Genomic DNA, 55921 nt, shown 5'->3' with positions numbered 1-55921 from the left:
GGCCAGGCCCTGGTAGACCTCCGACTCTGCCGGGAGCCGCGTAGGCTCCGGGCCGAGGAGGTTGGTGCGGAACTCGTCGCTCATGCGTCCCCCGGCTCCCGGCTACTTGATGGACTTGCCGGCGGAGCCGAGCTGTTGCGCGGCCTCGACGACGCGCGCGGCCATGCCGGCCTCGGCGCTCGCGCCCCACACGCGCGGGTCGTAGGTCTTCTTGTTGCCCAGGCCGCCGTCGACCTTGAGCACGCCGTCGTAGTTGGCGAGCATGTGGCCGGCCACGGGGCGGGTGAACGCGTACTGCGTGTCCGTGTCGATGTTCATCTTGATGACGCCGTAGGAGACGGCATCGGCGATCTCCTGAGCGCTCGAGCCGGAGCCGCCGTGGAAGACGAGGTCGAACGGGTTGGCCTTGCCGATCCGCGCGCCGACCTGCTCCTGGATGTCCTTGAGGAGCTCCGGGCGGAGCTTGACGTTGCCCGGCTTGTAGACGCCGTGGACGTTGCCGAAGGTCAGGGCCGTGATGTAGCGGCCGTTCTCGCCGGCGCCGAGGGCCTCGATGGTCGCGAGGGCGTCCTCGACCGTCGTGTAGAGCTTCTCGTTGATCTCGTTCTCGACGCCGTCCTCCTCGCCGCCGACCGTGCCGATCTCGACCTCGAGGATCATCTTCGCGGCGGAGGTGCGGGCCAGGAGGTCCTTGGCGATGCGGAGGTTCTCGTCGAGCGGCTCGTGCGAGCCATCCCACATGTGGGAGTTGAACAGCGGGTCGCGGCCGGCCTTCACCTCGGCCTCGGAGGCCTCGAGCAGGGGCAGGACGAAGCCGTCGAGCTTGTCCTTGGGGCAGTGGTCGGTGTGCAGGGCGATGTTGACGTCGTAGTTCTTCGCGACCTCGCGGGCGAACGCGGCGAAGCCGAGCGAGCCGGCGACCATGTCCTTGACCGACGCCCCGGACCAGTAGGCGGCGCCGCCCGTGGAGACCTGGATGATGCCGTCGGAGCCAGCCTCGGCGAAGCCGCGGATCGTCGCGTTGAGGGTCTGCGACGAGGTGACGTTGACCGCCGGGAACGCAAAGCCGCCAGCCTTGGCGGCGTCGATCATCTCGGCGTACTTCTCGGGAGTGGCGATAGGCATAAGGGCTCCTCGATCTGGGTCCACATGGGTCCACGCGGTGTGCGCGTGCTGGCCACTGCCCATCCTAGCGAGGCCCCGCCCCGGTGGCGTGCCCGCTCTCACACATGACGGACGACGGCGGGCTGGGGCCCGTTCGCTGGGCCCCCGCGGCATTCCAGGAGATCGAAGATAGCTCTAGAACATTCCGTTCCATGGGACTAGTATCGAAGATATATTCGAGATTGGGAAGTGCCAGGAGAGAGAAGTGCGCAGGAAGAGATTCGGGGAGGGGTGCCAGTGTCCGTCGAAGCCGTCGCGCCGGCCGATGCGCTCGTGTTCAGTTCCCGCGACCCCGGAGTCCTCCATGGGGCCCTCTGGATGGGTGCCCGCACTTTCGACACCGCCGAGGGTGCCGCGCGCGGACTCGCGGCCCTTGCCGATCTCGATGCCTTCAGGGCGAGCCTCGCGGCCCTCCTCGTCACCGCCATGAACGACAACATCGCCGAGCAGCCGCTCGAGGGCCGGGACGGCCAGCCGACCCGACTCGGTGGGGACCTCGCCCACGCGGCGACCGTCTCCGAGCTGGCGCTCGTCTACGGGACCTCCGAGGCCGTCGCAGCACGCACCCTGAACTTCTCCACCGCTCTCGTTGCGACGCATCCGGGCGTCCACGAGGCGCTGGCCTCCGGCGACATCACGGAGGCCCACGCGCGCGTCGTCGTCGAGCAGGCCGCGACGCTGCCCGAGGAGGCCGCGCAGGCCTTCGGCATCGAGGCCCTGACGAAGCTGCGCTCGAGGAGGGGTCTCCTCCGGACCCCGAGCGAGTTCCGCACCATCGTGCGGAACCTGCGGGAACGGCGCCATCCCGAGTCGATCGTCACGCGCAGGGCGCGGGCACGGGCCGACCGCGGGGTGTGGTTCCGGCCCGAGGACGACGGCATGTGCTCCCTGACCGCCCTCCTGCCCGCCGAGACCGGCCTCGCGATGTACGAGCGCATCGACGCGCTGGCCCGGGCGGCACAGCCCCCCGAGGACGAACTCCGGACGCTGCCGCAGCTGCGGGCCGACGCGCTCGCCCAGCTCGCGCTCACCGCCACGGGGCGGGCAGCCGAAGGCTCTGAGGCCGAACCCACCCCCGAGGCCCTGGCCGAGCCGATCGCCGGCATGGAGGAACTCATCGGGCGCATCAGGGCCGAGATCGTCGTGCACATCCCGGTGGCCGTCCTGCTCGGCGCCTCGGACGACGTCGCCGAGCTCGAGGGCTACGGCGTCATCGACGCGACGACCGCCCGGCAGCTCGCCGCGGCCGCCCCGACCTGGGAGCGGCTCCTCACCGATGTGGAGGGCGTCCCGCTGAGCCTTGGCCGCACGGCCTATCGACCGTCGGCCGGGCTGAGGCGCTTCATCGAATATCGCGACGGGACCTGCATCGTGCCCAACTGCACCTGTGCCGCCCATCGGTCCGAGGTCGATCACACGATCGAATGGCAGGACGGCGGCACGACCGACGCGAAGAATCTGGCCCTCCTGTGCCGCAAGCACCACGCCCTCAAGTCGCTCGCGTTATTCCATCTGCGTCGCGAGGCGGCCGCGGACCCCGAGCGTGGGGACAACGCCAAGGTGAGCGGAGAGCTGGTGTGGGAGACGCTCCTCGGGCGGCGGTATCCGGCCGAGGCGATGAACCGGAGCCACATCCTCGGCCCCGAACCACCCAAGGCGGCACCGCCGCCCCTGGCGCCCGCCCCCGCCAGCGGCGACCCCGCGCCGTCGTCCGTCATCCGCAACGACCCGCCGCCGTTCTGACCCACCGCCGTCCTGACCCGCCGCCGTCCTGACCTGCGAACTGTCCCGCCCGACCTTGTAGGCGCCGCCCGGTTTTGCGGCGTGCGTGAGCCTGCCCCTACACTGGACACTGCGCAGGGGAGTATCCCAAGCGCTGCATACGTCAGCACGTCGGGCGCGGGAGCCCGGCCGGGTGCAGCGGCCAACCCAGGTATTCACGGGGCGGTGGAGAGACTTGTGGCGATAGTGCCTAGGCGATAGTGCCTACCTGCGAAAGGGACCCTTCTCTATGTCCGTCTCACCCCTTGTCTGGGGCATCACGATCGTTCTGATCTTGGGGCTTCTGGCCTTCGACTACTTCTTCCACATCCGCAAGGCCCACGTGCCGAGCCTCAAAGAGGCCGCCATCTGGTCGTCGATCTACGTGGGCGCCGCGATCGTGTTCGGCATCCTCGTGCTCATCTTCGGGGGCGGAGACATGGGCGGCGAGTATTTCGCCGGCTTCATCACGGAGTACGCCCTCTCCGTGGACAACCTCTTCGTGTTCCTCGTGATCATGGCGAGCTTCCGCGTGCCGCGCGAGGACCAGCAGAAAGTCCTGCTGTTCGGCATCGTGTTCGCGCTCATCGCGCGCGCGGCGTTCATCGTCCTCGGCGTCGCGCTCATCAACAGCTTCTCGTGGATCTTCTACGTCTTCGGCATCATCCTGCTGATCACGGCGGGCAACCTGCTCAAGCCCGAGGACTCCGGCGAGGAGGAGGCCGACAACTTCATCATCCGGCTGGCCCGCAAGTACCTGCACACGTCGCAGCACTTCGACGGTGACAAGCTCTTCACGATCGAGAACGGCAAGCGCGTCCTGACCCCGATGCTCCTGGTCATGATCGCGATCGGCGGCACCGACCTGCTCTTCGCCCTCGACTCGATCCCCGCGATCTTCGGCCTCACGCAGAACCCGTACGTCGTGTTCACGGCCACCGCGTTCTCGCTCATGGGCCTGCGCCAGCTGTTCTTCCTCCTCGACGGCCTGCTGGACCGCCTCATCTACCTCTCGTACGGCCTCGCCGCGATCCTCGCGTTCATCGGCGTCAAGCTCGTCCTGCACGCGCTGCACGAGAACACCCTGCCGTTCGTCAACGGCGGCCAGCACGTCGACGTCTTCGAGATCACGACCGGCCTGTCCCTCTCGGTGATCATCGGCGTCCTGCTCGTGACGATCTTCGCCTCGCTCCTCAGCAAGGCCGGCAAGGCGCACGCAGTGGTCAACAACGCACGCCGCCACGCCGAGAGCTACCTCGACCTCGAGTACACGACCGACTCCGCCGAGCGCGAGCGCGTGTACCGCGATCTCATGGAGGAGGAGCGGGCCATCCAGGCGTTGGACAAGAAGTACAGCGACAAGGTCAAGGACATCGAGGAGATCCGCGAGAAGCTCGCCGAGGCCCACGCGAAGCACGCGGAGTTCCTGGCTCGCTAGCCGGACGTCCCGCAGGACGCACGACCAGCAGACGCACGCCGCCGGGCAGTCACCTTCGGGTGGCCGCCCGGCGGCGTTTCATGCCATGGACCTGTAGACAGGGCTCCTACGAGACAAAGGCCAGCTTGTACTGCTCGTTGACGCTGGGAGCGAGCTTGCCACTGACCCGCAGAAGCGTTGCTCCGGACAGGTGATGCCACTCAGTACCGAAGGCGGGGCCGAGCCTCGTGAGCGTCTCCTGAATGTATATCGAGCGGGCCGCCGCGTCGGCTTCTGTCGCGAAGACCTCAACGACTGCGCCTCCGTCAGCACCAGTAGCCCCAACAACTGCTCCGGAATCTGCGACCCACGCTGCGGACGTGTATTGGCCAGGGCGGCCAATCAGCTGGTTCGAATCGTTCGTCTCAGTAACCGTTGTGATGCCCGTAATGCTGGGAACGCCGGTCTTGATCCGCTCGGCGATTGCCGTGGCGTCGGCCGCGCTCGTCTTGGTAGGCGTGGGCGTAGCCGAAGGAGTGGGTGTGACCGAAGGAGTCGACGTTTCAGACGTCGTAGCTGGAGAGGCGGAGTGCGGTGCGGGACTTGCGGGGGCACATCCGGTCAGCAGGACCGCAGCAACCCCCAAAGCCATGTAGCTGCGTTTCATGGGGTCAACCTAACCGCAGCCCGCCGACAATTCTGGCGACACGGCGGCGACTCACTCGGCGAGGCCCACGATGCCGCGGTCCAGGGCCCGGGTCGCGGCCTGGGTCCGCGAGCTCACGCCGAGCTTGTCGAAGATGTTGCTCACGTGGCGGTGGACGGTCCGCTCGCTGAGGAACAGCTCTCCCGCGATGGCCCGGTTCGTCAGGCCGCGCACGATCAGCCGGAGCACCTGGACCTCGCGGGGGCTGAGACTGTAGGGCGCCCCATCCGGTGCGAGCAGGCGCTCCACGACGGCCAGATCGGTCCCAGCGCCGAGGCGGGAGAAGACCTCCCGGGCCGAGCCGAGTTCGAGCATAGCGGCCTCCTCGTCGCCGACGGCGCGGTAGGCGGAGGCGAGCAGAACCGACGTCCGGGCCGCCTCATAGGGCACGTCGAGGGCTCGCCACAGGTCGGCCGCCCTCCGCAGCGTGGGCAGGGAGGCCTGCCAGTCCCCGGTGGCCACCGCCAGCTCACCCGCCGCCTGCGCCTGCGCGGCGCGGACGCTCTCGGAGTCAAAGGACTCGGCCAGCGCGCCCAGCTCTGCCACGCCTGCGCGCGCGTCGTCCAGCACGCCTGCGGCGATGAAGACTGTCACCGCGGCAGGCAACAGCTCGACGCGCGCCGCCGGCAGCTCCGACTCGCCCAGCGCCCGCCGCATCCCGGCCAGGGCGGCCGCGACGTCGCCGAGCGAGAGCCTGAGGAGGGCGAGCCCGGGCTGCGTCGGGCCTCCGGAGAACGCCGCGGCCCTGTAGGCAGCCTCTGCCTCAGCCACATGCCCGAGGAGCCGGTGCGACTCACCGAGTTCATAGCGGGCGTGGCCGATCAGGCGGCCTGCAGAGCCTTCTGCGAGCCCCCGGACTGCGTCCTCGAGCACGGTGAGGGCTTCGGCCCATCTGCCTGCCGCCCGCAGGGAGACCGCCCTGTAGGTGAGGCAATTGCCGTAGAAAGGGCCGCCGAACCGGGGCATGCGGTCAAGCCACGCCCCGAGGGCCGCACTCCACTCGCGGACGCGGGACGCCTCGCGGGCCTCCTGATGGCACACGCCGATCGCGGCGCAGTAGAGGAGGCTCGTCACGCGGGGCGAAGTCTCACCTGAAAGGACCCGGAGCATGGCCCCGTCCAGCTGCTCGAGTCCGTCCCGCAGGCGGCCGGACTTGATGAGGGCTCGACCGTTCAGGAGCGTCGTGAAGGCGAGCTGATCGGGGTCGGCGGCGGCCACGGCCTCCTCATGGGCCCGGGCCAGGACGCTTCGCGCCCCGCCGTAGTCGCCGGCCCCGATGCGCCCGAAGGCCATGGTGATGAGAAACCAGCCATGCTCGTGCCACTCACCGCTCAGTTCGCCGAGTTCGCGGACCCTTGCCATCCAGCCGTTCGCCCGGGCGAACTCGTTGTTCAGGGCGTACGCCTCCCAGAGCCAGAAGGCGGAGGACTCTGCCTCGCGGGCCTGCCCGGCGGCCATGCGGAGCGCGAACGCCCGTTCCAGTGCCGCCACGGCCTCGGAGCGGAGCCCGAGGATCTGGGCGCACTCGGCGAAGCCTTCGAGGTCCTCCACGTCGAGCTCTGGAACGCCTCCCGCGAAACGGAACTCATCGCAGGCCGGGCCCCACTCCGAGTTCCGGCGGAGTTCCCGCGCGTGAGCCAGATGGACTGCTGCGTCAGCCACGTCAACCTCCAGCCACCACTATGGCCCAGACACCACTATGGCACCGGCGGAATGGGCAGAACTACCCACCGCGCAGGGCCGGAATCGGCCCCACCTGCCGATGCCCGGGGCGGGGAGCGGGCGGGACCCTGAAGGTGATCCGCACAGGGCGGGTCCCGACCCGAGGAGGCCGTCATGTCCGAGCCGTTCATCTACCTCAGCACCTTCACCGTCCGCGCTGGGCACTTCAACGAGGCGCTGGAGGCGGCCCGCGAGGTCGCCCGTCTCGTGGAGGCCCGCGAGCCCAGGATGCTCGTCTTCCAGCTCTTCGCCGACGAAGCGGGCCGGCAGATCACGAGCCTCCAGGTCCATGCCGACGCGGAGTCGATGGCCAACCACATGTCCATCGCCGCCAAGCACATCGCCGACTCCGGGTCGTGGCTCGAGTCCGTCAACTATGCCGTGGCGCTGGGCCAGCCCCCGGCGGTCATGACCCAGTGGTACGAGGAGGCCGGCGAGCCTCTGGCCCAGTTCTCCCGGCAGCTTGCCGGGTTCACTCGGGCCGCGGTCCCCGTCGGGTGAGCTCAGCCCAGACGGCCCTCAGCCAGCCGGGCGAGGACCTCATCCCGCAGCGGGTAAGCGGCCTGGGTGCCCTTGGCCGTCGTCGCGAGGGCGGCGACGACGGCCGCGTAGCGCGCGGCCTCGGCGAGGGGGTCGCCAGCCGCGAGGCGCGCGGCCAGAGCGCCCGTGAACGCGTCTCCCGCGCCGGTCGTGTCGACGGCCTCGACGCGCAGGGGCGCGATCGGCACCACCCGCTGCCCCGCCGGCGCCCCGGCGTCGAGCACGACGGCGCCTCCCGCGCCGAGCGTCACGACGGCGCAGCGCACCCCGCGGGCGGCGAGGCCGTCGACGGCGGCCTCCCACGCCTCGGCCCGCTCCGCCGCACTCTGGAGCCCGGCAGCGGGAAGGCCTGAGCCACCGAGCAGCTGGGCCGCCTCGTGGGCGTTGACGAGCAGGATGTCGACGGCGTCGAGCAGCTCGGGCGCGAGGTCGCCGGAGGGCGACGCATTGAACACCACCGTCGCGCCCGCCTCGCGGGCCGCGAGGGCCGCGGCGAGGAGGGCGTCGTCGGCCACCTCGCGGCACAGGCACACGACGGCGGCGCCGTCGAACGCCTCCTGCGCCAGCCCGACGTCGTCCGCCGAGACGAGCCCGTTGGCGCCCGCGGTCGTGACGATGCAGTTCTCGGCGGAGTCGTCGACGGTGATGATCGCCATGCCCGTGGCTTCGCCGGAGACGGTGCGCACGTGCGTCACGTCGACGCCCGCGTCGGCGACGGCGTCGCGCAGCATGGCGCCGTTGGCGTCGTCGCCCACGGCGCCGACGAGCACGACGTCGGCGCCCGAGCGGCCCGCGGCAACGGCCTGATTGGCGCCCTTCCCGCCGGGACCGAGTGCCGTGCCGGAGCCAGCGATGGTCTCCCCCGGCTTCGGCAGCCGCGGGCAGTACACGGTCAGGTCGGCGTTGAGCGAGCCCACGACGACGACGCGGTTCACGCGCGTCTACCCCTGCTTCGTGAACTTCCCGACGAGCTTGGCCGTCGCGAGCGCGTGCGGCTCGACGGCGGCGAGGAAGTGCTTGAGGTCGCCCTTGCCCCGGACATCGGCGTGCTCGGTGTCGAGCGCGTAGAGGATGAAGTCGTAGTCGTGCGTCCCGGCCGGCGGGAACGGCCCCGCGTAGGGGGCGACCTCGCGCGCCCGGCCCGGCAGGCCGGCGTCGTGGGCGCCCTCCTCGAGGCCGCGGGCATCCGCCGGGAGGTCGACGACGAGCCAGTGGACGTAGCCCCGCGCGACGGGGTGCCAGTCCACGACGGAGAGCGCGAACGAGCGGGTGCCCTCCGGCGGGTCGGTCCAGGACAGCTCGGGCGAGACGTTCTGGACCTTGTTGCCGTGCTTCTGGGGCATCTCCTGCCCGTCGGCGAAGGACGCCGAGCTGAGCGCGAACACGGCTACTGCGCCGGTCCGTAGCAGAGGTGCACGACGCCGTTGCTGTACGCCTCGGAGTCCTTGAGCGCGAGCTTCGTCGAGTCGACGCCCTCGCCCCAGAGCTTCTCGCCCTTGCCGAGGGCGATCGGGTAGACGAAGAGGTGGAGCTGGTCGACGAGGCCGTCCGCGAGGAGAGCGCGCACGAGCTGCCCGCTGCCGCTGATGTAGATGTCGCCCTCGGTCTCGGACTTGAGCCGGCGGATCTCGTCGGGGTTGTACGGGCCGATCCAGTGCGAGTTGTTCCAGTCCACGGTCAACTCGTTCGACGCCACGACATACTTCGGGGTCTCGTTGAAGAACGGGGCGCCCGGGTCCTCCTCTGCCGTGCGGGTGGACCACGCCGGCGCGAACATCTCGTAGGTTGTCCGGCCCAGGAGGATCGCCGTCGAAGCCGCCGTGATGCCGCCGACGGTTTGCTCCATCCGCGGATCCCATGGCCACCATTCGGCCGTCCACGCGGGATTCTCGAAGACCCCGTCAAGCGCGATGAACTCGTGTACCTGAATCTGGCCCATGGCTCGACCCTATCGAGAGGGTCCGACAGTTCCAAGGACCAGCCGACGCATGTCAGCCCCGTGCTGCCGCCCAGGACCGTGCGATGAGCTCCTCGAGCACGCCGAGGTCGATCGTGCCGAGGCGCCCCACCCAGATGCAGGCGACGCCGAGCTTGGCCTTGCCGAGCCCAGCGATGAGCTGCTCGTTCCCCGGCCGCTGGAGGCCGTAGAGGGAGATACTCGCCTTGCGCGGCGAGAAGCCGACGGCGAACCAGTCACCCTCGCGGCCGGTCGTGTACGTGTAGTGCTCGGTGCCGTAGCCCACCATCGAAGGGCCCCACATCACGGGCTCTTCGCCGGTGACGCGGTCGAACAGCTCCTTGAGGATGAACCCGTCCTCGCGCCTGCCGGCTGGCTCGACGGCGGCGAGGAACTCGGCGACGGGGACGTCCGTGGGGTGGGTCTTCGCTTCGGCCATGCGCTCAGGGTATTTCTTCCTCACTCCACGCGCTGCCCGAACACGTGGCGGCGCACCCAGGCGTGCATCGCGATCGCGGCAGCCGAGGCGGCGTTGATCGAGCGGGTCGAGCCGAACTGCTCGATCGAGAGCGTCGCGTCGGCGGCCTCGTGCACCTCAGGCGTCAGGCCGGGGCCCTCCTGGCCGAAGACGAGGACGCAGCGGCGGGGGAGCTCGTAGGTCTCGAGCGGGACGGAGTCGGGGAAGAGGTCGACGGCGAGGATCGGCAGGCCCTCGGCGTGGGCCCAGTCGACGAAGTCCTCGACGGTGGGATGGTGCCGGACGTGCTGGTAGCGGTCGGTGACCATCGCGCCCCGCCGGTTCCACCGCCGTCGTCCGATGATGTGCACCTCCTTGGCGAGGAACGCGTTCGCGGTGCGCACGACCGTGCCGATGTTGAGGTCGTGCTGCCAGTTCTCGATCGCGACGTGGAACTCGTGCCGACGCGTGTCGAGCTCGGCGACGATCGCCTCGTGCCTCCAGTAGCGGTACCTGTCCAGGACGTTGCGGCGGTCGCCGTGCGCTAGGAGCTCGGGGTCCCAGTGGTCGCCCTCGGGCCATGGGCCCTCCCACGGTCCGACGCCGACCTGATGCACCGCGACGCGAGTGTGTTCAGGACGGCCGCTCTCCTCACGCTTTTCTGTCACCGGACAAGCGTAGGGGCTCCGCGGCACGCGTCGATGCGTACCGAACTCCCCAGCTTTGTGTACCGAACTCCCCAGCTTTGCCCCGACCCCCGGACGGCGTCGGCGGAGGGATCCGCATGATTCCGCGGATCCTCAGGCTTTCATCGACCCAATTGAAGGCCAAAGATGGGGAAGTCCGGTGGCAAGGATGGGGAACTCTGCGCGCTGCGCCCCGCCCCCGTCACACCCAGCCCCCGTCACGCCCCGCCCCCGTCACGCCGCGCCGATGTGCACGAGGAGCTCGTGCTCGGCGGCCGCGAGGTACTCGCGCAGATCCGCGGCGGCCCCCTCGCGCTCGCCGGACCGGATACGGTCGACGAGCGCCGCGTTCCGCTCGACGTAGTGGCTGTGGAAGTCCGGCGTCGTGGCCATCGCGTGGAACACTAGGCGCATCTCGGCCAGCACTCGCTCCATGAGCTCCTGGAGCGAGGCGCTGCGCGTCGTGGCGACGATCGCCTTGTGCAGTTCCTGATTGGCGTCCGCCATGCCGGGGACGGAGCCCTCGGCGAGGGCCAATCGCGCCCGGGCGATGACGGCGTCCATCGCCGCGAAGTCGGCCTCGTCCGGCTCGCCCCACAGGACGGCGGCAGGCTCGATCAGGCCCCGGACGCGGTACATCTCGCGCACGTCGTCGGCGCCGGGCGAGGCGACGAAGACGCCCCGGTTGGGGATCCTCTGCACCATCGACTCGCCGGCAAGAACCGTGAACGCCTCGCGCAGCGTGTTCCGGGAGACCTTGAGGGCCTCCGCGAGGGCCTGCTCGGAGAGCTTCGTGCCCGGTGGGAGCTTGCCCGCGGAGATCCGCTCGCGCAGCACGGCAGCGACCCACGCGCCGGTGTGCGCGTGGGTCGCGTGCGAGCTCTCGATCCCCTCCAGGGCGGCGTTCATCGGCATGCCACCAATCTACCGAGGCCGGCCCCCCGGGGCCCGCCGCTGCCGTCAGCCGATCATGGCGAGCGCCTGCCCGCGCACGACGGCGCCGCCCGGCTCGAGCGCGCTCCTCGCCACGGTGCCGGCGCGGTGCGCGGACACGGTCGTCTCCATCTTCATCGCCTCGAGCACGACGACGGGCTGGCCCGCCTCGACCTCGGCGCCGTCCTCGACGAGCCACGCGACCAGCGAGCCCGACATCGGCGAGGCGAGCTCGCCGTCGTCGTCCGCGCCGGAGCCGGCACCGACGCCTGCCCCCGATCCGGCCGCGCCCGCCGCCGCTCCGGCCGCGCCCGCCGCCGATCCGGCCCCGCCCGCCGCCCCGGCTCCGCCACGGGCTCCCCCTCCAGTGAGCAGCGCGTCGTAGAGGCGCGCGGGCAGGCCGAGCTGCACGGCGCGGCCGTCGATCTCGACCGTGAGGGTCGTGCGGGCGGCGTCCGGGGCGGTGCGGGCGATCTCGGGCGAGGCCGCGAGCGGCTCGGCGAACTCGGTCTCGATCCACGTGGTGTACACGCCGAGGCGCTCGGCCGAGGAGAACTCGGGGGCGCGGACGACGGCGCGGTGGAACGGCAGGACGCTCGGGATGCCCTCGATCGCCATCTCGTCGAGGGCGGCCCGGGCGCGGCGCAGCGCCTGCTGGCGGTCCTCGCCGCGGACGATGAGCTTGGCCATGAGCGAGTCGTACTCCCCGGGGACGGTCGAGCCCGAGCGCACGCCCGTGTCGATGCGGATGCCCGCGCCCGTGGGCGGTTCGAAGCGCTCCACAGCGCCCGGCGCTGGGAGGAAGCCGCGCGCGGGATCCTCGGCGTTGAGCCGGAACTCGAACGCGTGGCCGCGCGGCTCCGGGTCCTCGGGAAGGTCGAGGACTGCGCCGGCGGCGATGCGGAACTGCTCCCGCACGAGGTCGACGCCGAAGACCTCCTCGGTGACGGGGTGCTCGACTTGGAGGCGCGTGTTGACCTCGAGGAAGCTGATGGTTCCGTCGACGCCCACGAGGTACTCGACCGTCCCGGCGCCGTGGTATCCGGCCTCACGGCAGATCCGCCGGGCCGAGTCGTGGATCTCGCGGCGCTGCGCATCGCTCAGGAACGGCGCCGGGGCCTCCTCGACGAGCTTCTGGTGGCGGCGCTGGAGGGAGCAGTCGCGGGTGCCGAGCACGGCGACGTTTCCGTGCATGTCCGCGAGGACCTGCGCCTCGACGTGCCGGGGCCGGTCGAGGAAGCGCTCGACGAAGCACTCGCCCCGCCCGAACGCCGCGACGGCCTCCCGCACGGCGGAGCCGAAGGCGTCCTCGATGTCCTCCAACCGCCGGGCGATCTTGAGCCCGCGCCCGCCGCCGCCGAACGCAGCCTTGATGGCGACCGGGAGGCCGTGCGCCTCGGCGAAGGCGCGCACCTCGGCAGCGTCCGCGACGGGGCCGTCGCTGCCGGGCACGAGCGGGGCGCCCGCCCGGACGGCGATCTCGCGGGCGGTGACCTTGTTCCCGAGCGTCCGAATCGACTCCGGGGACGGGCCGATCCACGTCAGGCCGGCGTCGGCGACGGCCTGGGCGAAGTCCGCGTTCTCCGAGAGGAAGCCGTAGCCCGGGTGGACGGCGTCGGCGCCGGACCGCCGGGCCGCGTCGATGACCTTGGCCATGTCGAGGTAGCTCTCGGCGCTCGTCACGCCGCCGAGCGGCACGGCCTCGTCGGCGAGGCGCACGTGCAGGGCGTCGGCGTCGGGCTCGGAGTAGACCGCGACGGAGGCGAGCCCCTCGTCCGAGCACGCGCGGATGATCCGCACGGCAATCTCCCCGCGGTTGGCAATCAGGACTTTCTTCATGAGCGGGATCCTTCTTCAGGTCTGGCCGGGGTCGGTGATGCGGAACCGGAGGCGCGCCCCCGGCGGGGTCTGGGCGGCGAGCGGGAGGTCCTCGGGCACAACGACGGCGATCACCGGGTAGCCGCCCGTCACCGGGTGGTCGGGGAGGAACAGGACGGGGTGGCCGCTCGGCGGGACCTGGAGCGAGCCCGTCGCGGCGCCCTCGCTCGCGAGCTCGCCCTCGCGCGAGCGCTCGAGCGGCCGGCCCGCGGCGCCGTCCCCGGACTCGTCGGCGCTCGCGGGCCGCAGGCGCACGCCGATCCGGTTGGACTGCTCGGTCACGATCCAGTCCTGGCCGGTGAGCGCCGCGATGGACTCGGTCGGGAACCAGTCATCGCGCGGGCCGAGGACGACGCGGAGCTCGGACGGCTGCTCACCGCGTCCCGCTGTTCCGGCATCAGGCACGACGACGGCGGGCGGCTCGGGCGCGCCGACGGCGGCGAGCGGAGCGGCCGGCCGGGCGACGGGCAGCCGCGTGCCGGCCGCGAGCGGGGCAGGGCCGAGGCCGGACATGGTGTCCGCCGAGCGGCTCCCGAGCACCTCGGGAACGTCGAGGCCGCCGCGGGCCGCGAGGTAGCAGCGCAGGCCTGCCGTGGGGGCGCCGAGCTCGAGCACCTCGCCGTCGAGGAGCGCGAAGGGGACGTGGGCGGCGGGCCGGCGGAGGACGGCGCCCTCGACATCGCGGATCGCGAGCGGTGCAGGCGCTCCCGCGAGGGCGAGGACCAGATCGCCCTCGGCCCGGACCGCGAGGCCGCCGAGGAGGTTCTCGACCACGGCCGCGCCCGGCTCGTTGCCCACGAGCCGGTTGGCCTGGCGCGCCGAGGCCTCGTCCGCGGCGCCGGCGGCGGGGACGCCGAGGTCCCCGAGGCCCGGGCGGCCGAGGTCCTGCACGAGCGACTGCAGCCCCGGCGTGACGACGACGAGGCCCGGCCCGGCGGCGTCGTGCGCCGGCCCGGCAGCGGAAGCCGAGGACACGGCGTCGTGCGCCGGGATGGCGGCGGATGCCGGCTCAGGGCCGGAGTCCGGCCCCTTGGCGGAGGCCGGCTCGGCGGTGAGCACGGCCTGCTCGCGCACCGCGACGTAGCTGACGGTGTCGCCGGGGCGGACGAGGGCCGGCTCGTCGCGGCCGAGGTCCCACATGGCGGCGGACGTGCGGCCGATCAGCTGCCAGCCGCCCGGAGACTGCCGCGGGTACACGGCCGAGAACTGGCCGCCGAGGGCGACCGCGCCGGCGGGGACGGCGGTGCGCGGCGTGCTGCGGCGGGGCACGTCAAGCCGACGGTCCTCCCCCACGAGGTAGGCGAAGCCGGGCGCGAAGCCGCCGAACGCGGCCGTCCAGACCTGGCCCGTGTGCGCCGCGACGACACCGTCCACCCCGAGGCACGTGAGCCGGCCAACCTCGGCGAGGTCCTCGCCGTCGTACACGACCTCGATCGTGACGTGCCTCGAGGCGGCGCGGGCGGCCTCGCCCGGACCGGCCTCGGCGAGCCGCACGACGGCAGTGCGCGCGGCGCGGGCGTGCTCGGCCGTGGCGAAGGTGACGAGGACGGTCGTGGCGGCGGCGACGGCGTCGACCTGTCCCGGGAGGGGCTCGGCGGCGAGGCGGCCATGGAGGGCGAGGACGGCCTCGAGCGGCTCGGGCCCCTCACGCTCGACGAGCAGACCGCGCGGGCCGGCCCACCGCACCTGCACTCCCACCTCCCCACGATGCGGGGTCACCTCCCCACGATGCGGGGTCACCTCCCCACGATGCGGGGTCACCTCCCGGGAACGCGTGGTCACGCGAAGCTCCGCACGGTCACGCCGGCGGCGTCGAGTGCGGACCGGACCGCGGCGGCCATTGCGACCGCTCCGGGGGTGTCGCCGTGGACGCAGATGCTCTCGGCGCCGGGGCGAAGCTCGGAGCCGTCCCGGGCCACGATGACGCCCTCGGTCGCGAGGCGGACCATGTTCTTGGCGATCACCTCGGGGTCGTGGAGGACGGCGCCCTCCTCGCGGCGGGAGACGAGTGTGCCGTCGGGGTTGTAGGCGCGGTCGGCGAACGCCTCCGCGACGGCGCGCAGGCCCTTCGCCGCGGCCTTCTCAAGTGCGACGGCGCCCGGCAGGAGCAGGAGGGGCAGGCCCGGGCGGAAGGCCGCGACGGCGTCGACCACGGCCTGGGCGTGTACCTCGTGGTGCACGATCGTGTTGTAGAGGGCGCCGTGCGGCTTGACGTAGCTGACCTCGCCGCCCGCAGCGCGGGCGAGGGCATCGAGGGCGCCGAGCTGGTAGAGGACGTCGTCGGCGAGCTCGCTCGACGTGCAGTCCAGGAATCGCCGCCCGAATCCCGCGAGGTCCCGGTAGCCTACGTGCGCGCCGATCGCGACCCCGGCGGCGACGGCGTCGCGGCACGTGGCGGCGATGCCGGACGGATCCCCGGCATGGAACCCGCACGCGACGTTCGCGCTCGTGACGTGGCGGAAGACTGCGGCGTCGTCGCCCATCGTCCACGCGCCGAACGACTCCCCGACGTCGCTGTTCATGTCGATGACCGTCATCGTGACCTCCGTCTCAGTGTGGTTCTGAGACCATGATCCACGAGATCGGCAGATTGTTCAACAATTTCTTCTCTGGGGTCGCCGAGGACGGCTACACGCCGTAGAGCGACACGGCCGCCGCCTTGACCGACAGGACGACGGGCTGCCCCGGCGCGAGGTCGAGTTCGGCGGCGGCAGCGGGAGTGAGATCGGCGCTGAGGCGCACCGGCTGCCCCGCCCCGGTCGGGACCGCGCCGGTCGGGACGGCGCCCAGCGCAGGCCCGGCCTCGCAGTGCACGCGGACCTGCACGCCCCGCGGCTCGAGCTCCTGCACGGTGGCGCGCCACGAGTTGCGCGGCGATCCGTGCGGGATATCCGCCGGCCGGAAGACGGCAATGTCGGCGGGCCGGAACACCGCGACGGCTTCCTCGCCGTCCGCCGGCGCCGCGACGCCGTCGGGCACGCTGCCCGAGACCTCGCCGAGCCCCTCGACGGCGAGGCGGCCCGCGTTCCCCGAGCCCACCGCCGTCGACCGCCCCGCCACGAAGTTGAGCCCCGCGAGCCCGGCGGCGAAGCGGCTGCGGGGCCGCTCGAGCAGCTCAGCGGTGGGTCCGGATTCGGCGACGCGTCCGGACTCGAGGACGACGACGCGGTCGGCGAGCAGGTGCGCGTCGAGCGGTTCGTGCGTGATGACAAGGGCGGTCCGGCCGGCGAGGACTCGCCGCAGGAGCCGCCGCAGGGCAGGGGCGGCGGCGACGTCGAGGGCCACGAAGGGCTCGTCGAGCAGGAGGACGCGCGGCTCGGCGGCGAGCGCCCGCGCGATGGCGACGCGCTGGGCCTGGCCGCCCGAGAGCTCGCCGGGCCGGCGCGCGGCGAGGTCGGAGGCGTCGACCTCCGCGAGCCAGCGCTCCGCCGCGGCCCGCGCGGCCCGGCGCGACGCCCCCGCCGCGCGCGGGGCGAAGGCCACATTCTCGAGCGCGTTCAGGTGCGGGAACAGGAGCGGCTCCTGCGCGAGCAGTGCGATCCCGCGCCGGTGGGGCGGGACCCACGCCCCGGAGTGGTCGGCGAGGACGCGCCCGCCCAGCCGCACTCCGCCGTCGTCCGGCCGCAGGAGCCCCGCGCAGAGCGCGAACAGCGTCGACTTCCCGGCCCCGTTCGGGCCCATGATGGCCACCGTCTCGCCGTCCCCCACGCCGACGGCGAGCCGCACGCCGCGAGCGGCGACGCCCGCGTCGACCGCGAGGAGCGGCGCGCTCACCGCAGGCCCCGGCGGCCGTAGGCGAGGCCGACGACGGCGGCGGCCACCGCGACGAGCAGGAGGGCGAGCGCGACGGCCGCGTCCGGGTCCGCCTCGCGCTGGAGGTACACCTCGAGCGGGAGCGTGCGCGTGACGCCCTGGAGGCTCCCGGCGAACGTGAGCGTCGCGCCGAACTCGCCGAGCGAGCGCGCGAACGCGAGCACGAGGCCCGAGGCGAGCCCCGGCAGCACGAGCGGGAGCGTCACGCGGCGGAACGCGTGCGTGGGGGACGCCCCGAGCGTCGCGGCGACGGCCTCGTACCGCCCGCCCGCGGTGCGAAGCGCGCCCTCGAGGCTCACGACGAGGAACGGCAGCGAGACGAACGCCTGCGCCATGACGACGGCGGCGGTCGAGAACGCGAGCTGCACGCCGAGGACGTCGAGCCACCGGCCGACGAGCCCGAGCCGCCCGAAGGTGTACAGGAGCGCGAGGCCGCCGACGACGGGCGGCAGCACGAGCGGGAGCAGCACGAGCGCGCGCAGTACCCGCAGGCCGGGGAGGGTGCCGCGGGCGAGGGCCATCGCCATCGGCACGCCGAGGAGGAGGACGACGGCGGTGCTCGCCGCGGCGGTTCCCAGGCTCAGGCGAAGGGCGGCGAGGGAGGACTCGGAGGTCACGAGCAGGACAAAGTCCGCCCAGTCGACGCGGGCCAGGATTCCGGCGGGGGGCACGACGACGAACAGCGCGCCGAGCGCTGCGGGGGCCCAGATCCAGCGTGGGAGGCCCGTGAACCCGCGGGCCTGAGAGTCAGGGCGCGCCGAAGCCAGCATCCTCGAGCACCTTCCGTGCCTCGGCCCCCGCGACGAAGGCCGCGAACTCGCGTGCTAGCTCCGGCTCCCGCGCGCCGCGCAGGGCGGCGATCGGGTACCGGTTCACGGCAGCCGCCGACTCGGGGAACGCGACGCCCTCGACGGCGCCACCGGCGCCCCGGACGTCCGTGACGTAGACGAGCCCCGCGTCGGCCTCCCCCGAGATGACCTTGCCGAGCACGTCCGTGACGGTGGGCTCCTCGCTCACGGGCGCCAGGTCGACGCCGGCCCGGGCGGCTGCGGCCTGCGCCGCCGAACCGCACGGGACCTGCGGCGCGCACTGCACGAGCCGGAGCCCGGGCAGGGAGAGGTCCGCGAGTCCAGTGATCCCGTCCGGGTTGCCGGGGGCGACGGCGATCGTGAGGACGTTCGTGGCGAACACCGCCGCGTCGCCGTCAGCGAGCCCCGCCCCTGTGACCCTGTCCATGGTCGTCGTGTCCGCCGAGGCGAACACGTCGGCGGGCGCGCCCTGCGCGATCTGCGCCGCGAGGTCGGAGGAGCCCGCGACGTTGAGCGCGACCCGGACGCCCGGGTGCGCGGCCTCGAACGCCTCGCCGATCTCCGTGAAGCTCTGCCGGAGGGAGGCCGCGGCGAACACGGTCAGGGACCGCTCCCCCGAGGGCGGCGTGCACCCGGCCAGCAGCGGGGCGGTCGAGAGAACGAGGGCAGCGAGCGCGGCACTCACGGCGCGCTTCACTAGGCCTTCCGTCCCGAGGTCTCGACGATCACGGCCGTGGCCTTCACGACCGCGGTGGCGACGCTGCCCGGCTCGAGGCCGAGCTCACGCACGGCCTCGGCGCTCATGAGCGAGACGACGCGATGCGGCCCGCACTGCAGCTCGACCTGCGCCATGACCTTGTCCTGGACCACGTCGGTCACGAGCCCCACGAACTGGTTGCGCGCCGAGCGGCCGACGCCGGCCGAATCGGCGGGCGCCGCGGCGGTGCGCCGCGCGTGGGCGGCGAGCTCGGCGCCGTCGACCGCGGCGCGGCCGGAGTCGTCCTTGGCGGCGGTGAGCGTGCCGGCGTCGACCCAGCGGCGCACGGTGTCGTCGCTCACGCCGAGCAGGCGGGCCGCCTCTGCGATACGGATGAGGGCCATACGGCCATTCTATGTCCGCATATGCGGGATCATGTGGCATGTTGCTCCGCATGCGCGGAAAAGGGGAAGGGCGGCGCCCGCGGATGGAAGACTGGTCCTGTCCGTGCCCCGCTAGCCCTGGAGCGTCCATGAGCGAGTCCCCCGTCGCCGTCGAGCCTGCACATCCCGTCTACCGCAGCGGCCAGGAGATCGAGTGCTGGCTCACGGACATGGACGGCGTGCTCGTGCACGAGAACCACCCGATCCCCGGCGCTCCCGAGCTCATCCAGCGTTGGGTCGACACGTCCCGGCGCTTCCTCGTCCTGACGAACAACTCGATCTTCACGCCGCGCGACCTCGCGGCGCGGCTGCAGGCCTCGGGACTGTCCATCCCGGAGGAGAACATCTGGACGTCGGCGCTCGCGACGGCCGTCTTCATCAAGGACCAGATGCCGGGCGCGCGCGTGTACTGCATCGGCGAGGCGGGGCTCACGACGGCGCTCCACGAGGCGGGCGTGATCCTCACCGATCACGACCCCGACTACGTCGTGCTCGGCGAGACCCGCACCTACTCGTTCAACGCGATCACGACGGCGATCCGGCTCATCCTCGCCGGCGCCCGGTTCATTGCGACCAACCCGGACGCGACCGGCCCGTCCCGCGAGGGAGTCCTCCCGGCGACGGGCGCGATCGCGGCGCTCATCACGAAGGCCACCGGCCGCGAGCCGTACACGATCGGCAAGCCGAACCCCATGATGTTCCGCTCCGCCATGAACCAGATCGACGCCCACTCCGAGACGACCGCGATGATCGGCGACCGAATGGACACGGACATCATCGCGGGCATGGAGGCGGGCCTGCACACGGTGCTCGTGCTCTCGGGCATCACGCAGCGCCAGGACATCTCGGCCTACCCGTTCCGACCCAACCAGGTGGTCGGCTCGGTCGCGGAGCTGCTCAAGCAGCTCTGACGCACGACGACGCGGGGTCACCTCCCAGCGTTGCGGGGTCACCTCCCAGCGTTGCGGGGTCACCTCCCACGGGACCGGGGGGCGGGTCAGCCGGCGCCGCCCCCGCCGCCTCCCATGCTGCGCGCGAGGGGCAGGAGCTCGGGCAGGAGCCGACCCAGCACCTGGTTGTAGACGATGCCGCTCCACTGGGGGCTCGCGTGCGCGGGGAAGGCGCCGATGGTCTGGAGGTCGGAGCTCACGAGGTTCGCGCCGAAGTACCGTCCCCACCGGGACCGGGCCGAGGCGTAGTCCACGGTCTGGTCCCCCGGGTTGCCGATGAATGCCATCTGCGCGGAGCCGAGCGCGTTCTCGAACCGGGTCCCGTCCCACAGGTAGATGTACTCGGACTCGCTCTGGATGAGCACGCTCGAGGGCGCGAGCGGCGACAGCTGCTCGAGGGTCTGGTCCACGACCTGCCCCCAGGTGCGCTCGTTCTTGTGCACGATCCGCTCCCCGAGCTCATACCCGCCCCGCACCACGGACGGCACGCGGAAGCCGAGCTCGTACAGGTGCACGATCGAGGAGAACATCGCCTGGTCGAGCACGTCGAACTTCGACGCGGGCGAGGAGTCGAGCAGGATGACGCGCACCTGAACGCCATCGTCCGCGAGGAGCCGCGCCGCGACCTCGGTGGCGATCATGCCGCCGAAGGAGTGCCCGTAGAAGTAGAGCCGCCGCAGGCGCCGCTGCCGCACGTAGGCGCGCAGGGCATCGAGAATCTCGTCGAGATCGAGGCCCAGGTTCGAGTAGCCGACGGCGGCGAGCTGCCCGCGCTCGGCGAGCGAGCCGCGCAGGGAGGCGAGGATGATCCGCGCCTCCTCCCAGCTCGTCTTGTAGCCGGGGAACAGGATCCAGGAGGCGTCCGGGAAGCGCTGCCGCGCGGCGTCGTCCGCGAGCTCGAGCAGCGCGACCTGTCGGCGCCGGTTCTGCACCTCACGGGTGACGAACAGGTCCGCCGCGAGGAGCGCCGAGCCGGTCACGCCGCCGAGGAAGGCGCGGCGGGAGAACGCCTTGAGCCGCAGCGCGGCCCGCAGCATGGCCGGGTCCACCGTCCCGTCCTCCCCCTCGGTTGCCCTCGGATGTCTCTCTGGTCGGCCTCGGCTAGCCGCCTATGCCTTCCGGCAAGACTCAGTCGAGGCCGAGCTCGTCCTTGCCGAACGCGTACAGGTAGGGCACGCCGGCCTCCGCTTCGATGCGTTCCTTCGCCCCGGTCGCGCGGTCCACGATGACGGCGACGGCGGTCACCTCGCCGCCGGCGTTGCGCACGCCCTCGACGGCGGTCAGCGCCGAGCCGCCTGTGGTCGAGGTGTCCTCGAGAACCACGACCTTGCGGCCCTCGACGCCCGGGCCCTCGACCTGGCGGCCCATGCCGTACGACTTCTGCGCCTTCCGCACGACGAACGCGTCGACGGCGCGGCCCGCCTCGCGCGCGGCGTGCATGACGGCGGTGCCCACCGGGTCGGCGCCCATCGTGAGGCCACCCGCGGCGTCGGCCTGGACGCCGGCCCTGTCGATGAGGTCGAGCATGACCTGGCCGACGAGCTGGCTGGCCTCGTGGTGCAGCGTGATGCGGCGCAGGTCCACGTAGTAGTCGGCTTCCTTGCCGCTCGAGAGGACCACCTTCCCCCGCACGACGGCGAGCTCCTTGATGAGCTCGAGCAGGCGGGCGCGGGCAGCGGCGATGTCCAGGGATGCGGCGTCAGTCATGGCACCGATTCTAGAGGGCGCCGCCCGGCCACGCCGGGCTGGGCCCTCGTGCGCCGTCGTGCGCCTAGGAGACGTGCGCCTATCATGAGCGTGAACCGTCACCGCCCCGAGGAGGCCTGTGAACACGTCCCTGACACCCGCCGAGGTCTACCACGCAACCACCGATGCCGAGGAGGCCGTGCCCGCCGTCCTCGAAGTCACGTCGGCGGCCGCAGGCAGGAGACTCGCGGACCGGGACGACGTCATCCGCCACAAGAAGCGCGGATACGCCCTCCTGAACCGCACCCAGACGCCGCACGAGGCGATGGTCGAGGACCTCCTGTTCGTCCGCGATGTCCTCGACCGCGCCGAGGTCCCCTACCTGCTGGTGCGCGGCAATGACGCGCGCCCCGTCATCGCCGTCGACTGGGAGCGCCGCAAGGACCTGCGCTGGGCCCTCGTGGAGGCGTGCCGCGACGAGCCCTTTTACTCCCTGACCGTCGACGCGCGCAAGGACCGGGCCCTTCTCGTCGCCGACGGCAGGCTCGCCGAGTCCGGGCAGGCCCGCATGTTCCGGCTGTACCGGCCCCGGCTCGAGCCGGAGGGCGGCCTGCTCTACGGCCAGGAGACCGGCGTGCAGATCGAACTGTGGAAATGGGAGGGCAAGGACCTGCACCTGCCCATCGAGAACTCGCTCACGCGCCGCACCCTGCCCGTCGCGGAGGCAGTCCGGGGGACGGTCGAGCGGTTCGGCATGACGTGGCCGACGATCGAGAACATGTTCGCCGACCACGCCACGGACATCGACTTCGAGATCGACATCGTCTTCTCGTGGGTCGACGGCTCCGACCCCGAGTTCCGGAAGTACCGCGCCTCGTTCCTGCCCGGCGTCAAGCACGGCGAGGGCGACGAGGCCGAGGCCCGCTTCCGGCAGATCAACGAGCTCAAGTATGCATTGCGGAGCGTGCACATGTTCGCGCCCTGGATCCGGCGGATCTTCATCTGCACCGACTCGCGGGTGCCCGCGTGGCTCGACGACGCGCACGAGAAGATCACGATCGTGCGGGCCGAGGAGCACTTCAAGGACCCGTCCGTCCTGCCGGTCTTCAACTCCCAGGCCATCGAGTCGCAGCTGCAGCACATCGACGGGCTCTCCGAGTACTTCCTGTACTCGAACGACGACATGTTCTTCGGCCGGCCGCTCGGCCCGGACATGTTCTTCTCCCCCGGCGGGATCACGAAGTTCATCGAGGCCACGACCCGGATCGGGCTCGGCGACAACCACCTCGACCGGTCGGGCCACGAGAACGCCGCCCGCGTGAACCGGCGCCTGCTCTACGAGCGGTTCGGCCGGATCACGACGAGGCACCTCGAGCACACGGCGGCGCCGCTGCGCCGGAGCGTGCTGCTGGAGATGGAGCAGGAGTTCCCGGCCGAGTTCGCCAAGACGGCGGCCGCGCGCTTCCGCACGTGGGACAGCATCTCGGTGACGAACTCCTTCTACCACTACTACGCCCTGCTCACGGGGCGGGCGGTGACGAAGGTCGGCTCGAAGGTGCGCTACGTCGACACGACCGTGCCGTCGGGCCTGGATTCCCTGCCCAAGCTGCTCAAGAAGCGCAACCAGGACTTCTTCTGCCTCAACGACGGCTCGTTCCCGGAGGTCTCGGCGCAGGACCGGCAGGAGCGCGTGACGGACTTCCTCGAGAAGTACTTCCCGATCCCGGCGCCCTGGGAGCGGCTGGACGTCCCCTAGCTGTCGCGGGTCAGCGGCCCCAGCTGTCCGTCGCGTCGCGGAGCTCGGCGTAGCGGTCGACGACGCCGGGCACCGGATCGGCGTCGTACCGTTCGACGGCGGGCCCGGCCCAGACGGGAGGCTCGGCGGAGCCGCTGAGCGCCCAGGCCGCCTGGCGCGCGGCCCCCAGCGCGACGTACTCGGACGGGTTCGGCACGAGGACGCTCACCCCGAAGACCTGTGGCGCTATGCGCCGCACGGCGTCCGACTTGGCCCCGCCGCCAACCAAGAGAATCCTCCGGGTCGGGATGCCGGTCGCGCCCTCGAGCGCGGAGACGGCGTCGCGCAGCGCGCACAGCAGGCCCTCGACGACGGCACGAGCGAACTCGGCACGTCCAGTCTGCGCCGTGAGCCCCCGCATGACGCCCGTCGCGTCGGGCCGGTTGGGGGTCCGCTCTCCGCCGAGGTACGGAAGCATGCACACACCGGCCGCGCCGGGCGCCGCCGAGAGGGCGAGCCGGGAGAACTCCTCGTGGCCGACGCCGAGTAGCCCTGCCCCGAACTGGAGGACGGGCGCGCCGTTGAGCGTGCACGCGAGCGGCAGGTAGCCGCCGGCGCCGTCGGCGAAGCCCGTCACGAGGCCCGTCCCGTCGTGCACGCTCTCGGGCACGACGGCGGACGCGACCCCCGAGGTGCCGACCGAGACGCACACGTCGCCCGGGCGCAGGCCGAGGCCGAGGGCGGCGGCCATGTTGTCGCCCGTCCCCGCCGCGATCGCGGCCCCGCCCCGCGTCTCGCCGACGATCGCGTCCGGCGCCGCGATGCGCGGCAGGGCCACGGCGTGCCCGAGGGCGAGCGCTGCGACGTCGGGCAGGAATTCCCGCCGCGACGTCGAGTAGTAGCCGGTGCCGGAGGCGTCGCCGTGGTCAGTCGTCGCCTCGCGGCGGCCGCCGAGGTCCCACGTGAGGTAGTCGTGTGGGAGGAGCACGGTCTCGGTCCGTGCGGCGTTCTCGGGCTCGATGTCCCGCATCCAGCGCAGCTTGGAGGCGGTGAGGGACGCGACCATGACGCTGCCCACCGCGTCGGCGCACGCCTGCGGCCCGCCGAGCTCGGCGATGAGGTCTCGGGCCTGCGGCGCGGAGGAAGTGTCGTTCCACAGGATTGCGGGGCGCGCGACGGCGCCGCCCGCCGCGAGCGCGACCATTCCGTGCTGCTGGCCCGCCACGGAGACCGCGTCCGCGCGTTCGAGCAGCCCCTCGGTGGATTCAGCGAACGCCGTGAGCCAGTGCCTCGGGTCCACCTGGGTTCCGTCCGGGTGGGAGGCTCGGCCCTGCGCAACGACGGCGCCCGTCTCCGCGTCGACGAGCACGGCCTTGCAGGACTGCGTGGACGAATCGACGCCGAGCACGAGACGGGGGCTCATGGGGTCTCCTCGCGGTGGTCGGCCGTGTGCACGGCGACGCCCAGCCGGTCGAACTGGGCGCGGTGATGGGATGGCAGCGTGGCCTCGATGACGACGTCGTCGAAGGCCTCGAGGTCCTCGACGTGGTACAGGCCGCTGACGTCGAACTTGTCGGAGTCGACGAGCAGGACCTTGCGGCGGGCGGCTCCGACCATGGCCTTCTTGGTCAGCGCCGCCTCGGCATCGGGGTGGTAGAGGGCGGAGTTGCGCACGGACGTGGTCGAAATGAAGACGATGTCCGCCGAGATCCTGCGGATCTGGTCCACGACGACGCTGCCGAGGAACGAGTCGGTCTCGGGGTAGTACTGCCCGCCGAGGCCGACGAGCGCAATGCCGGTGGCCTGGGAGATGTGGTTCATGACGGCCAGGGAGTGCGTGATGACTGTGGACGGGTGGCGGTCCGGGAGATACGGGGCCATGGCGCCGACCGTCGTCGAGTCGTCGAGCGCCACGATCGCCCCCGGTTCGATGAGCCGGACGGCCACCCGGGCGAGCGCGTCCTTGACCCCGGCCTTGAGGTGGCGCCTCAGGCGCACGTCCCTCTCGGCGAACCGCCGCGGAATGGCCCGCGCCCCGCCGCGCACGCGCTCGAGCCTGCCTTCCCGTGCGAGCGCCTCGAGGTCGCGGTGCACCGTCATGGCGCTCACCCCGAACGTCTCGGCGAGCTGCTCGACGCGGGCCGCGGTGTGCTCGTCGACGAAGCGTACGACGGCGTCACGCCTCGCCTCCGTCGCGAGGCCGGCGAGCTGGGCGTCGTCGCCCAGGAGGGCGTGATCTTCCTGAGGGATACTCACGGTCTCGATGATAGATCTGAGAAAAAAGTGGTGCAACATGTGGGAGCAAGGGGTGATTTCCTGTCAGAAATCACTCTTGATGTGTTGAAAGTGTTAGATGTACTGTTAGATCGACCACAGAGACCCGGGCACCTCCGGGGCACCGCAAAGGAGCGACCTCCATGCCTGCAGCACCCACAGCGACGTCATTGACCTCAGCGCCGTCCGCGCCGTCGGGCATCCTCGAGCGTCTCGGCCTTCCCCGGCCCCTGATCTGGGGCTTCGTGGGACTCGCGCTGTTCATGATCGGAGACGGCGTCGAGACCAACATCCTCACCCCGTACCTCACGGGCGAGCATGGGTTCTCGATCCCCGAGGCCGGAACCCTCATCACCGTCTATGGCGTCGCCGTCGCCATCGCCGCCTTCTTCTCCGCGGCGCTGTCCGACCTCTGGGGCCCGCGCAGGGTCATGGTCATTGGCGCCGCGGTCTGGGTCGCGTTCGAGATCCTCTTCCTCGTCGTCGCGCTCACGGCCTCGAACCCGGCCCTCATCTTCATCTGCTATGGCCTGCGCGGCTTCGGCTACCCCTTCTTCGCCTACGGCTTCCTCGTCTGGATCAGCGCGACGGCGGGCGCACGCCGCCTCGCGATGTCGATCGGATGGTTCTACGTCGCCTTCTCGGCGGGCCTGCCCACGCTCGGCGCCGCGACCGCGAGCGCGTCCCTCGACCTCCTCGGCCTCTCCTACTACGAGACGCTCTGGGTCTCCCTCGGGCTCGTCGTCCTCGGCTCGGCCGTTGCCTTCCTCGGCGTCAAGGAGAAGCGCGGCCGCGGCCCGCTCGTCGAGGACGCGGACAGGGTCTGGGACACTGTCGGCTTCGGCCTCCGGCTCATCGCGACCCGGCCCAAGGCACTCATGGTCATGCTCACCCGCATGATCAATTCGGTCCCGACCTACGGCATGGCCGTGTTCTTCCCCGCGCTCTTCACCGACCACTTCGGCTGGAGCGTGGGCCAGTTCCTCGTCCTCACCGCGGTGATCTACGCCGTCAACATCCCCTGCAACCTGTTCTTCGGCTGGCTCGGCGACCGCCTCGGCTGGAGCCGCACCGTGACGTGGTTCGGCGCCGTGCTCTGCGCCGTCTCCATGCTGGGCCTCTACGTCGTGCCGGACGTGGCCCTCGCCCAGGGCTGGGAGTCCGCCTACGCCCTGACCCTCGTCGTCGGCGCGGTCTTCGGCATCGCCCTCGCCGGGTTCGTCCCGCTCTCGGCGATCGCCGCGTCCCTCGCGCCGCACCACCCCGGCGCCGCGATGAGCTCCTACAACCTCGGCATCGGGGCCGCCGTCGCCGTCGGCCCGCTGCTCGTCGCCCTCCTGTACGCCCCGCTCGGCGCGGCCGGCATGGTGTGGCTCTTCGCCGGCCTCTACCTCGTGGCGGCCGTGATGTCCTTCTTCCTGCGCGGGACGCAGCCCGGCTTCGACGGCGTCCCGGCACTCGGCGGGACGTCGCCGTCGTCCGAGCCGGCGCTCGCCGCCCGCTGACCCGCCCGATCCGTGCTCCAGTCTCCACAAGGAATCCCATGAAGCTCAGCAACTCCGCCCTCGCCTCCCTGCGGGCCCCCGTCGCGGCGCCCGCCTACGACCGCTCGGCCGTCACGGCAGGCATTGTCCACTTCGGCGTCGGCGGCTTCCACCGCGCCCACCAGGCCATGTACCTCGATGCGCTCATGAATGAGGGCAAGGCCCTCGACTGGGGCATCTGCGGAATGGGCGTCATGCCCTCCGACACCCGCATGCGAGACGCGCTGCGCGCCTCCGACGGCCTGTTCACCCTCGTCGTGAAGAATCCCGACGGAACCCGGGACGTGCGCGTCATCGGCTCGATCGTCGACTACATCTTCGCCCCCGATGATCCGGCCGCCGCCGTCGAGCGCCTCACGGACCCCGCGATCCGCATCGTCTCCCTGACCGTGACCGAGGGCGGGTACAACGTCCACCCCGTGACCGGCGAGTTCGACCTCGCGCACCCGGCCGTCCAAGCCGACCTGGCCGAACCGGCGAGCCCCGGCACCGTGTTCGGGCTCATCACTGCCGGGCTCCGGCTGCGCCGCGAGCGAGGCATCGCGCCGTTCACGGTCATGAGCTGCGACAACATCCAGGGCAACGGAGAGGTCGCCCACCGCATGTTCACGGCCTTCGCCACCGCCCTCGATCCGGAGCTCGGGGCGTGGATCGACGCCAACGTCCCGTTCCCGAACTCGATGGTGGATCGCATCACGCCCGCCACGACGGATGCGGACCGCGCGGACGTCGCCGCGCAGTACGGGATCGAGGACGCGTGGCCGGTGGTGACCGAGGACTTCACCCAGTGGGTCCTCGAGGACAGGTTCTCCGCCGGGCGTCCGCCCTACGAGGAGGCCGGCGTCCAGATCGTCGACGACGTCGTTCCCTACGAGCTCATGAAGCTGCGCCTGCTCAACGCGAGCCACCAGGGCCTGTGCTACCTCGGGTGGCTCGCGGGCCACCGGGCCGTGCATGACGTCGCGCGCCATCCGCTGTTCGCGCGGTTCCTCCTGCGCTACATGGACGAGGAGGCTACGCCGACGCTCGCTCCCGTGCCCGGCGTCGACCTCGACGCGTACAAGCGCCGGCTCATCGAGCGATTCAGCAACGAGCACGTCGCCGACACCGTCGCTCGGCTGTGCGCCGAGAGCTCCGACCGCATCCCCAAGTGGCTCATGCCTGTCGTGTGGGAGAACCTCGAAGCGGGCCGCCCCGTCGAGCTCTCGGCCGCGATCGTCGCGAGCTGGGCACGGTACGCCGAGGGCGTCGACGAGCACGGCGAGCGCATCCCCGTCGTCGACCGCCTCGCCGAGACGCTGCAGGCCATCGCGCGGGCCAACCGCACGAATCCCGACGCGTTCATCGCCAACCGAGAGTTCTTCGGCGACGTCGTCGACGACGATCGCTTCCGGTCGGCGTACCGCCGCGCCCTCGCGACGCTTCACGACAGGGGCGCGCTGGCGCTCGTGGGCGAGCTGGCCGGGGCGGGCGCCGCAGCGCTCATCTAGCCCCGGGGAACCGGGGCTGGCATCGGCTCTCCCCTGGTCTGTCTCCTTCGCTCAGACGACGGGGAGCATGCCCGTCGTCGGGTGCCGGCGCGTCTCCTCCCCGGTGTCCTCGGGGATCACGACGCCCGCCGCCTCGAGGACGCGTGCGATCTCGTCGGCGTCGTGCGGGGCGCCCACGGTGTCGCCGCCGGCGGCGGGAACGACGGAGTGGACCACCGTGTCCGGGTACACGTGCACGAGGTTGTACGCCTGGGCCGCGTCCCGGCCGCGCGTGGGCCGGATGCCCGAGACGGGGTCGACGGCGCCCGCGAGGTCCTGCGTGTAGCACGTCGCCGAGGCTACAGAGACGGGGATCCCGGCGAAGGTGCCCGAGGTGGAGTAGTGGAGGTGGCCAGCGAGGATCGTGCGGACGTCACTGCCCTGGAGCACGTCGGCCAGGGCGGGCTGGCCGCGCAGCTCGACGAGGACGGCGAGGTCCTGGACGCACGGCACGGGCGGGTGGTGCATCGCGAGGATCGTCCCGTCCGGCGCCGGGAGCTCGAGCTCGGCGCCGAGCCATTCGAGCTGCGACTCCTCGAGCTCGCCGTGGTGGTAGCCCGGGACGGTCGTGTCGAGCGTGATGACGCGCAGCCCGCCGATCCAGTAGATCCTGTCGTAGGGCTCCTCGGTGGGCACTTCGCCGAGCAGGTGCTCGCGCATCGCGCCGCGGTCGTCATGGTTCCCCATCGCCCAGATGAGCCTCGCGCCCAGGGCCTCGGCCGCGGGCTCGGCGATCCGCCGCAGCCGGGCGTACGCTTCGGGCTCGCCGCGGTCCGCGAGGTCGCCGGTGACGATGATCGCCCCGGGCGAGCCGGCGGCGTCGCGCATCTGGTCGAAGAGCGTCCGCAGCCGGGCCTCGGGATCGAGCGTGCCGTGCAGGAGTCCGTCGCCGATCAGGTGCGTGTCGCTCACATGGAGGAGGAAATGGCGTGGCCGAGGGTGCTCGGCCTGGATAGTGCCCATCTTCTCGAGCCTTCTCACGTCGTCGGTTCGTTCCCCTGTGAACTCATGAAAGACATTCTTTTGATGAATGTCCAGTAAACGACATGAAACTGGGAATTCGCCGAAATGTTGATTAATGCGCACGGGCTGGGCGACGGCGGGTAATGCATCCGCCGTCGCCCGCCCTTGCGCACCGGCCGAGTCAGGCGGTCGGATGCGAGCGCAGCCAGTCGGCGGCCGCCGCGGCGATCTCCTGTGGCGACTCGGCGATGTCGAACGCGGCCCCGCGCTCGTCCGGCTCGAGCTCCTCGAGGGTCGCGAGCTGCGAGTCGAGGAGGGACACCGGCATGAAATGGTCCGTCCGGGCCGCCATGCGCTCGGCGAGGAGCTCACGGCTGCCGTGGAGGTGGACGAACGCCGTCTCCGGCGCGGCAGCGCGGATGAGGTCTCGGTAGGCCACCTTGAGCGCGCTGCAGCCGATCACGAGCGTCCCCTCGGCCGCGGCGAGCCGGGCGCCGATCTCGCGGAGCCACGGTTCCCGGTCCTCGTCCGTGAGCGGCGTCCCGGAGGCCATCTTGGCGACGTTCGACGCCGGGTGCAGCGCATCCCCGTCCAAGAATTCGCCGCCGAGCTCGTCGGCGAGGAGCCGGCCCACGGTGCTCTTGCCGCAGCCCGAGACGCCCATGGCGATCACCTTGAAGGCGGTCCCCACGCGGGCACCGAGCGCCCCCGCGTCCTGCGCCATCCCCGCACTCACCAGTCGTGGACCGTGCCGTCGACGAGACGGTTGTAGGGCAGGTAGGCCTGCTGGTACGGGAAGGAGTTGGCGGCCTCCTCATTGAACTCGACGCCGAGGCCGGGCTGGTCGCCGGGATGGAGGTAGCCGTCCGCGAAGGTCATGGACTGCTCGAAGACCGTGTTCGTCGCCTCGGAGTGCTGCATGTACTCCTGGATCCCGTAGTTGTGGATCGCGAGGCCCACGTGCAGCTGGGCCGCGAAGCCCACGGGGGAGATGTCGGTCGGGCCGTGGAAGCCGGACTTGATCTGGTACTGCGCCGCGTAGTCCATGACCTTCTTCAGGGGCGAGATGCCGCCGAAGTGGGTCGAGGCTGCGCGGACGTAATCGATGAGCTGCTCCTTGATGAGGGTCTGGAAGTCCCACACCGTGTTGAAGACCTCGCCGATGGCGAGCGGCGTCGTGGTGTGCTGGCGCACGAGGCGCAGGGCGTCCTGGTTCTCAGCCGGGGTGCAGTCCTCGAGCCAGAAGAGGTCGTAGGGCTCGAGGGCCTTGCCGAGCTTGGCGGCCTGGATCGGGGTCATGCGGTGGTGGCCGTCGTGCAGGAGCGGGATCTCGGGGCCGAACTCGTTGCGCACCGCCTCGAAGACGGTGGGCAGGTGCCGCAGGTAGGCCCGCGTGTCCCAGTCCTCCTCGAGCGGGTACGCGCCGCGGCCGGCGGGCTCGTAGTCGTAGCGCTCGCCCGAGGACTGGGCTTGGGCCGCGACGCCGTAGACGGCCTTGATGCCCGGGATCGCCGTCTGGATCCGGATGGACTTGTAGCCGAGCTCGAGGTGCTCGCGTATCGAATCGAAGAGCTGCGGGATGTCCGTGCCGGACGCGTGCCCGTAGGCGCGCAGGCCGTTGCGGGACGCCCCGCCGAGGAGCTGGTAGACCGGCATGCCGGCGGCCTTGCCCTTGATGTCCCACAGCGCCATGTCGACGGCCGCGATGGCCGCCATGGTTACTGGCCCGCGGCGCCAGTAGGACGAGCGGTAGAGGAACTGCCACGTGTCCTCGATGCGGTGCGCGTCGCGGCCCACGAGCAGCTGGGCCACGTGCTCCTTGAGGTAGGCGGCGACGGCGAGCTCGCGGCCGTTGAGGGTCGCGTCGCCGATGCCGATGATCCCCTCGTCGGTCGTGAGCCTGAGGGTCACGAAGTTGCGGGTCGGGCTGGTCACGAAGACTTCAGCGGAGACGATCTTCATGGTCGTTCCTTTCGAGGAGGTCAGGAGGTGAGGGATCCGCGGAGGGCGTCGATCCGGCTCACGACGACGGCGTCGTCGGCGAGGGCCGGCGAGACGAGGGCCAGGAGCGCCTGCGTCCGCTCGCGGCCCTCGAGCGTCGCCGCCTCGAGGACGGCGTCCCGGAGCGGGTCCTGGAACCCGTCCTGCCCGGCTGCTCCGGACGAGACGAAGTCCATCCACGCGGAGATCATGCGCGATGCCGCGACACCCGAGCGCCCCGCCCGGAGCTCCGCGGAGAGCACCGGGACCGCCCGCATGCGCAGCTTGGTCGTGCCGTCCGCCGCGATCTGGGCGAGGTGGTGGGCGATGCGGGGGTTCGAGAATCGGGCCACGAGTGCCTCGCGGTACCCGGGCACGTCGAGCCCGGGGTGCGTGAGGTGGCGGGCCGCCTCATCCCAGAAGGCCTCCATCGCCGCGCGGCAGTCCGGGTCCGCGAGCGCCTCGGCGACGGTCGCGTGCCCGCGCAGCTGGCCTGCATAGGCCAGGATCGAGTGCGCGCCGTTGAGCAGCCACAGCTTGCGGTTCTCGAACGGCTCGAGGTCCTCCACGAACTGCGCCCCGGCGTCCTCCCAGCGCGGACGGCCCGCGGGGAACTCGCCGGCGAGGATCCAGTTCGCGAACGGCTCGGCCACCACGGGCGCCTCATCGCGGTAGCCGCACCGGGCCGCGACCTCGGCGACGTCGTCCGGCGTCGTGCGCGGGGTGATGCGGTCCACCGAGGTGCCCACGAAGGTCACGTGCTCGCGGATCCAGCCGGCGAGCCCAGGGTCGGCCGCCGCGCGCCGCAGGACGGCGGCTTCCGCCACCTCGCCGTTGCGCGCGAGGTTGTCGCAGCTGACGACGGCGAGCCCGCCGCCGCCCGCTGCCCGGCGGGCCGCGAGGCCGCGGACGAGGCGCGCGAGGGGCGAGTCGTCGTCGTCCCTCTCGTAGACGGCCTCGGTCACCGTGAGGGTCACGATCGACGTCGTCGGTGCTGCGAGGAGCTCCCCCAGCCGGGCCGTGTCGGCGCCGTCGACGGCCTCGGCGATCGAGCCCACGAGCTCGAACCGGTCGCCGTCCGGCCCGCGCTCGATGAGCGTGAAGACGCCGTCCTGCGCCGAGAGCGTGCGCGCCGCGTCGGGGCGCCGGCCCGTGAAGGCGGCGATGCCCCACTCGGCGGCGTCCGGAGCGTGCGCCGTGAACCAGGCCTGGTGGGAGCGGTGGAAGGCGCCGAGGCCGAGGTGGACGATGCGGACGGGGGGCGCGGGAGCGCCAGCGCGGCCCACGAGCGGCAGCGCCCTCGTGGTGTCCTGCAGCGCGCTCACAGCTTGAACACCCGCCGCGGCGCGCCGTCGACGAGGTCCACGATGATCTCGTGGGCCCGGGCCTCGGTGATCCGGTGCTCGGCCACGAGGCGGGCGAGGAAGCTCGCCTCGACCCGGCGGGACGCGTCGTGGCGGGCGGGGATCGAGCAGAACGCGCGCGTGTCGTCGATGAAGCCAGAGGAGCGGGAGAAGCCCGCCGTCTCGGTCACGGCCGAGCGGAAGCGCAGCATCGCGTCCGGGGCGTCGAGGAACCACCACGGGGCGCCGATGAACACCGACGGGTAGAACCCGGCGAGCGGGGCGAGCTCGCGCGAGAACACCGTCTCGTCGAGGGTGAACAGCACGAGGTGGAAGCCCTCCGCGGTGCCGAAATCCGCCAGGAGCGGCCGGATGCCCTCGGTGTAGTCGATCGCGAACGGGATGTCGTGGCCGGTGTCCGCGCCGTAGGCCTCGAACGTCGGGGCGTGGTGGTTGCGGAACGAGCCGGGGTGGATGGTCATGACGAGGCCGTCCTCGACGCTCATCCGCGCCATCTCGTAGATCATGTGCGCCTCGAACGCGTCGCGCTCTGCCGCCGTGGCCTCGCCGCGGCGCGCCTTGGCGAAGAGGCCCTCGGCCTCGGCCCGGTCCAGCTTGAGGGTGAGCGGGGTGCGGACGCCGTGGTCCGCGCTCACGGCGCCGTGCTCGACGAAGTAGCGGCGGCGGTTCGTCAGCGCGCGGAGGTAGCCCGCGTAGCCGTCGACGCCGTCGGCCGCTTCCGCCGTGAGCCGGTCCACGCGCTCGGCCCATTCGGGGTGGGCGACGTTGATGTAGGGGTCCGGGCGGAAGGTCGGCAGGACGCGGCCGGGGAAGGACTCGTCCTTGGCGAGCAGGGCGTGCGCCTCGAGCGGGTCGAGCGGGTCGTCGGTCGTGGCGAGGACCTCGATGTTGAAGTCCGCGAAGAGTTGCCGCGGGCGGAACGAGGGCTCGGCGAGCCTGGCCGAGATCGCGTCATAGACAGCATCAGCAGTGTCCGCGGACAGGGTCTCGACCATCTCGGACGGCAGGCCGAAGACGTGCTCGAACTCGCTCCGGAGCCAGTAGCCAGAGGCGGTCCCGTCGAAGAGCGGCCACGCGGCGGCGAAGTTGCGCCACGCGGTGCGGGAATCGACCGACGCCGAGCCTTCCGTGCCGCCGACGCGGAGGCCGCTGAGCGGGGTCCCCGCGGCGTGGACGAGGCGGGTCACGTAGTGGTCCGGGCTCACGAGCAGGGCGGTGGGGTCGGGAAACGGGGTGTCCTCGGCGATCATCTCGGCCGGCACGTGGCCGTGCGGGGACAGGATCGGCAGGCCCTCGACGTCGGCGAGCAGCTCTCGCGCGATGGCGCGAGTTCCGGGGTCGGCCGGGAGCAGTCGGTCGGGATTGGCCGCGATGGAGTCTGTCACGTCAGTCCGCCTCCACGCCCGCGCGCTCAAGGACCCTCGCGAAGGCCCGAGCGGCCACGCCGAACGCCTCGGGCCCGCTGAAGCCGCCGAGCTCGAAGGCGTCCGCGAGGTGCGGCTCGAGCGAGGCGAAGCCCGTGTACCCGCTGTCCCGCAGGGCCTCGACGGTGGCGCGCACCTCGCCGTCGCCCTCGCCGGCCGGCACGACCCTCCCGCTGCCCGCGAGCGCGTCCTTGACCTGGAGGTAGACGACGTGGGGGCGGAGCATCTCGTAGCCCTGGGTGAAGGGCTTGACCCCGACCTGGACGAAATTGGCCGGATCCCACGCGAGCTTGAGCGAGGGGGAGTCCACGGTCTCGACGATGTCGCGCACGCGCTCGGGGATGTCGCCGAAGATGTCCTTCTCGTTCTCGTGCACGAGCACGACGCCGGTCCCCTCGGCGCGGCGGGCGAGCGCCGTCATGCGCTCGATCACCGCGTCGCGGACGTCCTCGGGCGTCCTGCCCTCGTAGTAGAAGGAGAAGATGCGGATGTAGGGCGCGCCGAGGACCTCGGCGGCGCGCAGGGCACGGCCCAGGCGCTCGACCTCGTGCTCGACCGGGAGCCCGACGTCGACCTTCCCGATGGGTGAGGCGATCGCCGAGGCCTTGAGGCCCGCCTCGTCGAGGATCGCCTTGAGCTGCGCGAGCTGCTCCTCTGAGAGGTCCACGATGTTGGTCCCCCACGCGCTGCGGACCTCGATGTGGCGCGCGCCGAGGGCGCGCAGGACGGCGGCCTGGACGCGCGGGTCGGCATCGATCTCGTCGCCGAAGCCCGAGAGGTCCCAGTGCACTGTCTTCTCTTGCGCTGCCTTCTCTTCCGCTGCCTTCTCTTCCGCTGCGCTCATGCTCACTTCACTCCTCCGGCGGTCAGGCCGCCCACTAGGTACTTCTGGAAGAACAGGTAGAGGATGACGACGGGCGCGGCGCACACGAGGGCGCTCGCCATCATCTGGCCGTAGTAGGGGACCGCGCCGCCCTCGGTGCTCGTCGCGAAGATCTGCAGGGCCACGGCAGCCGTCTGGCTCTCGGGCCGGGTCATGATCGAGGCGAAGAGCACGTCGTTCCAGCCGAGCAGGAACGCGAAGATGCCGGAGACGATGATCCCGGGCCAGCTCAGCGGCAGGATGATCCGCGTGAGGATGCCGAGGTTGCTCGCGCCGTCGATCCTGGCCGCCTCCTCGAGCTCCTTCGGCAGGCCACGCAGGTAGGTGACCATGACCCACGTCGAGAAGGGCAGGGCGAAGGTCAGGTAGGTCAGGAACAGGCCCCAGTGGGTGCCGATGATCTGGATCTTGAGGTATGTCGCGGCGGACGAGTAGAGGACGAACACCGGCAGCAGCAGCAGCGTGCCGGGGATGCTCTGGAGCGCGAGGAGCCCGCGCAGCATCGTGAGCCGGCCGCGGAACTCGTACCGGACGAGGACATAGGCCGTGGCGACGGCGAGCGCGGCGGAGACGACGGCGGTCGAGCCCGCGACGACCACGGAGTTCGCGAGGCCGTTCGCGAGGCCGACGCTCGTCCAGATCTTGGAGTAGTTCTCGAACGTGAACGCCTCGGGCCAGAAGTCGCCGCGCGCGACGCTCAGGTCGCTGTTGACGGACGCGAGGAAGATGTACAGCAGGGGCAGCAGGACGAAGGCGCACAGCGCCGCGATGACGACGCCGAGCAGCCACGTCGGCAGCAGCCGCGTCACCTCCTTCTGCTGGCGGGAGCCGGGGCGGTCGACCTCGTGCGGGGCCTGGATGACGGGGACGTCGAGGGTGGCGCTCACTTGGTGCCTCCGCTCTCGCCGTCGTCGAGCTTGACGGCGCGCAGGTAGATGAACAGGGGGATCGCGATGAGGATGAGGGACACGACCGCCATCGCGGCGCTGAGGCCGAAGCGGAAGCTCTGGAAGCTCGTGACGTAGGTCAGCATCGGCAGGACCTCGATGTCATGCGGGGCGGGGATGCCGAAGAGCACGAACGGGAGGGTGAAGTTGTTGATGTGGTGCAGCATGCCGATGAGGAAGGCCAGCGAGAGCGGGCCCTTGAGGTAGGGGAAGACGACGTAGCGGAGCTTCTTCCACCACAGGGCGCCGTCGAGGGCGGACGCCTCGTGCACCTCGTGGTCCACGGCCTGGAGGCCGGCGAGGGCCAGGAGGTAGATGAACGGCCACGAGGCCCAGATCTGGACGAAGATGATGGTCCAGTAGGTGTTGGGCCCGTTGAGCCAGAGGCCCGGGTCCATGCCGAGGCCATTGAACGTCCGGTCCACGACGCCCTCGGGCTGGAACATCGTGCGCCAGACCGTCGCGACGACGAAGGTCGGCAGGACGTACGGGATGAGGAAGACCGAGCGCACGATCCCGCGGCCCCGGAAGGCGTTCTGCGTGGCCACGGCCGCGCCGACGCCGAGAGGGAGCGTGATGAGCATCGCGATGAGCGAGTAGGAGACGCTGAGCCAGACGGAGCGCAGGAGCCCGGAGGACACGACCGACTCGATGTAGTTGCCCAGGCCGATGAACGGCGAGGACACCCAGCGGCGCAGCGTGTACTGGTCGAGGTCCAGCATCGACATGTAGATGCCGAGGATCATCGGGCCGACGATGACGATGAGCATGAGCACGCCGCCGGGGATGAGCATCCACAGGGGCCGGTTGCGGCGCGTGAGGCCGCGGCGGGGAGCCGCCTCGGGGGCGGGCCCCCGGCCGGCCGCGGGGGCGGCGGGCCGGGGGCGCGTTGCTGGTTCTGTTCGCATGAGGGTCATGTCCTTGCGGGGCCTAGCTGGTGCCTGCGCGGTCGAGGGAGGACTGCGCCTTGTCCTGGGCGTCCTTGAGCCGCTGGCTCAGGGTGGCGTCGGGGACGTTCCCCGCCGCGAGTTCGGGCACACTCTGGACCGTCACGTTGAGCAGGCCGAGCTGGATGTCGCCCCACGCGCCGGTAAACGGGGTCGCGTAGGACTTCTCGGCCGCCTCGGTGATGGCGCCCATGTGCGGGGCGCTCTCGAGGGCCGCGAGGCCCTCGGCGTTGGCGGGCAGGTCGCCGAACGTCTTCTGGTAGTTGAGCTGGACATCCTTGGACGTGACCATCTCGATGTACGCGAACGCGAGGTCCTTGTTCGGCGAGTAGTCGGCGACGACGATGTTGTCGCCCGAGAGGATCGAGGCCGCGGGCTTCGCGCCGGACTTCGGCGAGGAGTCCCCGGGCGCCGCGACGGGCATGATCGCGTACTCGTACTTGCCCGCGAGCGGGGACTTGTCGAGCGTCGGGATGGAGTTCGACGTCGTCATGGGGAAGAACGCGGCCTTGCCGGCGGCGAACTCGGCGAGGGCCTGACTGTTGCTCCAGCCGACCGAGGCGGGGTTGACCACCTTGTCCTGGGTGAGCCAGCCGAAGTAGGTCTCGTAGGCCTTCTTCATGGCGGGGTCGTCGATCTTGGCCTTGCCGTCGTCGACGATGCCGTTCCCCGCCTGGACGGACATGGCCCAGACGAACTTCCACGGGTCGAAGTTGTCCTTGTAGGCCACCGCGAGCCCATACTGGCCCTTGGACGCGTCGGTGGTCTTCTTGGCCTGCTCGAGGAGGCCGTCCCACGTCGTGGCCGGCTTGTCGATGCCCGCGGCGGCGAGGATGTCCTTGTTGTAGGCCATGACGAAGGGGCGCGAGACGTAAGGGACGCCGTAGAGGCGGTCCTCGCTCGGGCCGGAGATGCCGAGGGTCGCGGGGTTGAAGCGGTCCTTGCCGCCGACCTTCTTCCACTCCTCATCGCCGAGCTGGACGAAGGCGCCGGTGGCGACGGCGGTCGGGGTGAAGGTCGTGCCGAGCGAGTAGACGTCCGGGCCCTGCCCGGAGACGACCGAGGTCTGGATGCGCTGGAGCTCCTCGTTGGCGGACGTGAAGGTCTCGTACTTCAGCTCGGCCCCCGTCTTCTCCTTGAACTTGGCCTGCATGTCGGTGAACCACTGCTTCTGCTGCTCCGGGTAGAGCGTGTTGACGTTGACGAGCACGTTGAGCGTCTTGCCCGTGCCGTCGACGGCGCCGCCAGTGCTTCCGCCCTCCGGGCTGCCGCCGCTGCAGGCGGTCAGGGCCAGGGCTGCCGCCGCCGTGATGGCGGCGAGGGCGGCCGGGGTGCGCATTCGCATGATGTCTCCTCTTCGAGCACTCGATGCTGCGGAATCGGCGTGAGCCACGTCACGCCCCGCTTCGGGTACTGCGAGTCTAGGAATCACGGAAACATGCTGGCAAGCGATTGCCAAAGTTTGCCATGGCTGCTGCAATGGAGTGCATGACCGAGGAATCCCCGATGCCGCAGGACCGGATGCCGACCATCCGGGACATCGCCGAGAGGGCCGGCGTCGCGACGTCGACCGTCTCCCGGGCGCTGGCGAATCCGCAGCGCGTCAATGCCCGCACGCGCGAGAAGATCGAGCGCATCGCCGCCCAGCTCAATTACGTCCCGAGCACCCAGGCCCGCGGCCTGAGCTCGGGCCGCACGGGCGCCATCGCCGTCCTCGTCCCCGATGTGACGAACCCGTTCTACTTCGACATCATCCGCGGCACGCAGAACCAGCTGAAGGCCGCCGGCTACACCCAGCTGCTCGTCGACACCGAGGAGGCCACCGACGTCGAGCTCGAGGCGCTGCGCCGGCTGCGCCGCACGGCCGACGGCATCATCCTCGCCGCCTCGCGCCTGACCGACCAGCAGCTCGCGGACGCAGCCGCGCGCCAGCCGCTCGTGACGATCAACCGGGCGACGGCGGACGCGCCCACCGTGCTCATCGACACCCCCGGGGCGATGGTCCAGGCACTCGAGCACCTCGACTCGCTCGGGCACCGCAAGGTCACCTACGTGGGCGGCCCGACGAGCTCCTGGTCCACTCACCGGCGGTGGAATGCCCTCCAGGAGGCCGCCTCGCGCCGCGGCATGGAGATCTCGAAGATCGGGCCGTACACCCCCAAGACGTCCTCGGGCGCGGCCGCGGCGGACTCGGCCCTGCGCACGGGAGCGACGGCGTTCATCGCCTTCAACGACCTCATCGCGATCGGCATGCTCCAGCGCTTCCGCGAGCGTGGGGTGCGCGTCCCCGAGGACGTCAGCATCGTGGGGTGCGACGACATCTTCGGCGCGGACTTCTGCAACCCGCCGCTCACGACCATCGCCTCGCCGATCGAGCAGGCCGGCCGCACCGCCGTCTCGATGCTCCTGGCCCAGCTCGACCCTCTGCGCGGCGGCACGCCCCGCAAGCTCGCCGTCATGCCGACGCACCTCGAGATCCGCTCCTCGACGGGCCCGGCCCCCGGCCACTGACGGGCTGGGGGCCGGATCCGGCGGGTGGGAGGCGTCAGGCGCGCTCGGGGTACTGGCCCTCCTCGGCGATGCGCTCGTTGAGCCGGGCCAGGAACTCGTCCTCGTCGAAGTCGAGCGGGACCTCCTCGCCCTTCCAGCTCGAGAGATGGATCGCGTTGGCGAGCCGCACGCCGACCATGCCGTCGCTGCCCGGTGCAAGGAGGGGGGTGCCGTCGAGGATGTTCGCGGCGAAGTTCTCGATCACGCCGGAGTGCTGCGCGCCCCACTCCGACTCGAACTCGAGCGTCTCCTGGGCGTAGAGCTCGGCCGGGTCGAACTGGCCCATGAACATCTTCTTCACGTCCTCGATGCCCATGCCGTCGCTGATCTCGCGCTCGGGCCGCTTGAGCCGGGTCACGACCGCGGTCTTCGAGTTCTCGACGACGATCTTGCCGGCGTCGCCGAGGATCTCGAAGCGGTCGGTCCCGACCATGTCGTGCGTCGCGGTGACGAAGACCCCCGTCGCGCCGTCGCCATAGTCCACCACGGCGGTGACCTCGTCCTCGACGGCGATGTCGCGACGGAAGCCGTACGCGACCTTGGAGTACACCGACTTCGGGGCGCCGCAGATCCATTGCCACAGGTCGAGCTGGTGCGGAGCCTGGTTGACGAGCACGCCGCCGCCCTCGCCGCCCCAGGTGGCGCGCCACGCGGACTGGTCATAGTAGCCCTGCGGCCGCCACCACGTGGTGATGATCCAGTTGGTGCGCCGGATCGCGCCGATCTCGCCGGCGTCGACGATCTCCTTGAGCCGGCGGTAGAGCGGGTTGTTGCGCTGGTTGAACATGATCGCGAAGGTGAGCTCGGGCTTCGCGGCCGCGAAGGCGTTGAGCTCGGCGACCTGCTTCGTGTAGACGCCCGCGGGCTTCTCGAGCAGCACGTGGATGCCGCGCTCGAGCGCCTGGATGCCCATCTGCGGGTGAAGGTAGTGCGGGACGGTCGTGACGACGGCCTCGACGGCGCCACTGTCCAGGAGCGTGACGTAGTCGTCGAAGAACTGGACCTCGGGGTAGCGCTCCGCGACGACCTCCTTCTTCGCGGGGTCGGTATCGACGACGGCGACGAGCTCGACGTTCGGCACGAGGCCCTCGGCGATGAAGCGGGCGTAGGCGCTGCCCTGGGCGCCGAAGCCGACGATGCCGAGGCGGACTTTCCTGCTCATAGGTGGTTGCTCCTCATAGGTGGTTGCTCCGTTCGTTCTGGGGAGGACGTGTCTAGAAGAGGTCGCCGAAACCGAGGGCGACGAGGTTGTCGAGGGAGGTCTTGAGGGCCTCGAAGACGGTCCGGCCGTAGAGCTGGTCCTGCTCCACGAGGAGGTACTGCGCGCCGGCGTCGATGGCCGCAGGGACGATCGAGGCGAAGTCGAGGTTGCCCTCCCCCACCTCGGCGAATTGGACGACGGAGGCAAAGTGGCCCATGAACGCGGCGAAGTCGCCAGCCTCCCAGGCCGCGATGCCCTCGTCCGAGAGCGCGCCGATCCGGTAGTCCTTGAGGTGCACCATGGCCGTGCGGCCGGCGTACTTCTGCAGGGTGCGCACGGGGTCGAGGCCCCCGCGCGCCACCCAGTGCACGTCGATCTCGAGCCCCATGGCCGGCGCGGTGTCGGCGAGGATGTCCAGGACATGGCGGCCGTCGATCTTCGCGAACTCCACGTGGTGGTTGTGGTAGTACAGGGCGATGCCGTGCTCGGCGAGGGCCTCGGCGGCCTCGTTCGCGCGCTTCGCGTAGTCCTCGACTGTCTGCCTCGACCGGAGCTCGCCCATCGGCAGCATGCCGATCCGCAGCATCTTCGTCCCGAGTCGCTGGCAGTCGGCGACCGTCCGCTCGAGGTCGTTCAGGACCGCGTAGGGGGTCTCGCCCGCGGCGCCGTCGACCTGGGCCGAGAGGGCGGCGAACTCGATGCCGAGTTCGGTCCTGGCCCGTTCGAGCTCGGCGACGTTCTCGGTGTCCATCGGGATCTGGGAGACCTCGACGGCGCGGTAGCCGAGGTCCGCGACCTTGCGGAGCGTCTCGAAGGGTCCGACCTCCGCGAAGCTGTCCTTGAGCATCATCGCCTGCACGCCGATCCTGGCCATGGTTCTCCTTCGTCCGTGCGTTTCCACGACCACGGTAGGCCGCGCGCCCCTCGGATGGAAACCGTTTGCCATCAGTTGCCAGAGGTCCTGCTCCGCGGGGTCGCGAGCGATCCTAGACCCAGTCCCCCGGCGCGTAGGAGCGCGCGTAGACGTCCTTGATGAGCCGCAGCGATCCCATGGCCTCCTCGGCGCCGATCCAGAACCGCTCCCCCGCGCGCACGGCGCGGTAGAAGTCGTCGATGAGCAGCTCGTGGGACACGCCCCAGTAGGCCCGGTCCCCCGCCAGGACACCGTGCTCGCGCACCGTCTCGGTGCGCCCGTCAGCCCACCGCACGGTGAGATCCCCGCGCAGGCTCAGCTCGGCGGCCTCCGCCTGGATGTCCAGGGTCACTGGGGCGTTGACGCCGTTGGCGTTCGTCGCGAAGAAGGCGCTCCGGACGGGCGGCTGCTCGACGCCGTCGCGCGTGCCGGCCGCGTGCTCGAGCAGGATGTCCGCGGTGTCCTCGACCTCGATCGCGCCCGCGAGCGCGCGCGCCGACGCTCCGCCGCCCACGACGCGGGCCGGGCCCACGAGCCACTGGAGGAGATCGAGGGTGTGGATCGCCTGGTTCATGAGCAGGCCGCCGCCGCTGCCGGCCCACGTGCCGCGCCACGGCCGCGCCGCGTAGTACGCGGGGGTTCGGTGCCACATGACGGTGGCCTGGGCGCCGAGCACCTGGCCGAGCTGGCCGCCGTCGAGCATCACCCGCATCGCGCGGACGGGCGCGTTGTAGCGGTTCTGGAAGCACACGCCGAGCTGCGCCCCGCTCGCCGCGAACGCCTTCTCCGCGGCCTCCGCGAGCCGCTCGGCGTCGGCGAGCGTGTGCGCGACGGGCTTCTCCGCGAGCACGTGGACGCCGGCAGCGAGCGCCTCCTCGGCGAGCGCGGCATGGGTGCTGTGCGGCGTGCAGAGGTGGACGACGTCGGCGGCCCCCGCGGCGATCAGCTCGCCGAGGCTCGCGAACCCGGGCACGCCGTGGGCGGCGTGGGCCGCGGCGCGCGCCGTGGGGTCGGTGTCGACGACGGCGGCCAGCACCGCGCCGTCGTTCGCCGCGACCGCAGCGAGGTGCACCGACGAGATGTCCCCGCAGCCGACGACGGCGACGCGCAGCCGGGCAGGATCGGCCGGAACGGGCAGGGCATGACGAGGCACGTCGGCGGACATGGCCTCACGCTAGTGACCGCGGCCCATCGAGGGCAAGCGTTTGCCGATCCGTTGCCAGATGCTCACTGAAGGCTGTCGGGGCCCTGCAGTACGCTAGGCCCATGCGCGAACTCCAGGCGAAGATCATCGAGGAGATGGGCGTCAAGCCCGAGATCGACCCCGCACGGGAGGTGGCGGACCGCGTCGAGTTCCTCAAGGGCTACCTCAAGGCGACGCACACGAAGGGATTCGTGCTCGGCATCAGCGGCGGGCTCGACTCCTCGCTCGCGGGCCGGCTCGCCCAGCTCGCGGTCGAGTCCCTGGCCGAGGAGGGCGTCGAGGCGGACTTCGTGGCCGTGCGCCTCCCCTACGGCGTCCAGCACGACGAGGAGGACGCGCAGGCGGCCCTCGAGTTCGTGCGCCCCAAGACCCAGTGGACCTTCAACGTCAAGCCCGCCGTGGACGGAATCGACGATCAGTTCGCCGAGTCCACCGGCGCCGAGCTGAGCGACTTCGGCAAGGGCAACGTGAAGGCCCGGGCGCGGATGATCGCGCAGTACGCCCTCGCGGGCGAGAGGAACCTGCTCGTGATCGGCACCGACCACGGCGCCGAGTCGGTGACGGGATTCTTCACGAAATATGGCGACGGCGGCGCGGACATCCTGCCGCTGTTCGGCCTCAACAAGCGCCAGAACCGGCAGATCCTGCACCATCTGGGCGCCGTGGAGCGGATCTGGAGGAAGGTCCCCACCGCCGATCTCCTCGACGACCAGCCCGGCCGCACGGACGAGCACGAGCTCGGCCTGAGCTACGACCAGATCGACGACTACCTCGAGGGCCGCGAGGTCCCGGCGGAGATCGCCGAGACCATCGAGCACAAGTACTTCCGCACGCGGCACAAGCGCGCCGTCCCCGTGACGATCTTCGACACGTGGTGGCGCGAGACGGCGGACGTCCCCGCCCGCTAGAGGCGTCCGCTGGAGCGGATGATCGCCGCGATCTCGGCGTAGCCGAGCCGCTCGGCGTTCTGGAGCGCCGTGCGCCCCTGGGGGTCGCGGATGCCCGGATCGGCGCCGGCCTCCAGCAGGAGCCGCACGGTCTCCTGCTGGCGCGGCCCGCCGTCGTTGAGCAGGATGGCCTCCTGCATCGCGGTCCAGCCGAGGTTGTTGACGTGGTTGGCGGGCACGCCTGCGGCGATGAGGATCCTGACGGCCTCGACGTGCCCGTGCTCGCTCGCCGGGATGAGGGCCGTGCCGCCGAAGCGGTTGGTGCTGCGCACGTCCGCGCCGTGGGCAAGGGTCAGCTCGAGGATCTCGATGAACCCCTCGGCGCCCGCGTAGAGGAACGCGGAGTCCTGGATCGGGTCCTTCGCGTTGACGTCCCCACCCGCGTCGATGAGCCGGCGCACCTCCGCGAGGTCCCGGCGCTTGGTCGCGGCCACGAGCGGCCAGGGCTGCGACCCGCGCGGCCGCGCGCGGCCCCGCCCCTGTCCCCGTTCGGGTCACCCGCATCACCCCGCGAGGATCGCCTCGGCGCCCGCGGTCGCGCACGCCTCGTCCAGGGCGCCGTCGGGCGCGCCGCCCACGCCGATGCCCGCGACGGACACGCCGTTGACCTTGAGCGGAATCCCGCCGGCCAGGAACAGCGTGCCCGGCAGGTCCGCGATCGAGGGCTTGCCGTTGCCGCTGATCCGGCCCGCGAGCTCGCTCGTGGGGGCGCCGAATGCGGCAGCCGTGTAGGCCTTCTGCTGGGCGGCCTCGATCGTGTGCTCGGCGGCGTTGTCCCCGCGCAGGAGCGCCTGGACGGTCCCGAAGCGGTCCACGACGGCGACCGTCACGAACGGCAGCCTGTCCGCCGCGCACTTCGCGAGCGCGGCCTGGACGGCGTTCGCGGAGGCGGTCGCCGAGACGCGGCTCTGGGCGACGGTCGTGCCCTGGCCGGCGGGGATGTCGACGGCGGGCACGGCCTGCGGCGCGGGCTGTTGCCGCACGGCTGTGTTCGCTGCGTTCGTCGTGCCTGCGGCGTTGGCGGCGACGGTGATGCCGCCCGTCAGGACCAGGGCGCTGACGGCTGCGGTGAGTGCGGTGCTCTTCTTCACGGTTCCTCCGGTGGGTCGGACATCACAGGCAGCGTCGGGCTGCCCCTTCGCTCCATGCTTCCGGGGACGGGCGGGCGGCGGCATCGGCCAGGAGGGTGGGCCGCACTAGACAAAAGGATGAGATCCCTCGCCCAGGGCGGGAAGAGGCGCGGGACTGCCGGCGCGGGCCTAGCATGGCGGCATGCCCACGTCAGCCTCAAGCGCAGCAGCCGGCCGGGCTGCCAGCCCGGCAGCCAGCCCCGCCGGCCCGCGCCGGATCGAGGCCGTCGTGCACGCGAGCTTCGCGGTGCTCCTCGTCGCGGCGGGCGTCCGGTACGTCATGCGGCACAGCCCCGAGGAGAACGTCCCGGTCCTCGCGCTGTCGATGACCGCGAGCGCCCTCTACGCCGTCCTGGCCCTCGTGCCGGCGGGCGCCGGGGCGCGGCGGGCCGTCGGCGTGGCCGTCCTCGCGGCGTGGAGCGCGCTCGTCGTCCTCGCCCCGAGCTTCGCATGGTGCTCGCTGCCGCTGTTCTTCCTGTTCCGCGCTGTGTTTTCTTCGGCCGTCCCCGCGGCGGCCGCCGACGGCCGCGCCGGGCACGGGTTCTCCGGCGGCCGGGCCGTGCGGGCGGCGACGGCCGTGCTCGCGCTGGCGACCGCCGTCGGGCTCTTCAAGCTCAGCGGCTACACGGACCTCGCGATGCTCCTCGGGCCACTCGCGGCCGGCGTGCTCTTGACCCTCGTCTCGGAGCGGATCGAGGAGGACGCGCGCCAGCAGGCGCGGCTCGAGCAGACGCTCTCGGGCACCCGCGCCGAGCTGGCCGAGAGCCAGCGCCGCGCGGGGGCCGCGGAGGAGCGCACCCGCGTCTCGCGCGAGATCCACGACACCGTGACGCAGGGCCTCGCCTCGAGCCTGCTCCTGCTCGAGGCCGCGCAGCGCTCGGGCGGCGGGCCCGGGCGCGAGGAGGTGCGCGACGCCGCGGCCCTCCTGCGCGAGAGCATCGCCGACACGCGCGCCCTGGTCCACGACCTCGCGGCGCCGGGCCTCGACGCCTCTCCCCTGCCCGAGGCCCTCCTCCGCGCCGCGGCCCGCTACGTCGAGGAGCCGCGGCTGCACGTGAGCGGGGTCCCGCGCGAGGTCCCGGCCGAGGTGCGGCACGCGCTCCTGCGCGTCGTGGCGAGCGCCGCGGCGAACGTGCGCCGGCACGCGGGCCCGGCCGAAGTCACGCTCAGCGTCGCGTTCCTGCCCGATGCCGTCACCGTGGACGTGCACGACTCCGGCCGCGGCTTCGACCCCGCCGCGGTCGCCGAGCCCTCGGCGTCCGGCGGCTACGGGCTGCGCGCGATGCGCCAGCGCATCGAACAGCTCGGGGGCGCGTTCTCGGTCGAGAGCGCGCCCGGCGAGGGCACGATCGTGGCCGCCGAGGTGCCCACCGGCGGCCACGACGGCGACACGGCCGACGGCGGTGGGGCGCGCGCCGGCGGCGACCCGACCGCCTCCGGCGGGGGGCCGGCGTCGTGAGCGGACAGCGCCTCACCATCCTCCTGTGCGATGACCACCTCGTCGTCCGTTCGGGCCTGCGCGCCCTCCTGGGCACGCAGAAGGATCTCGAGGTCGTGGCCGAGGCCGGCAGCGGCGCCGCGGCCCTTGTGCTCGCCGAGCAGCACCGGCCCGACGTCGTCGTCATGGACCTCGGCATGGGGGCCGGGATGGACGGCATCGAGGCCATCCGCCGGATGCGCGCGGCCCGGCCCGGGCAGGCCGTCATCGTCTTCACGACCTACGACTCGGACGCGGACATCGTCCGGGCCGTCGACGCCGGGGCCATGGGGTACGTGCTCAAGGACGCCTCCCCCGAGGAGATCTTCGCCGCGGTGCGGGGCGCCGCCGTCGGCCGCCCCGTGATGAGCGCGCCCGTCGCGTCCAAGCTGTTCAGGCAACGAGCCCGCCCGCAGGAGGCCCTCACCCCGCGCGAGGCCGAGCTCCTCGGCCTGCTCACCGAGGGCCTGAGCAACCGCGAGCTGAGCCGCCGGCTCTTCATCTCCGAGGCGACCGTCAAGTCGCACCTGGCCCATATCTACGCCAAGCTCGGCGTCGATTCGCGGGCCGCCGCGATCGCCGCGGCGCTACGGCGCGAGGGCATGCGGTGAATGCTGTGTTCGCTGTGCCAGAGGCACAGTGCCGGATCCGGCCCGGGTTGATAGCGTGGGCGCGTGAAGATCGCTACCTGGAATGTGAACTCCCTCCGAGCCCGCGCCGACCGCGTCGAGAGCTGGCTCCTGCGCAGTGACGTGGACGTCCTCGCACTCCAGGAGACCAAGTGCAAGGACGACAACTTCCCGTGGGAGCTCTTCGAGCGCAACGGCTACGAGGTCGCGCACTTCGGCGTGAGCCAGTGGAACGGCGTCGCGATCGCCTCCCGCGTGGGCATGACCGACGTCGAGCGCACGTTCCCGGACCAGCCAACCTTCGGCAAGAGCGGCAAGGACCCGGTCCAGGAGGCCCGCGCGATGGCCGCCACGTGTGGGGGCGTGCGCGTCTGGAGCCTCTACGTGCCGAACGGCCGCGCGCTCAACGACGAGCACATGCCGTACAAGCTCGACTGGCTCAAGGTCCTCAACGGCCACGCCGCGGAGTGGCTCTCGGACGACCCGAAGGCCCAGATCGCGCTCATGGGCGACTGGAACATTGCCCCGCAGGACGACGACGTGTGGGACATCGAGTACTTCCGCACCGAGGGGCTCACCCACGTCTCGGAGCCCGAGCGGGACGCCTTCCGGGCGTTCGAGGCCACGGGCTTCGAGGACGTCGTGCGGCGCCACGCGCCCGGACCGGGCGTCTACACCTACTGGGACTACACGCAGCTGCGCTTCCCCAAGAAGGAGGGCATGCGCATCGATTTCGTGCTCGCCTCCCCCTCGCTCGCCGCGCGCGTGGTCAACGCGCACATCGACCGCGAGGAGCGCAAGGGCAAGGGAGCCTCGGACCATGCGCCGGTCGTTGTGGAGCTGGCGGAGGAGCAGTGACCCTGCAGGGGCGGCCGTTCGCCTCGCAGCTGCGCGTCTACGAGCCGATCGAGGCATTCGGCTCCGAGGAGCGCGCCCGGATGGAGCACAGCATCGCCGAACGCGGGCCCGGACGGCGCAAGCTCGACCAGGCCGAGGCGGAGGCGGCGATCGGCCGGATCATCTCCGCCACGGGGGACCCCTTCCCGGACAGCGGCACGGAGTTCACGCGGACGCTCACCGTGGACGGGCGCACACTGTACTGCCCGTCCCAGCTCGTGCTCAGGGCGGGGCTCGCGGCCGAGTCCGTCCTGACCACCGCCCCGGCCTCTCTGGCCGACGTGCTCCTGCCCGAGGACGCGCGGTCGCGGCACCAGGAGCGCGTGGACCGCATCGCGGCCGAGTCCGCCACGCCGCGCGTGAACACGCGGGAGTCGCTGTGGGGCATCCCGTTCAGCTGGTTCGTCCTGTTCCACCAGCAGGACCCGACCGAGGTCGTCGAGGACGAGGGCCACATCCGGACCGTGCGGATCACGGCGACGTGGTCCCGCGCGATCGGGCGTGCGCGGTTTGCCGTGGCCAACCTCGCGCTCGCGGCGCCCGAGATGAATATGCTCGACGAGCTGACGACGCTCACCGAATGGCTCGAGGAGTTCCATCCGGACTCCGCCATCGAGCTCGACTACGGGTCCGTCGCGGATCGGGTCCACCCCGACGAGTCCCCGCTCGACGTCCTGCTCGGCATCGAGTGCCTCGCCGAGGGCGACTTGACCGGGGCCGCCGCAGCGTACCGCCGGCTCGCCTCGCGCTGGATCCCCATCCGCCAGCTCGCGCGGGCTTCCTGAGCGACCGCGCCCCGCGTCAGGTCTCGCGCAGATGCCGCTGGGCCTGCTGCGTCCGGTCCTGGACTGCAGCGCCCTGCTCCTGTGCCTCCTCCTTGACGGCCTGCACCCCCTCAGATGCCGACTGCCTGACGTTTTCGACGGCCTCGCGGGCCGGCTCCTTGAGGTGCTCCGCCATCTCGGACGCTGCGCCGGAGAGCTCCTGGGTCATGGGCTCGGCCTTCTCCTTGATGGCCCGCGCCGCCTCCCGCTCCTTCTCGCTCGGCGGAATGAGCGAGGAGAGGAGGAGGCCGGCGCCGAAGGCGATGAGGCCCGCGGCGAGGGGGTTGCCCTGCGTCTTCCGCATAACCTTCCGCTCGACGCGCTCGACGGCGGCCCCGGCATCCTCCGCCGCACTGCGCGCCCCGGTCGTGACGTCGTCGGCCGTGCCCATGATCCGGTCCTTCATGTCGGTCATGGCGCCCTTGACCCGCTCGGTCTGGCGGTGGGCGACGTGTGACGGGCTGACCTTGTCGGCCACCGCGTCGACGTCGTAGCCGAGCCGCTCGCGGGTCTGTTCGATGTCGGCTCGGATGGCATCGGGATTCTGGCTCATCGTGGCTCCTCACTCGGCTTGAGCGATGGGGGGATCTTCTTCACCGTCTCGGCCGTGCGGGGCATGCCCCGGACGGCCTCCATCTCCTTCTTGGCGCGGAACGCGAGGACTGCGGCCACGATCGCCCAGATGACCGCGACGATCACGGCGGACCAGCCGAAGCCGACCAGGGACGCGCCCAGGGCCCACCAGAGGGCGAGCGAGAGGAACAACAGGGCGAAGAGTCCTGCCGCCCCCGCGCCGCCGTACATGCCAGCGCCCTTGCCCGCCCGCGTGGCCGACTCGCGGAACTCGGCCTTGGCCAGCTCGACCTCCTGCCGCATGAGCGTCGTGAGGTCCTGCGCGACGTCGCCGATCAGGTCGCCGAGGGACGTTGTGGCTGCCTTGGCCTCTGCGGGGGGCACGTCGGCACGGGGCACCTCGGCGCGGGGCACGTCGGCGCGGGGCACGTCGGCCGAGCCCTGGGCGCCCGGCGACCCATAGTCCGGAGGGTAGGTCATCGCCGCTCATCCCCCTCACGGCGGAGCCGGTTCTCTTCCTCGACCGGGATCCGGCCCTTGTCCCCCACACCAGGGATCGGCTTGCCCGCCTCGGCCGGCGTCTCGTACTCCGAGCCGCGGTCGGTGTCACCGGAGGCGGCCGCGTCGTCCGTCTCGCCGGCCTGCGGGTAGGCGCTGTCCCCTACCGGGGCGCCATACGGGGCCTCCCCCGGGCCGGCCTGATAGGCGCCGCCGGAGGCCGACCCGGCCTGCGCCGCGGTCGCTATGGGGGGTTGGGCCATGGGGGTTTGGGCCATGGCACTCTGCCTCATGGGCGTCTCGCCGTAGCCCTGCTCCTCGCGGTAGTCGCGCGCGGCCCGCGTCCGGTCAAAGCCCTCGGGAAGGGCCGTGCGATGACGCGCTTCCTCGCCCCAGTCTCCGCCGCGGTCCTCGGTGGCCTCTGCCGCGAGCGAGCGACTCAGCCGCCCCGCGAGAAGGCCGGCTCCGGCAGCGATCGCGAGGAACATGCCCGGCCGGCGCCGCGCATAGGACTTCACGTCCTCGAGAAGGGACCCCGGGTCGCGCTGGTCGAGCCAGTCCGCCAGGGACGCCGTCTTCTCCGCCGCCTGGCGGACGAGATCGGTCCCGACGCCGGACCCGTCGCTGGCGGATGCCATTGAGCTGAGCTCGCGGTGGATGGACCTCAGACCCTCTGCCGCCCGGGACTGCTGGTGGGCCGCCTGGTCCATGAGCTCCCTGCGGCTCTGGGCCAGCAGGTCCCTGGCCTGGTAGGCAGCTTCATGGGCAACGACGGATGCTTCCTCTTTCGCGACGTCGCGCACGGCGCCCGCCGATGCGGCAGCCTCCTGGGCGACTCCTCGCGCTTCTTCCTTTGCTGCGGCCGTCGTGGACTCGTGGCGTCCGGGGACGCCGGGGCCGCTGGACAGGGGACCAGTCATCATGATTCCTCGCACTCCGTGTCTGGATTGAGCGGGTGACGTCTGTAGAACTACCCGCCCGCAGCAGACTCAACACGGAAGGCGCACGGCGCCCGGCCGGCTTGTGGGTCCGGCTGGCTTATGGCCCGGCCGGCTCGTGGGTCCGGCCGGATTCTGGTCCTAGCCGTGCGAGGGAGGCGCGGTACTCTCCCGGACGACGAGGCGCTGCTCGGCCGTCTCACTGTGGACGGCGCCCACCTCGCCGGCGAGCTCGGCCAGCAGCATCTGCGTCCCGCGCCGCGCCTGCGCCAACGGGTCCTGCCACACCGTGGTGAGGCCGACGGCGGCACCCATCTCGTGGCCATCGATCCCGACGATGGAGAGCTCCTCGGGCACCCGGACGCCGCGCCGACGGGCTTCGAAGAGCGCGCCGAGCGCCATCTCGTCGGATGCGCACACCATCGCCGTCGGGCGAGGCTCGGGGAGCTCGAGGAACTTGCGCATGGCCTCGATGCCGCTTTCCACCGTGAAGTTGCCGTAGAACGACGCGTCTGGGTGGAGCTCGAGTCCCGCAGCGGTGACGGCGTCCTGGAACCCCTCCATGCGGATCTTGGGCACCGAGAAGTTGAGATCGGAATCGTCCTGGCCATGCAGGAGGGAGATGTGCCGGTGCCCGAGCCCGATGAGGTACTCGGTGATGGTGCGGGCGGCCCTGTAGTCGTCGATGCCCACATTGGGGCAGCCCGGCACCGGCCCCCCGATGACGATGAGCGGCATCTCGATGGCGTGCAGGTCGTCGATCTCCTCCGGATGGAGGTACATACACAGCAGGAGAATCGCGTCGATCTGCTTGTGCACCATCGCGCGGCTGAAGAGGCGTTCGCGCGGCGCGGTGCGGCCGCCGAGGTGGAAGAGGGAGAGGTTGTAGCCCTTGCCGTGGAGCTCCTCGTCCACACCGGCGATGGCCTTGCCGAAGAACCAGCGGTCGACATACGGGGCCAGGACACCGATCGTGCGGGTCTTCCCGCTCGCGAGGCGGGACGCCGAAGACGACGGCACGTAGCCGAGTTCCTTGGCCGTCTCCAGGATCCTCGCCCGGGTCTTGGGCGAGACCCGCGGGAGGCCACGGATGGCCCGGGAGACCGTCGCCGTGGAAACTCCCGCCGCCGCGGCGACGTCCTCGATCCCTACCACCGTGGCCCCTCCCGAACCTCTTCCGTCCTCACGGGCGGGCGGGCCTCAGCCCTTGTCTTCGTGCTGCTCCCCACGCAGCACCTTGCGCCGCAGGGCCCACAGGCCCGCCATCGCGAGTACGACGGCAAGGAGTCCGAGCGCCCAGCCGAGCGCGAATTGACCGGTGATCTCGTGCCACACGGTGACCACGAGCAGAACAAGTCCCCAGAATGCCAGAAAGCCCATGAAGATCTCGAACTGCTCGACGACGGCCTGCCGGTGGTGGGAGGAGCGGCGGTAGGCCGCTCCCCCCACCGGGAAGGGCTCAGTTCCCCGTCCACCCGTCACTTCACGGCTCCTGCCGTGAGACCGGCGACGATCTTGCGCTGGAAGATGAGCACTAGCAGAACGAGCGGGATGGTGACGAGCGTGCCCGCGGCCATGACGGCGGTATACGGCTCCTGCATCGGCTCCGAGCCGGCGAAGGAGGCGATGGCCACCGTAACCGTCTTCGTCTGGTCATTCGAGAGCTGGCTCGCGATGAGGAACTCGTTCCATGCCGAGATGAAGGCGAGGATCGCGGTCGTGAACGTGGCCGGCGCGGCGAGCGGGAGGATGATCTTCCGGAACGCCTGCCCTTGGGTGCAGCCGTCGATGCGAGCCGACTCCTCGAGCTCCCACGGCATCTCGCGGAAGAAGGAGGTGAGCGTGTACACCGTCAGCGGCAGCACGAATGAGATGTTCGGGATGATGAGCGCCTGGTAGGTGCCTATCCAGCCGATGTTGGTGAACAGCTGGAACAGCGGGGTGACGAGCGCCACGCCGGGAAACATCGAGGCGCCGAGGATGAAACCGAGCACCAGGAACTTGAAGCGGAAGTTCAAGCGCGCGAGGGCGTAGGCAGCGAAGACGCCGACCACCAGGGCGATGAGCGTGGTGATACCGGCGACGATCAGGCTGTTCAGGAGAGCCTGGCCGAAGCGGTTGCCAAGGCTCTCGTCGAACACCGTCCTGAAGTTCTCCAGGCTCACATGGGTGAACCAGAAGGTCGGGTCATAGGTGTAGGCGACTTCACGGAAGGCCGTGACGATCATCCAGTAGGCGGGCAGAAGGCACCAGACGAGGATGATGGCGGCCTGGATGTAGGTGCGGACCTGGCCCCAGTCGAACGCCTTGCGGCGTGTGGGAACCTCGGCGACGTGTGTGCGGGTTGCGGTTGCCGTGGTCATGCTACTTCTTCTTCCCCCCCGTGCTCGCCGCGGCCACGGCGTTGGCGCCGAGGAAGCGGACGAAGATGAATGCGACGATGAAGATCACGAGGAATGTGATGGTCGATAGCGCGGCCGCTGTGTTGAAGCCCTGTCTGATCTGCTGCACGACGAGGATCGACAGCGTCGAGGTGCCGTTCGCGCCCTGGGTCATGATGTACGGCAGGTCGAACATGCGCAGCGCATCGAGGACGCGGAACAGGATCGCCACCATGAGGGCCGGCTTGACGAGCGGGAGCGTGATCAGCGTGAAACGCTGCCACGCCGACGCGCCGTCGACCTTGGCCGCCTCATAGACCTCGTCCGGGATGAGCTGGAGCCCGGCGAGGATGAGCAGTGCCATGAACGGCGTGGTCTTCCAGACGTCGGCGATGATGATCGCCCACTTGGCTGGCCACTCCGAGCCCGTCCAGAGGATCTGCGTGTTGAAGAGCTGGTTGGCGATGCCCTGGAACGCGAAGATGAAGAACCAGAGCTTGGCCGTGACTGCCGTCGGGATGGCCCACGGGACCAGCACGGCGGCACGAATGGCACTGCGGCCGCGGAAGGAACGCGCCATGATGACCGCCATCCAGAAGCCCAGGACAGTCTCAAGGGCCACAGTGACGGCCGTGAAGAAGAACGTCACACCGAAGGAGTCCCAGAACTGGGCGCCCAGCGTGCCCGGAGGGCAAGGTACGCCGTTGCACTGCTGCAGCAGCCAGTGGGTGTAGTTCTCAAACCCTGCTGGGCCGCCCTCGACGAAGAACCCCGTGGCCGGGTCCAGCCCGGAGTCCTTCTGGAAGGACATGATGATCGCGTTCACCACCGGGTAGATGATGACGATCCCGAGGAGGATGAGGGAGGGGGCGAGCAGGACGCTGGCCCAGCGGCCCTGTGTGACCTGCTTCCGGTCGGCGCTCTCGCGCCCCGGCATGTGGTGCGCCGCCTCGGTGGTGGGCGCCTTCTTCGTCACGTCTGTTGACATTGTTGCTCCTGTCCGGCGGGCTGAATGCCCGGGAGGCCGCCTCGGCGGCTGCCCCCCCGGGCATCTGCCCGATCCGCTGCTACTTGGCGCCTGCAGCTTCCATCGCCGACTGCATGTCAGAGACGGCCGAGTCGACGGCCTTCTCCCCCTTCATCGCGGCGTAGGCGTTGTCCTGAATCGCCTTCGTGACCGCGGGGTAGAACGGCGTCACCGGGCGCGGGACAGCGTTCTCGATCGAGGTCTTGAGGGTAGTCAGGTAGGGCAGCTGGGCGACGAGCTGCGGGTCGTCGTACAGCTTCTCCATGGCCGGGGCCAGCGACCCCTGGGTCACGTAGAACCGCTGGGTCTCCTCGCTGATGATGTACTTGAGGAAGTCCAGGGCAGTGGCCTTGTTCTTGGAGTACACGCTGACGCCGACGTTGTGCCCGCCGAGCGACGAGGCGCCCGGGCCGCTCATGCCGGGGAGCGGTGCGAGGCCCAGCACGTCCTTGACCGCCGAGGACGCCTCGGTCGTGGCCAGCTTGTACACGTACGGCCAGTTGCGGTGGAACAGGAGCTTGCCTGCCTGGAAGTCGATGCGGCCTTCCTCCTCGGTGTACGTGATGGCCTCGGCCGGGATGTTCCCGTCCTTGTAGGCCTCGGCGAGCTTGCCGAGACCCTCCTTGGCCTCATCGGAGTTGACCGTCGCCTTGCCGCTGTTGTCGACGATCTCCCCGCCGAAGGAGTTGATCGCCTCGGCCGCGTTGACCGTGAGGCCCTCATACTTCGCGTGCTGGCCGGCATAGCAGCCGATGTTGTTCTCCTTCGCGATGGAGCACATGCTCATCATCTCGTCCCAGGTCTTGGGCGGAGTGGGCACGAGGTCCTTGCGGTAATACAGCATGCCGCCATCAGACGTCTGGGGCACGGTGTACAGCGTGTTGTTGTAGGTGGAGCTCTCGACCGTTGCCTTGAGCAGGCCGTCCGTGGAGATCGCCATCTTGTCCTTGAGGGGCTGGAGCCAGCCCTTGGCAGCGAACTCGGCGACCCAGATGAGGTCGACGCTCATGACGTCGTAGTTGGCGTTCTTCGCCTGGAAGTTCTGGACCAGGTCGTCGTGCTGCTGGTCTGCCTCGTCGGTCTGCTCCTTGAAGGTGACCTGTTCGTTCGGGTGGGCCGCGTTCCACTTCTCGATGAGCGGGCGGACGACGTTCGAGTTGTCCTTGCCCTGGACGTAGGTGATGGGGCCTCGGCCGTCGAGGTTGGCTTCGGCATCGCTGCCGCCGGCGCCTCCGCCGGTCCCGCCGCCGCCGCCGGCACACGCTGAGAGGGTCAGGGCGAGGACGCTTGCCGCTGCCAGCGGATAAGTCATCCTGGAGAACTTGCGGTTACTCATGTGCTCGACTCCCATGTCGTTCGAAGGCAGCTGGACATTCATGGAACAACCGCCTCGGAGGGTGTGTGGTGGACCTCACACTAGGGTGGAGCCGACTCCACGTGCAAGCGCTTACGCATTTCGTGTCCGGTCCGTGATCAACGCGGGAGTTCCCATGTCATGTTTGCGTTCAGAAGTTGACCGAAGG

56 protein-coding genes (1 of these 56 cut by a window edge) are annotated in these 55921 nt (G+C 71.1%); 13 read left to right on the top strand and 43 right to left on the bottom strand.

From position 1 onward, the window contains the following. Both BV907_RS10610 and fbaA read right to left on the bottom strand, forming a co-directional pair. On the bottom strand, positions 1-84 hold the beginning of the coding sequence (locus tag BV907_RS10610) for a DUF3151 domain-containing protein (RefSeq protein WP_077489694.1). Its footprint begins 339 nt before the window's first position; the window shows 84 of its 423 coding nt (coding positions 1-84); its start codon is at positions 82-84; its stop codon lies off the left edge, out of view. Positions 85-102: 18 nt separating this feature from the next. After that, positions 103-1125, bottom strand: coding sequence for a class II fructose-bisphosphate aldolase (gene fbaA, locus BV907_RS10605; protein ID WP_077489693.1), 1023 nt, complete (start codon positions 1123-1125; stop codon positions 103-105). Positions 1126-1401: 276 nt separating this feature from the next. On the opposite strand from fbaA, the gene BV907_RS10600 reads away from it, so the two are divergent. Both BV907_RS10600 and BV907_RS10595 read left to right on the top strand, forming a co-directional pair. After that, complete coding sequence (locus BV907_RS10600) at positions 1402-2907, top strand: HNH endonuclease signature motif containing protein (RefSeq protein WP_077489692.1); 1506 nt, start codon at positions 1402-1404, stop codon at positions 2905-2907. Between the two features lie 268 nt (positions 2908-3175). Further along, entirely contained in the window at positions 3176-4363 is a 1188-nt protein-coding gene (locus BV907_RS10595; RefSeq protein ID WP_077489691.1) for a TerC family protein, read from the top strand. Positions 4364-4469: 106 nt separating this feature from the next. Here BV907_RS10595 and BV907_RS18360 read toward each other — a convergent pair whose 3' ends face one another. Further along, positions 4470-5009, bottom strand: coding sequence for a PGRS-family protein (locus BV907_RS18360; RefSeq protein ID WP_139346715.1), 540 nt, complete (start codon positions 5007-5009; stop codon positions 4470-4472). Positions 5010-5060: 51 nt separating this feature from the next. Continuing rightward, positions 5061-6710 carry a helix-turn-helix transcriptional regulator gene (locus BV907_RS19340; RefSeq protein ID WP_245827909.1) on the bottom strand — a complete coding sequence of 550 codons (1650 nt, stop codon included), beginning with the start codon at positions 6708-6710 and terminating at the stop codon, positions 5061-5063. Positions 6711-6884: 174 nt separating this feature from the next. Between BV907_RS19340 and BV907_RS10585 the strand changes: the two genes are divergently transcribed. Beyond that, the gene (locus BV907_RS10585) at positions 6885-7271 is read left to right on the top strand and encodes a hypothetical protein (protein ID WP_077489689.1); all 387 of its coding nucleotides are present in this window, start codon (positions 6885-6887) and stop codon (positions 7269-7271) included. Positions 7272-7273: 2 nt separating this feature from the next. Here the strand turns inward: BV907_RS10585 and BV907_RS10580 are convergent, their stop codons facing one another. From BV907_RS10580 to BV907_RS10520, 13 genes are all read right to left on the bottom strand, one after another. Continuing rightward, positions 7274-8245: a ribokinase gene (locus BV907_RS10580; protein WP_077489688.1), complete on the bottom strand. Its 972-nt coding sequence runs from the start codon at positions 8243-8245 to the stop codon at positions 7274-7276. Between the two features lie 6 nt (positions 8246-8251). Then, the gene (locus tag BV907_RS10575) at positions 8252-8695 is read right to left on the bottom strand and encodes a YbhB/YbcL family Raf kinase inhibitor-like protein (protein ID WP_077489687.1); all 444 of its coding nucleotides are present in this window, start codon (positions 8693-8695) and stop codon (positions 8252-8254) included. 2 nt (positions 8696-8697) lie between these two features. Continuing rightward, a complete protein-coding gene (locus BV907_RS10570) occupies positions 8698-9249 on the bottom strand; it encodes a dihydrofolate reductase family protein (RefSeq protein ID WP_077489686.1) in 552 nt (183 codons plus the stop codon). Positions 9250-9301: 52 nt separating this feature from the next. Continuing rightward, positions 9302-9706, bottom strand: coding sequence for a DUF1801 domain-containing protein (locus BV907_RS10565; RefSeq protein WP_077489685.1), 405 nt, complete (start codon positions 9704-9706; stop codon positions 9302-9304). A gap of 20 nt (positions 9707-9726) precedes the next feature. After that, positions 9727-10392 (bottom strand): TrmH family RNA methyltransferase, encoded by a 666-nt coding sequence (locus tag BV907_RS10560; RefSeq protein ID WP_077489684.1) that lies wholly within the window; start codon positions 10390-10392, stop codon positions 9727-9729. 252 nt (positions 10393-10644) lie between these two features. Then, positions 10645-11325 (bottom strand): GntR family transcriptional regulator, encoded by a 681-nt coding sequence (locus BV907_RS10555; RefSeq protein ID WP_077489683.1) that lies wholly within the window; start codon positions 11323-11325, stop codon positions 10645-10647. Positions 11326-11370: 45 nt separating this feature from the next. Beyond that, complete coding sequence (locus BV907_RS10550; RefSeq protein ID WP_077489682.1) at positions 11371-13182, bottom strand: acetyl/propionyl/methylcrotonyl-CoA carboxylase subunit alpha; 1812 nt, start codon at positions 13180-13182, stop codon at positions 11371-11373. A gap of 15 nt (positions 13183-13197) precedes the next feature. Next, positions 13198-14940: a 5-oxoprolinase subunit B/C family protein gene (locus tag BV907_RS10545; protein WP_175637432.1), complete on the bottom strand. Its 1743-nt coding sequence runs from the start codon at positions 14938-14940 to the stop codon at positions 13198-13200. 59 nt (positions 14941-14999) lie between these two features. Beyond that, on the bottom strand, positions 15000-15758 hold the full coding sequence (locus BV907_RS10540) for a LamB/YcsF family protein (protein WP_077489680.1): 759 nt from the start codon (positions 15756-15758) through the stop codon (positions 15000-15002). Positions 15759-15849: 91 nt separating this feature from the next. Continuing rightward, on the bottom strand, positions 15850-16995 hold the full coding sequence (locus BV907_RS10535) for a sulfate/molybdate ABC transporter ATP-binding protein (RefSeq protein WP_245827908.1): 1146 nt from the start codon (positions 16993-16995) through the stop codon (positions 15850-15852). Further along, positions 16992-17804 (bottom strand): ABC transporter permease, encoded by an 813-nt coding sequence (locus tag BV907_RS10530; RefSeq protein ID WP_077489679.1) that lies wholly within the window; start codon positions 17802-17804, stop codon positions 16992-16994. Before BV907_RS10530 ends, BV907_RS10535 begins: the two co-directional genes overlap by 4 nt. Beyond that, positions 17782-18528 (bottom strand): molybdate ABC transporter substrate-binding protein, encoded by a 747-nt coding sequence (modA, locus tag BV907_RS10525; RefSeq protein ID WP_245827907.1) that lies wholly within the window; start codon positions 18526-18528, stop codon positions 17782-17784. Before modA ends, BV907_RS10530 begins: the two co-directional genes overlap by 23 nt. Before the next feature lie 11 nt (positions 18529-18539). Then, positions 18540-18944: a TOBE domain-containing protein gene (locus BV907_RS10520; protein WP_077489677.1), complete on the bottom strand. Its 405-nt coding sequence runs from the start codon at positions 18942-18944 to the stop codon at positions 18540-18542. A gap of 128 nt (positions 18945-19072) precedes the next feature. On the opposite strand from BV907_RS10520, the gene BV907_RS10515 reads away from it, so the two are divergent. Further along, the gene (locus BV907_RS10515; RefSeq protein WP_139346714.1) at positions 19073-19894 is read left to right on the top strand and encodes an HAD-IIA family hydrolase; all 822 of its coding nucleotides are present in this window, start codon (positions 19073-19075) and stop codon (positions 19892-19894) included. A gap of 86 nt (positions 19895-19980) precedes the next feature. On the opposite strand, the gene BV907_RS10510 is transcribed toward BV907_RS10515, so the two are convergent. Then, positions 19981-20970, bottom strand: coding sequence for an alpha/beta fold hydrolase (locus tag BV907_RS10510; protein WP_077489709.1), 990 nt, complete (start codon positions 20968-20970; stop codon positions 19981-19983). A 91-nt stretch (positions 20971-21061) separates the two neighbouring features. Next, positions 21062-21640, bottom strand: coding sequence for an orotate phosphoribosyltransferase (pyrE, locus tag BV907_RS10505; protein WP_077489675.1), 579 nt, complete (start codon positions 21638-21640; stop codon positions 21062-21064). A gap of 118 nt (positions 21641-21758) precedes the next feature. On the opposite strand from pyrE, the gene BV907_RS10500 reads away from it, so the two are divergent. Beyond that, positions 21759-23375: a stealth family protein gene (locus BV907_RS10500; protein ID WP_425441624.1), complete on the top strand. Its 1617-nt coding sequence runs from the start codon at positions 21759-21761 to the stop codon at positions 23373-23375. Positions 23376-23385: 10 nt separating this feature from the next. On the opposite strand, the gene xylB is transcribed toward BV907_RS10500, so the two are convergent. Both xylB and BV907_RS10490 read right to left on the bottom strand, forming a co-directional pair. Next, the gene (xylB, locus tag BV907_RS10495; protein WP_077489674.1) at positions 23386-24777 is read right to left on the bottom strand and encodes a xylulokinase; all 1392 of its coding nucleotides are present in this window, start codon (positions 24775-24777) and stop codon (positions 23386-23388) included. Beyond that, positions 24774-25610, bottom strand: a complete 837-nt coding sequence (locus BV907_RS10490) for a DeoR/GlpR family DNA-binding transcription regulator (protein WP_175637431.1) — start codon at positions 25608-25610, stop codon at positions 24774-24776. The genes xylB and BV907_RS10490 overlap by 4 nt, the downstream gene beginning before the upstream one ends. Positions 25611-25771: 161 nt before the next feature. Between BV907_RS10490 and BV907_RS10485 the strand changes: the two genes are divergently transcribed. Beyond that, complete coding sequence (locus tag BV907_RS10485) at positions 25772-27133, top strand: MFS transporter (protein ID WP_077489672.1); 1362 nt, start codon at positions 25772-25774, stop codon at positions 27131-27133. 38 nt (positions 27134-27171) lie between these two features. Then, on the top strand, positions 27172-28662 hold the full coding sequence (locus BV907_RS10480) for a mannitol dehydrogenase family protein (RefSeq protein ID WP_077489671.1): 1491 nt from the start codon (positions 27172-27174) through the stop codon (positions 28660-28662). Positions 28663-28713: 51 nt separating this feature from the next. Here BV907_RS10480 and BV907_RS10475 read toward each other — a convergent pair whose 3' ends face one another. From BV907_RS10475 to BV907_RS10435, 9 genes are all read right to left on the bottom strand, one after another. Further along, positions 28714-29664, bottom strand: coding sequence for a phosphodiesterase (locus BV907_RS10475; protein ID WP_077489670.1), 951 nt, complete (start codon positions 29662-29664; stop codon positions 28714-28716). Positions 29665-29845: 181 nt separating this feature from the next. Then, the gene (locus tag BV907_RS10470; protein WP_245827906.1) at positions 29846-30388 is read right to left on the bottom strand and encodes a gluconokinase; all 543 of its coding nucleotides are present in this window, start codon (positions 30386-30388) and stop codon (positions 29846-29848) included. 8 nt (positions 30389-30396) lie between these two features. Beyond that, positions 30397-31626, bottom strand: coding sequence for a D-mannonate dehydratase ManD (gene manD / locus BV907_RS10465; protein WP_077489669.1), 1230 nt, complete (start codon positions 31624-31626; stop codon positions 30397-30399). 20 nt (positions 31627-31646) lie between these two features. Further along, positions 31647-32960: a mannitol dehydrogenase family protein gene (locus tag BV907_RS10460; protein WP_077489706.1), complete on the bottom strand. Its 1314-nt coding sequence runs from the start codon at positions 32958-32960 to the stop codon at positions 31647-31649. Between the two features lie 5 nt (positions 32961-32965). Next, positions 32966-34393 carry a glucuronate isomerase gene (uxaC, locus tag BV907_RS10455; protein ID WP_077489668.1) on the bottom strand — a complete coding sequence of 476 codons (1428 nt, stop codon included), beginning with the start codon at positions 34391-34393 and terminating at the stop codon, positions 32966-32968. A gap of 1 nt (position 34394) precedes the next feature. Next, entirely contained in the window at positions 34395-35276 is an 882-nt protein-coding gene (locus tag BV907_RS10450) for a sugar phosphate isomerase/epimerase family protein (protein ID WP_077489667.1), read from the bottom strand. 2 nt (positions 35277-35278) lie between these two features. After that, entirely contained in the window at positions 35279-36202 is a 924-nt protein-coding gene (locus tag BV907_RS10445; RefSeq protein ID WP_077489666.1) for a carbohydrate ABC transporter permease, read from the bottom strand. Next, positions 36199-37179 carry a carbohydrate ABC transporter permease gene (locus tag BV907_RS10440; RefSeq protein WP_425441623.1) on the bottom strand — a complete coding sequence of 327 codons (981 nt, stop codon included), beginning with the start codon at positions 37177-37179 and terminating at the stop codon, positions 36199-36201. Before BV907_RS10440 ends, BV907_RS10445 begins: the two co-directional genes overlap by 4 nt. A 13-nt stretch (positions 37180-37192) precedes the next feature. Beyond that, complete coding sequence (locus BV907_RS10435; RefSeq protein ID WP_077489665.1) at positions 37193-38554, bottom strand: ABC transporter substrate-binding protein; 1362 nt, start codon at positions 38552-38554, stop codon at positions 37193-37195. A 143-nt stretch (positions 38555-38697) separates the two neighbouring features. On the opposite strand from BV907_RS10435, the gene BV907_RS10430 reads away from it, so the two are divergent. Then, positions 38698-39720 (top strand): LacI family DNA-binding transcriptional regulator, encoded by a 1023-nt coding sequence (locus tag BV907_RS10430; RefSeq protein ID WP_077489664.1) that lies wholly within the window; start codon positions 38698-38700, stop codon positions 39718-39720. Between the two features lie 34 nt (positions 39721-39754). Here BV907_RS10430 and BV907_RS10425 read toward each other — a convergent pair whose 3' ends face one another. The 3 genes from BV907_RS10425 to BV907_RS10415 form a co-directional block, all read right to left on the bottom strand. Beyond that, a complete protein-coding gene (locus BV907_RS10425; RefSeq protein WP_077489663.1) occupies positions 39755-40921 on the bottom strand; it encodes a Gfo/Idh/MocA family protein in 1167 nt (388 codons plus the stop codon). A 52-nt stretch (positions 40922-40973) separates the two neighbouring features. After that, positions 40974-41834, bottom strand: coding sequence for a sugar phosphate isomerase/epimerase family protein (locus BV907_RS10420; protein ID WP_245827905.1), 861 nt, complete (start codon positions 41832-41834; stop codon positions 40974-40976). Positions 41835-41946: 112 nt separating this feature from the next. Next, positions 41947-43038 (bottom strand): Gfo/Idh/MocA family protein, encoded by a 1092-nt coding sequence (locus BV907_RS10415; protein ID WP_077489662.1) that lies wholly within the window; start codon positions 43036-43038, stop codon positions 41947-41949. Between the two features lie 101 nt (positions 43039-43139). On the opposite strand from BV907_RS10415, the gene nadE reads away from it, so the two are divergent. Then, positions 43140-43985, top strand: coding sequence for an ammonia-dependent NAD(+) synthetase (nadE, locus tag BV907_RS10410; RefSeq protein WP_077489661.1), 846 nt, complete (start codon positions 43140-43142; stop codon positions 43983-43985). Here the strand turns inward: nadE and BV907_RS10405 are convergent. Both BV907_RS10405 and BV907_RS10400 read right to left on the bottom strand, forming a co-directional pair. Then, positions 43982-44458, bottom strand: coding sequence for an ankyrin repeat domain-containing protein (locus BV907_RS10405; RefSeq protein WP_077489660.1), 477 nt, complete (start codon positions 44456-44458; stop codon positions 43982-43984). The genes nadE and BV907_RS10405 overlap by 4 nt on opposite strands. A 69-nt stretch (positions 44459-44527) precedes the next feature. Beyond that, positions 44528-45115: a GlcG/HbpS family heme-binding protein gene (locus BV907_RS10400; RefSeq protein WP_077489659.1), complete on the bottom strand. Its 588-nt coding sequence runs from the start codon at positions 45113-45115 to the stop codon at positions 44528-44530. Between the two features lie 181 nt (positions 45116-45296). On the opposite strand from BV907_RS10400, the gene BV907_RS10395 reads away from it, so the two are divergent. The 4 genes from BV907_RS10395 (at position 45297) to BV907_RS10380 (ending at position 48942) form a co-directional block, all read left to right on the top strand. Next, positions 45297-46613 carry a sensor histidine kinase gene (locus BV907_RS10395; protein ID WP_077489658.1) on the top strand — a complete coding sequence of 439 codons (1317 nt, stop codon included), beginning with the start codon at positions 45297-45299 and terminating at the stop codon, positions 46611-46613. Further along, positions 46610-47242, top strand: a complete 633-nt coding sequence (locus tag BV907_RS10390) for a response regulator (protein ID WP_077489657.1) — start codon at positions 46610-46612, stop codon at positions 47240-47242. The genes BV907_RS10395 and BV907_RS10390 overlap by 4 nt, the downstream gene beginning before the upstream one ends. A 63-nt stretch (positions 47243-47305) precedes the next feature. Continuing rightward, positions 47306-48118 (top strand): exodeoxyribonuclease III, encoded by an 813-nt coding sequence (locus tag BV907_RS10385; protein ID WP_077489656.1) that lies wholly within the window; start codon positions 47306-47308, stop codon positions 48116-48118. Further along, positions 48115-48942: a DUF8083 family protein gene (locus BV907_RS10380; protein WP_077489655.1), complete on the top strand. Its 828-nt coding sequence runs from the start codon at positions 48115-48117 to the stop codon at positions 48940-48942. Before BV907_RS10385 ends, BV907_RS10380 begins: the two co-directional genes overlap by 4 nt. A 16-nt stretch (positions 48943-48958) precedes the next feature. Here the strand turns inward: BV907_RS10380 and BV907_RS10375 are convergent, their stop codons facing one another. The 8 genes from BV907_RS10375 to BV907_RS10340 all read right to left on the bottom strand — a co-directional run bounded on the left by BV907_RS10375 (position 48959) and on the right by BV907_RS10340 (position 55710). Further along, complete coding sequence (locus tag BV907_RS10375; RefSeq protein ID WP_077489654.1) at positions 48959-49534, bottom strand: DUF3618 domain-containing protein; 576 nt, start codon at positions 49532-49534, stop codon at positions 48959-48961. Further along, positions 49531-49938, bottom strand: a complete 408-nt coding sequence (locus BV907_RS10370; RefSeq protein WP_425441625.1) for a phage holin family protein — start codon at positions 49936-49938, stop codon at positions 49531-49533. The genes BV907_RS10375 and BV907_RS10370 overlap by 4 nt, the downstream gene beginning before the upstream one ends. Positions 49939-50030: 92 nt before the next feature. After that, positions 50031-50972 (bottom strand): hypothetical protein, encoded by a 942-nt coding sequence (locus BV907_RS10365; RefSeq protein WP_139346713.1) that lies wholly within the window; start codon positions 50970-50972, stop codon positions 50031-50033. A gap of 159 nt (positions 50973-51131) precedes the next feature. Next, the gene (locus BV907_RS10360; protein ID WP_077489651.1) at positions 51132-52145 is read right to left on the bottom strand and encodes a LacI family DNA-binding transcriptional regulator; all 1014 of its coding nucleotides are present in this window, start codon (positions 52143-52145) and stop codon (positions 51132-51134) included. 45 nt (positions 52146-52190) lie between these two features. Continuing rightward, entirely contained in the window at positions 52191-52472 is a 282-nt protein-coding gene (locus BV907_RS19335) for a hypothetical protein (protein ID WP_245827904.1), read from the bottom strand. Then, positions 52469-53353 carry a carbohydrate ABC transporter permease gene (locus BV907_RS10350; protein ID WP_077489650.1) on the bottom strand — a complete coding sequence of 295 codons (885 nt, stop codon included), beginning with the start codon at positions 53351-53353 and terminating at the stop codon, positions 52469-52471. The genes BV907_RS19335 and BV907_RS10350 overlap by 4 nt, the downstream gene beginning before the upstream one ends. A 1-nt stretch (position 53354) precedes the next feature. Beyond that, the gene (locus BV907_RS10345; RefSeq protein WP_077489649.1) at positions 53355-54359 is read right to left on the bottom strand and encodes a carbohydrate ABC transporter permease; all 1005 of its coding nucleotides are present in this window, start codon (positions 54357-54359) and stop codon (positions 53355-53357) included. 79 nt (positions 54360-54438) lie between these two features. Continuing rightward, positions 54439-55710 (bottom strand): ABC transporter substrate-binding protein, encoded by a 1272-nt coding sequence (locus tag BV907_RS10340; protein ID WP_245827903.1) that lies wholly within the window; start codon positions 55708-55710, stop codon positions 54439-54441. Between the last annotated feature and the right edge of the window lie 211 nt (positions 55711-55921).

Origin of the sequence: Sinomonas mesophila (assembly GCF_001999765.1) — a bacterium.
Lineage (GTDB): Bacteria > Actinomycetota > Actinomycetes > Actinomycetales > Micrococcaceae > Sinomonas > Sinomonas mesophila.
This window is presented reverse-complemented; position numbering and strand designations above follow the sequence as displayed.

Bases quoted from the DNA above. Each gene is read 5' to 3' on its own strand.
- BV907_RS10520 (WP_077489677.1), bottom strand. From the start codon at position 18,944: ATGGCCCTCATCCGTATCGCAGAGGCGGCCCGCCTGCTCGGCGTGAGC.
- BV907_RS10475 (WP_077489670.1), bottom strand. From the start codon at position 29,664: ATGGGCACTATCCAGGCCGAGCACCCTCGGCCACGCCATTTCCTCCTC.
- BV907_RS10565 (WP_077489685.1), bottom strand. From the start codon at position 9,706: ATGGCCGAAGCGAAGACCCACCCCACGGACGTCCCCGTCGCCGAGTTC.
- BV907_RS10485 (WP_077489672.1), top strand. From the start codon at position 25,772: ATGCCTGCAGCACCCACAGCGACGTCATTGACCTCAGCGCCGTCCGCG.
- BV907_RS10415 (WP_077489662.1), bottom strand. From the start codon at position 43,038: ATGTCCGCCGACGTGCCTCGTCATGCCCTGCCCGTTCCGGCCGATCCT.
- BV907_RS10585 (WP_077489689.1), top strand. From the start codon at position 6,885: ATGTCCGAGCCGTTCATCTACCTCAGCACCTTCACCGTCCGCGCTGGG.
- BV907_RS10540 (WP_077489680.1), bottom strand. From the start codon at position 15,758: ATGACGGTCATCGACATGAACAGCGACGTCGGGGAGTCGTTCGGCGCG.
- fbaA (WP_077489693.1), bottom strand. From the start codon at position 1,125: ATGCCTATCGCCACTCCCGAGAAGTACGCCGAGATGATCGACGCCGCC.
- BV907_RS10375 (WP_077489654.1), bottom strand. From the start codon at position 49,534: ATGAGCCAGAATCCCGATGCCATCCGAGCCGACATCGAACAGACCCGC.
- nadE (WP_077489661.1), top strand. From the start codon at position 43,140: ATGCGCGAACTCCAGGCGAAGATCATCGAGGAGATGGGCGTCAAGCCC.
- manD (WP_077489669.1), bottom strand. From the start codon at position 31,626: ATGAAGATCGTCTCCGCTGAAGTCTTCGTGACCAGCCCGACCCGCAAC.
- BV907_RS10435 (WP_077489665.1), bottom strand. From the start codon at position 38,554: ATGCGAATGCGCACCCCGGCCGCCCTCGCCGCCATCACGGCGGCGGCA.
- BV907_RS10340 (WP_245827903.1), bottom strand. From the start codon at position 55,710: ATGACTTATCCGCTGGCAGCGGCAAGCGTCCTCGCCCTGACCCTCTCA.
- BV907_RS10395 (WP_077489658.1), top strand. From the start codon at position 45,297: ATGCCCACGTCAGCCTCAAGCGCAGCAGCCGGCCGGGCTGCCAGCCCG.
- BV907_RS10555 (WP_077489683.1), bottom strand. From the start codon at position 11,325: ATGCCGATGAACGCCGCCCTGGAGGGGATCGAGAGCTCGCACGCGACC.
- BV907_RS10515 (WP_139346714.1), top strand. From the start codon at position 19,073: ATGAGCGAGTCCCCCGTCGCCGTCGAGCCTGCACATCCCGTCTACCGC.
- BV907_RS10430 (WP_077489664.1), top strand. From the start codon at position 38,698: ATGACCGAGGAATCCCCGATGCCGCAGGACCGGATGCCGACCATCCGG.
- xylB (WP_077489674.1), bottom strand. From the start codon at position 24,777: ATGAGCCCCCGTCTCGTGCTCGGCGTCGATTCGTCCACGCAGTCCTGC.
- BV907_RS10345 (WP_077489649.1), bottom strand. From the start codon at position 54,359: ATGTCAACAGACGTGACGAAGAAGGCGCCCACCACCGAGGCGGCGCAC.
- BV907_RS10350 (WP_077489650.1), bottom strand. From the start codon at position 53,353: ATGACCACGGCAACCGCAACCCGCACACACGTCGCCGAGGTTCCCACA.
- BV907_RS10440 (WP_425441623.1), bottom strand. From the start codon at position 37,179: ATGACCCTCATGCGAACAGAACCAGCAACGCGCCCCCGGCCCGCCGCC.
- BV907_RS10365 (WP_139346713.1), bottom strand. From the start codon at position 50,972: ATGACTGGTCCCCTGTCCAGCGGCCCCGGCGTCCCCGGACGCCACGAG.
- BV907_RS10480 (WP_077489671.1), top strand. From the start codon at position 27,172: ATGAAGCTCAGCAACTCCGCCCTCGCCTCCCTGCGGGCCCCCGTCGCG.
- BV907_RS10470 (WP_245827906.1), bottom strand. From the start codon at position 30,388: ATGGCGCAGGACGCGGGGGCGCTCGGTGCCCGCGTGGGGACCGCCTTC.
- BV907_RS10570 (WP_077489686.1), bottom strand. From the start codon at position 9,249: ATGGGCCAGATTCAGGTACACGAGTTCATCGCGCTTGACGGGGTCTTC.
- BV907_RS10510 (WP_077489709.1), bottom strand. From the start codon at position 20,970: ATGCTGCGGGCCGCGCTGCGGCTCAAGGCGTTCTCCCGCCGCGCCTTC.
- BV907_RS10550 (WP_077489682.1), bottom strand. From the start codon at position 13,182: ATGAAGAAAGTCCTGATTGCCAACCGCGGGGAGATTGCCGTGCGGATC.
- BV907_RS10530 (WP_077489679.1), bottom strand. From the start codon at position 17,804: ATGCTGGCTTCGGCGCGCCCTGACTCTCAGGCCCGCGGGTTCACGGGC.
- BV907_RS10450 (WP_077489667.1), bottom strand. From the start codon at position 35,276: ATGAGCGCAGCGGAAGAGAAGGCAGCGGAAGAGAAGGCAGCGCAAGAG.
- BV907_RS10420 (WP_245827905.1), bottom strand. From the start codon at position 41,834: ATGGCCAGGATCGGCGTGCAGGCGATGATGCTCAAGGACAGCTTCGCG.
- BV907_RS10595 (WP_077489691.1), top strand. From the start codon at position 3,176: ATGTCCGTCTCACCCCTTGTCTGGGGCATCACGATCGTTCTGATCTTG.
- BV907_RS18360 (WP_139346715.1), bottom strand. From the start codon at position 5,009: ATGAAACGCAGCTACATGGCTTTGGGGGTTGCTGCGGTCCTGCTGACC.
- BV907_RS10425 (WP_077489663.1), bottom strand. From the start codon at position 40,921: ATGAGCAGGAAAGTCCGCCTCGGCATCGTCGGCTTCGGCGCCCAGGGC.
- pyrE (WP_077489675.1), bottom strand. From the start codon at position 21,640: ATGACTGACGCCGCATCCCTGGACATCGCCGCTGCCCGCGCCCGCCTG.